Origin of the sequence: Streptomyces sp. NPDC058008, from assembly GCF_042886395.1 — a bacterium.
GTDB lineage: Bacteria > Actinomycetota > Actinomycetes > Streptomycetales > Streptomycetaceae > Streptomyces.
The window spans coordinates 1-56316 of record NZ_JBHVQX010000017.1 but is presented as its reverse complement, the minus strand read 5'-3'; the positions used below and the strand labels follow the sequence as shown (position 1 = coordinate 56316).

Annotated in this window: 53 protein-coding genes and 1 tRNA gene (1 of these 54 only partly in view); 33 read left to right on the top strand and 21 right to left on the bottom strand. The window is 72.9% G+C overall.

All coding sequences use genetic code 11. The features are described 5' to 3' along the window. A protein-coding gene (locus tag ACFVS9_RS18830; RefSeq protein ID WP_383113617.1) for an RNA polymerase sigma factor RpoD/SigA crosses the window boundary here: on the top strand, nt 1-509 show its 3' portion. The gene continues 493 nt to the left of window position 1, outside the view; the window shows 509 of its 1002 coding nt (coding positions 494-1002); its start codon lies beyond the left edge, outside the window; it ends in the stop codon at nt 507-509. Nucleotides 510-624: 115 nt separating this feature from the next. Here ACFVS9_RS18830 and ACFVS9_RS18825 read toward each other — a convergent pair whose 3' ends face one another. The 3 genes from ACFVS9_RS18825 to ACFVS9_RS18815 form a co-directional block, all read right to left on the bottom strand. Then, nucleotides 625-1614 (bottom strand): helix-turn-helix transcriptional regulator, encoded by a 990-nt coding sequence (locus tag ACFVS9_RS18825; RefSeq protein WP_383113618.1) that lies wholly within the window; start codon nt 1612-1614, stop codon nt 625-627. 61 nt (nt 1615-1675) lie between these two features. Beyond that, nucleotides 1676-2422, bottom strand: a complete 747-nt coding sequence (locus ACFVS9_RS18820; RefSeq protein ID WP_383113619.1) for a DUF6227 family protein — start codon at nt 2420-2422, stop codon at nt 1676-1678. Nucleotides 2423-2576: 154 nt separating this feature from the next. Next, nucleotides 2577-3695, bottom strand: a complete 1119-nt coding sequence (locus tag ACFVS9_RS18815; RefSeq protein ID WP_389933691.1) for a P1 family peptidase — start codon at nt 3693-3695, stop codon at nt 2577-2579. A gap of 173 nt (nt 3696-3868) precedes the next feature. On the opposite strand from ACFVS9_RS18815, the gene ACFVS9_RS18810 reads away from it, so the two are divergent. The 6 genes from ACFVS9_RS18810 to ACFVS9_RS18785 are packed head-to-tail and all read left to right on the top strand — an operon-like array spanning nt 3869 to nt 9299. Then, nucleotides 3869-5038, top strand: coding sequence for an MFS transporter (locus ACFVS9_RS18810; RefSeq protein ID WP_389933689.1), 1170 nt, complete (start codon nt 3869-3871; stop codon nt 5036-5038). After that, nucleotides 5035-7359: a molybdopterin oxidoreductase family protein gene (locus tag ACFVS9_RS18805; protein ID WP_389933686.1), complete on the top strand. Its 2325-nt coding sequence runs from the start codon at nt 5035-5037 to the stop codon at nt 7357-7359. The genes ACFVS9_RS18810 and ACFVS9_RS18805 overlap by 4 nt, the downstream gene beginning before the upstream one ends. Nucleotides 7360-7366: 7 nt before the next feature. Then, the gene (locus tag ACFVS9_RS18800; protein WP_389933683.1) at nt 7367-7969 is read left to right on the top strand and encodes a 4Fe-4S dicluster domain-containing protein; all 603 of its coding nucleotides are present in this window, start codon (nt 7367-7369) and stop codon (nt 7967-7969) included. Then, on the top strand, nt 7966-8658 hold the full coding sequence (locus ACFVS9_RS18795; RefSeq protein ID WP_383113623.1) for a ubiquinol-cytochrome c reductase iron-sulfur subunit: 693 nt from the start codon (nt 7966-7968) through the stop codon (nt 8656-8658). The genes ACFVS9_RS18800 and ACFVS9_RS18795 overlap by 4 nt, the downstream gene beginning before the upstream one ends. After that, the gene (locus ACFVS9_RS18790; RefSeq protein WP_383113624.1) at nt 8655-9059 is read left to right on the top strand and encodes a hypothetical protein; all 405 of its coding nucleotides are present in this window, start codon (nt 8655-8657) and stop codon (nt 9057-9059) included. Before ACFVS9_RS18795 ends, ACFVS9_RS18790 begins: the two co-directional genes overlap by 4 nt. Before the next feature lie 21 nt (nt 9060-9080). After that, nucleotides 9081-9299, top strand: coding sequence for a hypothetical protein (locus ACFVS9_RS18785; protein WP_383113625.1), 219 nt, complete (start codon nt 9081-9083; stop codon nt 9297-9299). Between the two features lie 29 nt (nt 9300-9328). Here ACFVS9_RS18785 and ACFVS9_RS18780 read toward each other — a convergent pair whose 3' ends face one another. The 6 genes from ACFVS9_RS18780 to ACFVS9_RS18755 form a co-directional block, all read right to left on the bottom strand. Then, nucleotides 9329-9790 carry an MscL family protein gene (locus tag ACFVS9_RS18780; protein WP_389933680.1) on the bottom strand — a complete coding sequence of 154 codons (462 nt, stop codon included), beginning with the start codon at nt 9788-9790 and terminating at the stop codon, nt 9329-9331. Nucleotides 9791-9921: 131 nt separating this feature from the next. Further along, nucleotides 9922-10482, bottom strand: coding sequence for an RcpC/CpaB family pilus assembly protein (locus tag ACFVS9_RS18775; protein WP_389933678.1), 561 nt, complete (start codon nt 10480-10482; stop codon nt 9922-9924). Nucleotides 10483-11386: 904 nt separating this feature from the next. After that, nucleotides 11387-12259, bottom strand: coding sequence for an S-methyl-5'-thioadenosine phosphorylase (locus tag ACFVS9_RS18770; RefSeq protein ID WP_389933675.1), 873 nt, complete (start codon nt 12257-12259; stop codon nt 11387-11389). 89 nt (nt 12260-12348) lie between these two features. Further along, nucleotides 12349-12687: an FmdB family zinc ribbon protein gene (locus ACFVS9_RS18765; RefSeq protein WP_389933672.1), complete on the bottom strand. Its 339-nt coding sequence runs from the start codon at nt 12685-12687 to the stop codon at nt 12349-12351. A gap of 66 nt (nt 12688-12753) precedes the next feature. Continuing rightward, entirely contained in the window at nt 12754-14034 is a 1281-nt protein-coding gene (locus tag ACFVS9_RS18760) for an MFS transporter (protein ID WP_389933670.1), read from the bottom strand. A gap of 296 nt (nt 14035-14330) precedes the next feature. Beyond that, on the bottom strand, nt 14331-15884 hold the full coding sequence (locus ACFVS9_RS18755) for a potassium/proton antiporter (protein ID WP_383113631.1): 1554 nt from the start codon (nt 15882-15884) through the stop codon (nt 14331-14333). Nucleotides 15885-16161: 277 nt separating this feature from the next. On the opposite strand from ACFVS9_RS18755, the gene ACFVS9_RS18750 reads away from it, so the two are divergent. Then, nucleotides 16162-18906 carry a penicillin acylase family protein gene (locus ACFVS9_RS18750; RefSeq protein WP_383113632.1) on the top strand — a complete coding sequence of 915 codons (2745 nt, stop codon included), beginning with the start codon at nt 16162-16164 and terminating at the stop codon, nt 18904-18906. Here the strand turns inward: ACFVS9_RS18750 and ACFVS9_RS18745 are convergent. Continuing rightward, complete coding sequence (locus tag ACFVS9_RS18745; RefSeq protein WP_389933879.1) at nt 18903-19496, bottom strand: 5-formyltetrahydrofolate cyclo-ligase; 594 nt, start codon at nt 19494-19496, stop codon at nt 18903-18905. The genes ACFVS9_RS18750 and ACFVS9_RS18745 overlap by 4 nt on opposite strands. A 106-nt stretch (nt 19497-19602) precedes the next feature. On the opposite strand from ACFVS9_RS18745, the gene galU reads away from it, so the two are divergent. The 11 genes from galU (at nt 19603) to ACFVS9_RS18690 (ending at nt 28944) form a co-directional block, all read left to right on the top strand. Then, nucleotides 19603-20505: a UTP--glucose-1-phosphate uridylyltransferase GalU gene (galU, locus tag ACFVS9_RS18740; RefSeq protein WP_383113633.1), complete on the top strand. Its 903-nt coding sequence runs from the start codon at nt 19603-19605 to the stop codon at nt 20503-20505. A gap of 5 nt (nt 20506-20510) precedes the next feature. After that, nucleotides 20511-21821: a gephyrin-like molybdotransferase Glp gene (gene glp, locus ACFVS9_RS18735; RefSeq protein ID WP_383113634.1), complete on the top strand. Its 1311-nt coding sequence runs from the start codon at nt 20511-20513 to the stop codon at nt 21819-21821. A 123-nt stretch (nt 21822-21944) separates the two neighbouring features. Beyond that, complete coding sequence (moaC, locus tag ACFVS9_RS18730; protein WP_383113635.1) at nt 21945-22445, top strand: cyclic pyranopterin monophosphate synthase MoaC; 501 nt, start codon at nt 21945-21947, stop codon at nt 22443-22445. Beyond that, nucleotides 22442-22954 (top strand): molybdenum cofactor biosynthesis protein B, encoded by a 513-nt coding sequence (locus ACFVS9_RS18725; RefSeq protein ID WP_383113636.1) that lies wholly within the window; start codon nt 22442-22444, stop codon nt 22952-22954. The genes moaC and ACFVS9_RS18725 overlap by 4 nt, the downstream gene beginning before the upstream one ends. Nucleotides 22955-22971: 17 nt before the next feature. Then, nucleotides 22972-23601, top strand: coding sequence for a GNAT family N-acetyltransferase (locus tag ACFVS9_RS18720; protein WP_383113637.1), 630 nt, complete (start codon nt 22972-22974; stop codon nt 23599-23601). A 124-nt stretch (nt 23602-23725) separates the two neighbouring features. Beyond that, nucleotides 23726-24871, top strand: coding sequence for a gephyrin-like molybdotransferase receptor GlpR (glpR, locus tag ACFVS9_RS18715; RefSeq protein ID WP_383113638.1), 1146 nt, complete (start codon nt 23726-23728; stop codon nt 24869-24871). A gap of 87 nt (nt 24872-24958) precedes the next feature. Next, a tRNA-Ala gene (locus ACFVS9_RS18710) sits at nt 24959-25032 on the top strand. A gap of 493 nt (nt 25033-25525) precedes the next feature. Further along, complete coding sequence (locus tag ACFVS9_RS18705; RefSeq protein ID WP_389933664.1) at nt 25526-26173, top strand: sporulation delaying protein family toxin; 648 nt, start codon at nt 25526-25528, stop codon at nt 26171-26173. A gap of 107 nt (nt 26174-26280) precedes the next feature. Further along, nucleotides 26281-26874, top strand: a complete 594-nt coding sequence (locus ACFVS9_RS18700) for an SdpA family antimicrobial peptide system protein (RefSeq protein ID WP_389933661.1) — start codon at nt 26281-26283, stop codon at nt 26872-26874. Next, on the top strand, nt 26868-27902 hold the full coding sequence (locus ACFVS9_RS18695) for a sporulation-delaying protein SdpB family protein (protein ID WP_389933658.1): 1035 nt from the start codon (nt 26868-26870) through the stop codon (nt 27900-27902). Before ACFVS9_RS18700 ends, ACFVS9_RS18695 begins: the two co-directional genes overlap by 7 nt. Nucleotides 27903-28155: 253 nt before the next feature. Continuing rightward, nucleotides 28156-28944: an SAM-dependent methyltransferase gene (locus ACFVS9_RS18690; RefSeq protein WP_383113650.1), complete on the top strand. Its 789-nt coding sequence runs from the start codon at nt 28156-28158 to the stop codon at nt 28942-28944. 88 nt (nt 28945-29032) lie between these two features. On the opposite strand, the gene ACFVS9_RS18685 is transcribed toward ACFVS9_RS18690, so the two are convergent. Continuing rightward, a complete protein-coding gene (locus ACFVS9_RS18685) occupies nt 29033-29512 on the bottom strand; it encodes a GNAT family N-acetyltransferase (RefSeq protein ID WP_383113651.1) in 480 nt (159 codons plus the stop codon). Nucleotides 29513-29561: 49 nt separating this feature from the next. Here ACFVS9_RS18685 and ACFVS9_RS18680 point away from each other — a divergent pair, with 49 nt between their 5' ends. Next, nucleotides 29562-30377: an exodeoxyribonuclease III gene (locus tag ACFVS9_RS18680; protein WP_383113652.1), complete on the top strand. Its 816-nt coding sequence runs from the start codon at nt 29562-29564 to the stop codon at nt 30375-30377. A 15-nt stretch (nt 30378-30392) separates the two neighbouring features. On the opposite strand, the gene ACFVS9_RS18675 is transcribed toward ACFVS9_RS18680, so the two are convergent. Beyond that, entirely contained in the window at nt 30393-31091 is a 699-nt protein-coding gene (locus ACFVS9_RS18675; protein WP_383113676.1) for a MerR family transcriptional regulator, read from the bottom strand. 168 nt (nt 31092-31259) lie between these two features. Between ACFVS9_RS18675 and ACFVS9_RS18670 the strand changes: the two genes are divergently transcribed. From ACFVS9_RS18670 to ACFVS9_RS18655, 4 genes are all read left to right on the top strand, one after another. Continuing rightward, nucleotides 31260-32783 (top strand): flavin-containing monooxygenase, encoded by a 1524-nt coding sequence (locus ACFVS9_RS18670; protein ID WP_389933653.1) that lies wholly within the window; start codon nt 31260-31262, stop codon nt 32781-32783. Beyond that, nucleotides 32780-33736, top strand: a complete 957-nt coding sequence (locus ACFVS9_RS18665; protein WP_389933650.1) for an alpha/beta fold hydrolase — start codon at nt 32780-32782, stop codon at nt 33734-33736. The genes ACFVS9_RS18670 and ACFVS9_RS18665 overlap by 4 nt, the downstream gene beginning before the upstream one ends. Further along, nucleotides 33733-34617, top strand: coding sequence for an SDR family oxidoreductase (locus ACFVS9_RS18660; RefSeq protein WP_383113655.1), 885 nt, complete (start codon nt 33733-33735; stop codon nt 34615-34617). The genes ACFVS9_RS18665 and ACFVS9_RS18660 overlap by 4 nt, the downstream gene beginning before the upstream one ends. An 86-nt stretch (nt 34618-34703) precedes the next feature. Then, nucleotides 34704-34898, top strand: a complete 195-nt coding sequence (locus tag ACFVS9_RS18655) for a hypothetical protein (protein WP_383113656.1) — start codon at nt 34704-34706, stop codon at nt 34896-34898. 165 nt (nt 34899-35063) lie between these two features. Here ACFVS9_RS18655 and ACFVS9_RS18650 read toward each other — a convergent pair whose 3' ends face one another. Beyond that, nucleotides 35064-38528 (bottom strand): S41 family peptidase, encoded by a 3465-nt coding sequence (locus tag ACFVS9_RS18650; RefSeq protein ID WP_389933647.1) that lies wholly within the window; start codon nt 38526-38528, stop codon nt 35064-35066. A gap of 178 nt (nt 38529-38706) precedes the next feature. On the opposite strand from ACFVS9_RS18650, the gene ACFVS9_RS18645 reads away from it, so the two are divergent. Together ACFVS9_RS18645 and ACFVS9_RS18640 are read left to right on the top strand one after the other, a co-directional pair. Then, nucleotides 38707-39279 carry a TetR/AcrR family transcriptional regulator gene (locus ACFVS9_RS18645; RefSeq protein WP_389933644.1) on the top strand — a complete coding sequence of 191 codons (573 nt, stop codon included), beginning with the start codon at nt 38707-38709 and terminating at the stop codon, nt 39277-39279. A gap of 130 nt (nt 39280-39409) precedes the next feature. Beyond that, the gene (locus ACFVS9_RS18640; protein WP_383113659.1) at nt 39410-41623 is read left to right on the top strand and encodes an MMPL family transporter; all 2214 of its coding nucleotides are present in this window, start codon (nt 39410-39412) and stop codon (nt 41621-41623) included. Nucleotides 41624-41773: 150 nt separating this feature from the next. Here ACFVS9_RS18640 and ACFVS9_RS18635 read toward each other — a convergent pair whose 3' ends face one another. After that, entirely contained in the window at nt 41774-42142 is a 369-nt protein-coding gene (locus tag ACFVS9_RS18635) for an SsgA family sporulation/cell division regulator (protein WP_383113660.1), read from the bottom strand. A 177-nt stretch (nt 42143-42319) separates the two neighbouring features. Here ACFVS9_RS18635 and ACFVS9_RS18630 point away from each other — a divergent pair, with 177 nt between their 5' ends. From ACFVS9_RS18630 to ACFVS9_RS18605, 6 genes are all read left to right on the top strand, one after another. After that, nucleotides 42320-43369 (top strand): energy-coupling factor ABC transporter permease, encoded by a 1050-nt coding sequence (locus ACFVS9_RS18630; protein ID WP_389933641.1) that lies wholly within the window; start codon nt 42320-42322, stop codon nt 43367-43369. Between the two features lies 1 nt (nt 43370). Continuing rightward, nucleotides 43371-44132: a cobalt ECF transporter T component CbiQ gene (gene cbiQ / locus ACFVS9_RS18625; RefSeq protein WP_389933638.1), complete on the top strand. Its 762-nt coding sequence runs from the start codon at nt 43371-43373 to the stop codon at nt 44130-44132. Beyond that, complete coding sequence (locus ACFVS9_RS18620; protein WP_383113663.1) at nt 44129-44899, top strand: energy-coupling factor ABC transporter ATP-binding protein; 771 nt, start codon at nt 44129-44131, stop codon at nt 44897-44899. Before cbiQ ends, ACFVS9_RS18620 begins: the two co-directional genes overlap by 4 nt. A gap of 77 nt (nt 44900-44976) precedes the next feature. Beyond that, nucleotides 44977-46137, top strand: a complete 1161-nt coding sequence (locus ACFVS9_RS18615; RefSeq protein WP_383113677.1) for a serine hydrolase domain-containing protein — start codon at nt 44977-44979, stop codon at nt 46135-46137. Then, entirely contained in the window at nt 46134-46925 is a 792-nt protein-coding gene (locus ACFVS9_RS18610) for an SDR family NAD(P)-dependent oxidoreductase (protein WP_389933635.1), read from the top strand. Before ACFVS9_RS18615 ends, ACFVS9_RS18610 begins: the two co-directional genes overlap by 4 nt. Nucleotides 46926-47395: 470 nt before the next feature. Next, nucleotides 47396-48001: a hypothetical protein gene (locus ACFVS9_RS18605; RefSeq protein WP_389933632.1), complete on the top strand. Its 606-nt coding sequence runs from the start codon at nt 47396-47398 to the stop codon at nt 47999-48001. Between the two features lie 10 nt (nt 48002-48011). On the opposite strand, the gene ACFVS9_RS18600 is transcribed toward ACFVS9_RS18605, so the two are convergent. The 7 genes from ACFVS9_RS18600 to ACFVS9_RS18570 all read right to left on the bottom strand — a co-directional run bounded on the left by ACFVS9_RS18600 (nt 48012) and on the right by ACFVS9_RS18570 (nt 55357). After that, a complete protein-coding gene (locus tag ACFVS9_RS18600; protein WP_383113666.1) occupies nt 48012-48863 on the bottom strand; it encodes an EamA family transporter in 852 nt (283 codons plus the stop codon). Further along, nucleotides 48860-49369, bottom strand: coding sequence for a YbaK/EbsC family protein (locus ACFVS9_RS18595; protein ID WP_383113667.1), 510 nt, complete (start codon nt 49367-49369; stop codon nt 48860-48862). Before ACFVS9_RS18595 ends, ACFVS9_RS18600 begins: the two co-directional genes overlap by 4 nt. A 70-nt stretch (nt 49370-49439) precedes the next feature. Beyond that, a complete protein-coding gene (locus ACFVS9_RS18590; RefSeq protein ID WP_389933628.1) occupies nt 49440-50435 on the bottom strand; it encodes an ornithine cyclodeaminase family protein in 996 nt (331 codons plus the stop codon). A gap of 35 nt (nt 50436-50470) precedes the next feature. Next, nucleotides 50471-51394, bottom strand: coding sequence for an ABC transporter permease (locus ACFVS9_RS18585; protein WP_383113669.1), 924 nt, complete (start codon nt 51392-51394; stop codon nt 50471-50473). Further along, the gene (locus ACFVS9_RS18580; RefSeq protein WP_389933625.1) at nt 51391-52503 is read right to left on the bottom strand and encodes an ABC transporter permease; all 1113 of its coding nucleotides are present in this window, start codon (nt 52501-52503) and stop codon (nt 51391-51393) included. The genes ACFVS9_RS18585 and ACFVS9_RS18580 overlap by 4 nt, the downstream gene beginning before the upstream one ends. 167 nt (nt 52504-52670) lie before the next feature. Beyond that, nucleotides 52671-54347, bottom strand: coding sequence for an ABC transporter ATP-binding protein (locus tag ACFVS9_RS18575; RefSeq protein ID WP_389933623.1), 1677 nt, complete (start codon nt 54345-54347; stop codon nt 52671-52673). Further along, entirely contained in the window at nt 54344-55357 is a 1014-nt protein-coding gene (locus ACFVS9_RS18570) for a BMP family protein (protein WP_383113672.1), read from the bottom strand. Before ACFVS9_RS18570 ends, ACFVS9_RS18575 begins: the two co-directional genes overlap by 4 nt. A 169-nt stretch (nt 55358-55526) precedes the next feature. Between ACFVS9_RS18570 and ACFVS9_RS18565 the strand changes: the two genes are divergently transcribed. Continuing rightward, nucleotides 55527-56316 (top strand): GntR family transcriptional regulator (locus tag ACFVS9_RS18565; protein WP_389933619.1); only part of this gene is annotated, 790 nt, incomplete at its 3' end.

The window sequence follows — 56316 nt, the reverse complement described above, 5'->3', positions numbered from 1 at the left end:
TCGCCGACCAGTCCCGCACCATCCGGCTCCCCGTCCACCTCGTGGAGGAGCTGGGCAGGATCCGTCGTGTGCAGCGGGAGTTCAACCGTGAGCACGGGCGCGACCCGGAGCACACGGAGATCGCCGCGGAGCTCGACTCCAACGCCGAGCGCGTCGGCAACGTCCTGGACTGGGCCCGTGACCCGGTCAGCCTGAACATGTCGGTGGACGACGACGGCGACACACAGTTCGGTGACCTCCTGGAGGACACCTCCGCCGTGTCCCCCGAGCAGTCCGTGATGACGCTGCTGCGCAGCGAGGAGCTCGAGGACCTGATCGGCAAGCTCGACAACCGCACCGCCTCCATCATCAAGATGCGGTACGGCATCGAGGACGGCCGTGAGCGGACCCTGACCGAGGTGGGCAAGCAGCACGGACTGACGCGGGAGCGGATCCGCCAGATCGAGAAGCACGCACTGCTCGAATTGAAGCGAATGGCTCACGACACGGGCTTTGACGCTGCGGCGTGAGGCGATAACCCGTAATGTCCCTATCAGGCCGGTTCGCACCGGCCCGACGGCCGGTCTCCCTTCCGGCCCCCTGAGCTGAGTCCCGGCGCCCACCCCCCCCGGCGCCGGGGCTCATTCATGTCCGGTCCGCCCCCGACCGCCGTGACGCGGCACGGGACAGGCGTGCGCCGAGGACGCCCAGGTGCTCCACCAGCTCCGGCGGGCCGTGCACCTCGAAGGCGCAGTCCACGAGGGCCAGCCGCAGGGCCACCCACTCCAGTGAGCCGGGGGACCTCGTGCGCAGCCGGCAGCCGCGTTCGCCGTGCGGCTCCAGCGCGCCGAGCTCCGCGGGCAGGCGGGCCGCGACGAAAGCGGCCGGCTCCTCGAACGTCACGTCGACGTGCCACTCCGGCTGGAGGCGGGACATCGACCGGGCCAGGAGCTCCGCGGCGTCCGTGCTCTCGGCCGGCAGCTCGCGCGGGGTGAAACGGGCCCCGGTGGCGAACGGCTCACTCACCCGGTCCACGCGGAAGGTGCGCCAGTCCTCGCGGTCCAGGTCGTACGCGACGAGGTACCACCGGCTGCCGGTGCTCACCAGCCGGTACGGCTCGGCCTGCCGCTTCGAGGCGACGCCGTCCCTCGCCCGGTAGCCGAAGCGCAGCCGTTCGCTCGCGGTGACCGCCGAGGCGATCAGTGTGAGCGTCCGCGGGTCGATGGTCGCGCCGTCCCCGCGGGTGAGGGGCACCGTGGCGTTCTGGAGGGCGGAGACCCGCTGCCGCAGCCGCGACGGCAGGACCTGTTCGAGCTTGGCCAGGGCGCGTACGGAGGCCTCGTCGACGCCCTCGATGGCATGCCCGGCCCCGGCCCGCAGCCCCACCGCGATGGCCACCGCCTCCTCGTCGTCCAGCAGCAGCGGCGGCATCGCGGCGCCCGCGACCAGACGGTAGCCGCCGACCGAACCACGCGAGGCCTGGACGGGATAGCCGAGGTCGCGGAGCCGGTCGATGTCACGGCGGATCGTGCGCGGGCTGACCTCCAGCCGGCCGGCCAGCTCGCTGCCCGGCCACTCCCTCGGTGTCTGGAGGAGCGACAGCAGGCGCAGGAGCCGTGCGGGGGTGTCCGTCATGGGTCCAGGATGACGCCTGATCAGGTCAGGATCCGGCCTGATGGGTGATCCGTGGTCGCCGTCAGCAGATGCGGGTGCGGTCCTCCATCGCCAGGCGCGCCGTCTGCTCGTCGTCGTAGACCTCGCACATGTGGCGGCCGTCGGGGGTGGCGGTGTGCTCGACCTCCCAGAGGCTCGTCTCCCTGCCGTCCAGGAGGAGGAAGGCGTGCTCGTAGAGCGTGAAGCCGGCGTCCCGTCCGTCGACGCGGTACTGGCGCCCGAAGACCTGGGTGATGTGGTGCGCGAAGGCCGCCCGGAGCAGCCCGGCCGTCTCGGCGCCCGGCCGGTCGCCGTTCTCCGCCCGGCGCAGGACGCGGCGGGCGTGGTCCGCCGAGTTGTCCGGGGCGTACGTCCGGGGCAGGGGAGCCGGGGGGACGGTCATGAGCAGCGTGAACGCCTCCAGGTCCTCCCGCAGGCTGTCGTCGCCGAGGACCGGGGTGTCCCAGAGGCTGCCGGCCAGACGCGCGGCGGCGAGCTGGGCGTCGGCCTCGTCGTCGTACAGCTCGTGGCGGCGGGGGGCCGGGATGTCCCGGCCGCCGCCGTGCACCAGCTCCCACAGGGTGAGCGTGGTGCCGTCGGAGAGCAGATAGGTGTGCCGGTAGGTCTCCCGGTGCAGCACGGAGCTGTGGTGGGACGAGTGCAGGGCGCTGCTGTGCGCCAGCGCCGTCCCGAGCCGGTCGACCGTGGTGTCGGAGAGGTCGAAGGAGTTGAGGGCGCATCGCAGGAGTCGCTCGAGGTGCTGCTCGGTTGTCTCGTACGGATCGCTCAAGGTGCTGTCTCCAGGCCGTTGCCGCGTGTTACCCGATGCGTGCATAACGTAGTCCCTGGGTCTGACATCGTGACCGGGGTTCGCAAAAAACGTACCGCGTACGCGGAAAGTTCCCGGCCCGCCCGGAACACCGCGCGCGAGGTTCCCGGCTCGCTCAGGGCGTGCCGTAGAGCTCGCTGTACGAGGGGAACACGCCACCGGGGCCGTCGGCACCCCTGGCCGCCCTGGCGGCCTTCACGACGGCGCGGGCGAGGGCGTCCGCGCCCGCCGCCAGGATGTCGTTGAGCGCGGGGACGGGCTCGGCGGGCAGCGGCAGCCGGCCCGTGGAGAGCGCGAAGACGGTGTCCCCGTCGGTGAGCAGGTGCACCGGCCGGACGGCCCGCGCCAGGCCGTCGTGCGCCGTGCCCGCGAGCTTCTGTGCCTGGGCCCGGGTGAGGACGGCGTCGGTGGCGACGACGGCGATCGTGGTGTTGAGGACGCCGTTGCCCGGTGCGCCGTGCGTCCCGCCGCCGGGGGCGCTCCCGCTGTCCGCCGGGTTCCCGGCCGCGCCCCCTCGGTGCGCGAGGCCGGCCAGCCGCCGCCGCGCGGCCTCGTGCACCGAGGGGGCGGGGTGCGCGGGCGGCTCTCCCGCGCCGTACTCCCCGTAGAGCACCCCCGTCCGCGGATCGACGACGGATCCCGCCGCGTTGACCACGGCGAGCGCGGCGACCGTGGTCCCGGAGGGCAGGCGCACGCTCGCCGTGCCGACCCCGCCCTTGATCTGTCCGGCCACCGCTCCCGTTCCGGCGCCCACCGTGCCCTCGGGGACGGGTGCGCCGGATCCGGAGGCGGCGGCGGCCTCCACGGCGGCGCGGCCGGTCGACGCGTCGGGGCGGGCCCGCCAGTCGCCGCCCCGGCCCAGGTCGAAGAGGCAGGCCGCCGGGACCACCGGCACCACCTGGGAGGGGTCCGGGCCGACCCGGACACCGCGGCCCCGCTCCTCCAGCCAGGCCATCACCCCCGCCGCGGCGTCGAGGCCGTACGCGCTGCCGCCGGTCAGGACGACCGCGTCGATCCTCTGCACCAGATTGCGCGGGTCGAGCGCGTCCGTCTCCCTGGTGCCGGGGCCGCCTCCGCGTACGTCGACGGCCGCCACGGCTCCGCCCTCGGGCGCGAGGACGACGGTGGTACCGCTGAGCGCGAGCTCACCCGGAACCGCGGCGTGCCCGACGCGGATCCCGGGCACGTCGGTCAGCGCGTCCAGCGGGCCGGGGCCGGGCGGTTCCTCGGTCATGTCGAGCTCCTCGTGGTTCGGCGGGGCGCGTCCGTACCGGCGAACGTACAGGCGGCGGCCGGAGGACGGAGGCCGGTCACGGCTCGCCGGTACGCGGGCCACTCGGGCGACGCCACTACACCGTAGGGGTACATAACGGGACCGAACGCCTATTCTGGTCCTACGGTGGCCGGGTGACCGAGCCACCAGAACCGCCCGCCGCAGCCGAGCAGTCCGAGCCCGGTGCCCGCACCGGCACGTCCGGCGCCTCCGGCGGGCCGGGCGGCCGGCTGACCGGCAAGGGGCGCTCCGTCGCCGAGCGGGCCGTCCAGAGCCTCCCGCGATCGGTCCCGGGCCGTGCGACCCTGGCCGGCGCCGTCGTGTCCGGCCTGCTGATCCTCGCGATCGTCCTCGGCAGCCGCCTGCTGCACGACTTCGACTCCGCGCTGCTGCCGTACTCCGTCGCCACCGTCTTCCTGGCCTTCGGCGTCGCCTACCGCTACACGGTCTGGGTCTCCGCCCCCGGCGCCCGACGGCTCTTCAGGAAGGGCTGGGGCAGCCTGTTCTCGGCCGAGAACTTCCGCAGGGCACCCACCGCCCTGCCGAAGATGGCCGCGACCTATCTGGGCTTCCAGAAGTTCCTCGGAGCCCGTTCCCACGCCCGCTGGGCCGCCCACCAGCTCATCTTCTGGGGCTGCGTCCTCGCCGCCCTGATCACCTTCCCGCTGACCTGGGGCTGGTTCACCTTCACCTCGGGCAGCGGCTCGGGGCCCGGCTACGAGATGCGCCTCTGGGGCGTCAAGATCCTCGGCTTCGACTCCCTGAACTTCATCGGCTGGCTGATGTTCCACGGCCTGGACATCGCCGCTGTCCTGGTCATCCCCGGCGCGGGCTACTTCCTCTGGCGCCGCATGAAGGACCGCGGGGCCATCACCGGGCAGCGGTTCGCCTACGACATGGTGCCGCTGCTCGCCCTGATCATCATCTCGGTGACCGGCCTGCTGCTCACCTTCTCCTCGATCTTCCTGCACGGCGGCGGCTACCAGTTCCTCGCGGTCCTCCACATGGTCGCGGTGGTCTTCACCCTCATCTACATCCCCTTCGGGAAGTTCTTCCACATCGTGCAGCGCCCGGCAGCGGTCGGCATGCAGCTCTTCAAGTACACCGACCGCCAGGACGACGAGGTCTTCGCCTGCCGGCGCTGCGAGGAACCCATCGACACCGGGCCGTACGTCAAGAACCTGCGCGGCACCATGCAGGACCTCGAACTCGGCTTCGACGCGTGGGCCGAGTACTGCCCCCGCTGCAAGCGGGTACTGCGCGGCAACGCCTATCTCACCCAGGTCAAGAAGGGCTTCAAGTGACCGCGGACCCACGCGCAGCCGACGGCCGTACGGTCGTCCCCCTCGACCCCTCCCTCGCCCCGCCGGGCACCCGCGGATTCCGGGACGCGGGCGGCATCCCGGCCGACCGGTGGCACGCCGACCAGAACGGCGAGACGCTCGTCCCGACCCACTGCTGCTTCTGCGGGGTCCAGTGCGGGATGTACCTCCGGGTGGACCACGGCGGCAAGGTCTTCGGTGTGGAGCCCCGCAACCACGACATCAACCGCATGCGGCTCTGCCCCAAGGGCATCAACGCCTACCAGCAGGTCAACCACCCGGACCGGCTCACCGCCCCCCTCATGCGCCGCTCCCGCGACGAGGAACTGCGGGAGGTCTCCTGGGACGAGGCGCTCGACTTCACCGTCTCCGAGATCCGGCGCATCCAGCAGGCCCACGGGCGCGACGCCTTCGGCGTGCTCGGCGGGGCCAGCCTCTTCTCGGAGAAGACCTACCTGGTCGGGAAGTTCGCCCGGGTGGCGCTGAAGACCCGGCACGTCGACTACAACGGCCGGCTCTGCATGGTGAGCGCCGCCGGTGCCAACAAGCTCGCCTTCAACATCGACCGGGCCGGCAACCCCTTCTCCGACATCCTGCTCACCGACTGCCTCCTGCTCGCCGGGGCCAACGTCGGCGAGTGCTTCCCCGTGCTGACGCAGTACGTCTGGGGGGCCCGGGACCGCGGCGCCACCCTGATCGTGATCGACCCGCGTGAGACGGCGGTCGCGCGCACCGCCGACATCCACGTCGCGCTCAAGTCCGGCACCGACTCGGCCTTCTTCAACTCGGTGCTGAACGTGGTCATCGAGGAGGGCCTCACCGACGAGGCCTACCTCGCCGCCCACGCCTCGGGCTGGGAGGAGGTCAAGGCCAACGTCGCCCAGTACCCCCCGTCCCGGGCCGCCGCGATCTGCGGGATCCCCGCCGAGCAGATCGTGCAGGTCGCCCGCGCCTTCGCCCGCGCCCCGAAGGCCATGGCCTTCCACGCCCGGGGTATCGAGCACCACACGCAGGGCGTCGAGAACTGCCTCAGCGTCATCAACCTCTGCGCCGCCACGGGCCACATCGGCAAACCCGGCGCCGGCTACGGCACCCTCACCGGGCAGGGCAACGGCCAGGGAGGGCGCGAACACGGCCAGAAGGCCGACCTCCTCCCCGGCGGGCGCTCCATCCTCAACGAGGAACACCGCCGGCAGATCTGCGAGGTGTGGGGCATCGAGGAGTCCGAACTCCCCGCCGCCGGAACCTCGATGATGGAAATGGTCTGGCAGATGCAGCGCCGTGAGATCCGGGGCCTCATCGGCATCTGCAACAACCCGTTCGTCTCCCTCCCCAACTACGCCGTGGTCAAGGAGGGATACGACACGACCGAGTTCCACGCCCAGTTCGACTTCTTCCTCTCCGAGACCGCCGCCAACGCGCACGTCGTCTTCCCCGTCACCATCTGGGCCGAGGACGAAGGAGTGATGGCCAACGCCGAGGCCCGGGTCGTCAAGCACAACAAGGCGCAGGAACCGCCCTCCGGCGTACGGACCGACACCTGGGTGATGTGCGAGATCGCCCGCCGCCTCGGGGCCGGGGACAAATTCGCGTTCAGCGGCTCCCGCGAGGTCTTCGACGAACTCCGCAGGGCCTCCGCGGGCACCATCATCGACTACTCCGGCATCACCTACGAACGGCTCGAGGAGACCGGCGGGATCTCCTGGCCCTGCCCGTCCACCGACCACCCCGGCACCCCCCGGCTGTTCGAGGACGGCACGACCTACCACGCCGACGGCAGGATCCACATGCAGGTCGTCGAATGGCACCCGCCCGCGGACCCGTACGACGACGACCACCCGATGACGCTGACCACGGGCCGCACCGTCGCCCACTTCCTCTCCGGCAACCAGACCCGCCGGCTGGGCGCGCTCGTCGAACAGACCCCCCGCCCCTGGGCCGAGGTCCACCCCTCCCACGGATTCCGCAACGGCGAACCCGTCCGTGTCGTCACCCGGCGGGGCAGCGAGGTCTTCCCCGCCCTGGTCACCGAGGCGATCCGGCCCGACACGGTGTTCATCCCCTACCACTGGCCCGTCCCCACCGCGGCCAACGCACTGACCATCGACGCCCTCGACCCCCGCTCCAAGATCCCCGAGTACAAGGTCTGCGCCTGCCGCATCGAGCACGCCGGAGCGATCGACGAGGTCCCCGCGCCCCCGGTGGCGCCCGGCCACGTCGCCTACCCCGAGACCCAGGTCTCCCGTACCGACCCGCTGCCGCCCACGGCCCCCCAGGGCCGCGGCACCTCGGAAAGGGGCTGATGCCCGGATGATGGGCAGAACGATCTTCATCGACCCGGGGCGCTGCATCGGCTGCCAGGCCTGCGTCTCCGCCTGCCGGGAATGCGACTCCCACCGCGGTAAATCCATGATCCACCTCGACTACACCGACGAGGGCTCATCCGTCGCCTCCCTTCCCACGGTCTGTATGCACTGCGAGGACCCGGTGGCTCCCTGCGCCGAGGTCTGTCCGGCCGACGCGATCCTGGTCACCGCCGACGGTGTCGTGCAGCAGGCCGACACCACCCGCTGCATCGGCTGCGCCAACTGTGTGAACGCCTGCCCCTTCGGCGTCCCGAAGATCGACCTCCAGGCGAAGCTGCAGATGAAGTGCAACCTCTGCTACGACCGCACCGCCTACGGGCTCGCTCCCATGTGCGCCACGGTCTGCCCGACCGGCGCCCTCTTCTACGGCACCGTCGAGGAGCTCCAGGCGGAACGCCCCGGTGTGCAGGTCGCCGACACCTTCGTCTTCGGCCAGAGCGAGGTCCGGACCGGAGTGGCCATGGTCGTGCCCGCGGAGCGGGTCCAGTGGCCCGTACCCGGCGGTCTCCCCGTCGTCGAGATCAACGGGAAGGACGTCCGCCGATGAGCGTCACCGAGCAGCCGCAGCCGTCCGGCCCCGGCCACGGCTCCGGGAGCGACCCCAGGGAAGCGCTCCACGACAGGATCGCCGCGGACTCCCTGACCACCCGGCGCGACTACCTCCGGATCGTCGCCACCGTCTCCGGCGGCCTCGCCGTGGGCGGTCTCGCCGTGGCGGGCGGCATCCTCCACCGGCACGGCGAGACGGAGAACGGGAAGGCGCCGGCCCCGAAGCGGATCGCCGCCCAGCTGCCGCCCGGCGAGTCCCTCGCCTTCCGCTACCCCGGCGAGGAGGACCGGGCGGTCGCCGTACGGATGAACGACGGCACACTCGTCGGCTACTCCGCGGTCTGCACCCATCTGGCCTGCGCCGTGCTCTGGCGCAAGGACCGGGGCGCGGAGGGCGAGCTCTACTGCCCCTGCCACGAGGGAGTCTTCGACGCCCGCACCGGTGAGGTCACCGCCGGCCCGCCTCCCCGAGGCCTGCCCAAGGTGGCGCTGACCGAGCTGGAGGACGGGAGCATCTGGGCCGTCGGCACCACCCGCTCGGGGGAGAGCATCGAGGAGGGGCTGTGCCGCCAGCTCCGCGACGAGCGCCCCGACCTCGCCGCACGCATCGGCTGCCCCGGTACGAAAGGCGGGGCCGAGGCGCCGCCCGCGCCCTCCGACGCCACGGCCACGGGGACACGGTCATGACCGAGCCCCTGGACCCCGTCGAACCACCACGGCCCCCCGGCTCTCCCGGGCAGGCGTATCCCGACTACCACCCGGGCAGCGCGCGCGCCGAGCTGAACCGGCCCGTCCACGAGCGCTACCCCCAGATCCGGCCCACCAGCGGCTACGCCGACCCGCGTGTGCGCCACACCGGCCCCGGGCCCGGTGCGGGCTCGGAGCAGGAACCCGAGCGGTCCGCGAAACTCACCGCCCGGCTCGTGCTGGCGATGAGCGTCGTCATCGGTCAGCTGTGGGCCCTCACGGAGGTCGTCAACCTGTGGATGGAGGGCGACACGGGAACGGCCTGGTGGGGTGCCGGCTTCCTGTGCCTGTCGTTCCTCGTCGTGCTGGGGTTGTGGCTGCTGGACCCGAAGGACCGCTGAGCTCAGCCGTACCCTGGAGGTATGAGTACCGCCCCCGCCCCCGGACCGCGAGAATCGAAGCCGCCGCAGCAGCGGCCGCCCCAGGAGTCCAGGCCGAAGCCGCCGGCTCTGATCTTCGACGATCCGCTGGACCGGCAGTCCTCGGACGACACGGACCGGGGGTGGGGTGAGCGGGCTCCCGCCGGAGGCGCTGCGGACCTCTCGCGCTTCCTGGACGAGAAGCCGCCCCACCACATCTGACCGTCTCGGCCGGGGGCGGACCCGATGGGCTACGCCTGCCCCCGCTGGGCGACGAGCACGTCCCGGATCTCCTTCAGTACCTCCAGCTCGCTCACCTCCAGCGTCTCCCGCACGCCCTCCTTCGCCGCCTGGGCGGCCGCGCGCCTGGCGAGGTACTTCGCCATCGGCAGGACCATCAGGAAATAGACGACGGCCCCGGTGATCAGGAAGCTGAGGGCCGCGCTCAGCACCGAGCCCCACAGGATCTCGATGCCCTCCGTCCTGCCCGTCCCCGGGTCCACCGCGCAGGGGCCCTGGAGGCAGGACGTGTACTTCTCCAGGTCCTGGGTGCCGAAGGCGCCGACCACCGGATTGATGAGTCCCTTCACGACCGCGTTCACCACGTTCGTGAAGGCGGCGCCGATGACGACGGCGACCGCCAGGTCGATCACATTGCCGCGCGTCAGGAAGGCTTTGAACCCCTCCAGCAGGCCGGTCTTCTGCTCGCTCACGCGTGAGCCTTCCTCTGGGCGTGCCGTCAGAGGAGCGAACCGCCCCGCCGCATAGGGCGCCACCTAAGGCGGCAGGGGACCTCACTGTCCAATCGGGTACCTCCGACGGGTGAGTCGAGGCGATACCTGTTCTATTCGGCATGGGACACCGCCACCGCCAGCCGTCCCGCGGCACCGGCACCGGCCAGCGCCGCCGCCGTGTCCCGCTCGACGGACAGGACCACCAGGGCGCCGCTGCCGGGGCCCGCCCCGCCGACGGCCTCCGGGAACGAGGCCTCGTGGCCACCCGCACCGCGCGGGACCTCGGCCACCCGGACATCGCGTGCCACCACCCTGGCGTCGGTCTCCCCGTCGACCGCGGCGATCACGTCGACACGGTCGCCGGGCCGCAGCAGCCCGACCGTCGCGGCGTCGGAGATCCGCACCGGAGCGGACACCAGCCGGACGGCGCGCCCTTCGGAGCCCGGTGGTGAGCCCCCGGCGACCGCGACGGCTCCCTTGCCGCCCCCCGGCCCCGAGACGGCCAGCACGGCGCAGGCCAGAGCGAATCCCGCGGCCAGTGCCCGGCGCTGGCCGCGCAGCGCCCGCCGGATCCGTCGGGCACCGCCGCCCCTCACCCGCAGGGGTCCGAAGGGCGGGACCCCGCAGGGCGCGGGAGGAGCGGGACGTGCATCGGGCACCGAAGGGAACATGGCCAACACCACCTGTCGGACGAGAATCTGAGAGGAGATCAGCGGAACGGACCCGCCGAACTCCCCTCACGATTCCCCCTCCGCGAAAACTCCGCTCGCCCCTGTGGACAACCCGCACGATGTGGACAACCCGGCCACCCGTACGCATGAGAAGGACCAGCCGTCCGTGTGCGTGGGAAGGACCAGCCGTCCGTGTGCGTCGAGGACCGGCTGCCCGTCCGGTTGGGTTGGACCGTCCGCCCGTGCACTTGAGTTGGACCGGGCGTCCGCGTGAGGGAGCTGGGCGGCCCGTCCGTATGCGGGAGCTGGGCGACCAGCCGGTGCGCGGGAGCGGGAGGTGGGCCGGACCTCCGGGCCCGAGCGAAGCCGATCCGGACCCGGCCCGCCCGAGCTCGAACCGAACCCGACTTGTGCCCGCGCGAGGCCAAACCGCCCCGCCCGCACGAAGCCGGACCGGACCCGGCCCGCCCGAGCCCGAAGCGAACTCGACTCGCGCCAGTGCGAAGCCCAACCCTGCCTGCCCGAGACCGAACCGCCCCGCCCGCGCGAGCCCGAACCCGCCCGCGCGAAGCCAAACCTGACCCGACCTGTGCGAAGCCCAACCCCGCCTGCCTGAGCCCGAACCGAACCCCGCCCGCGCGAGCCCGAACCGCCCCGCCCCCGCTCGCGCCGAGCTGGGCCGACTCCGCCCCGTGCCCGCGCGAAGCTAAACCGGACCCGCCCGCCCGAGCCCGAACCCGACCCGTGCCCGCGCGAAGCCAAACCCAACCCGCCCCGCGCGGAGCCGCATCTCGCCCGCCCCGCCGCGCGCCGGGCCGTCCCGCTCTCAGGCCGGCGCGCCCGCTCGCAGCCCGACCGCGCCGGAGGCGTGCGCGTCCCGTGTGACGAGGGGCCGGGCGCTCCGTTACGGCAGGTCGATCCCCGTGTCGATCCCGTCCAGCGCGTGTGCGCAGACGCAGTCGCGGTCCCCGTCCGCCGGCAGCGCGGCCACCGCGTCGAAGAGCACCGACCGCATCCGGTCCACGTTGGCCGCGAAGACCTCCAGCACCTCCGTGTGGCTCACGCCCTCGCCGGCCTCGGCCCCCGCGTCGAGGTCCGTCACCAGCGTCAGTGTCGTGTAGCAGAGGTTCAGTTCACGGGCGAGCACTGCCTCCGGGTGTCCCGTCATCCCCACGACCGACCAGCCCATCGCCGCGTGCCAGCGGGACTCCGCGCGGGTCGAGAAGCGCGGGCCCTCGACCACGACCAGGGTTCCGCCGTCCACCGGCTCCCAGTCACGTCCCCGCGCCGCAGCCAGGGCCGCCTTGCGCCCCTCGGGGCAGTACGGGTCGGCGAAGCCCAGGTGCACCACCTTCGGCTCGGCGCCGTCGCCCCGGCGCTCGCCGTCGTAGAACGTCTGGACGCGGGCCTTGGTGCGGTCGACCATCTGGTCGGGGACGAGCAGGGTGCCCGGTCCGTACTCCGGGCGCAGGCCGCCGACGGCGCAGGGGCCCAGTACCTGGCGTACGCCGACGGAACGCAGGGCCCACAGGTTGGCGCGGTAGTTGATCCGGTGCGGCGGGAGGTGGTGGCCGCGGCCGTGGCGGGGGAGGAAGGCCACCCGGCGGCCCGCCAGTTCGCCGAGGAAGAGGGAGTCGCTCGGCGGCCCGTAGGGGGTGTCCACCTCGACCTCGGTCACCTCGTCGAGGAAGGAGTAGAAACCCGATCCGCCGATGACACCGATGTCGGCCTCGGCCGTCTCCGCGCCCGTTCCCATGTCCGTCTCCGCGTTCACCATGCGGTCACACTAACCGGGCGCGCACGACCGGGACCCCGCCGAGTCGATCGGCGGGGTCCGGGTGGGACGTGTGGGTTCCGCGGGCGGCCTCAGGCGGCCGACGTACCGCTCGACGACGTGGAGGAAGCCGAGGAGGAGGTCGACGACGGCGTCGAAGCGGCCGGCTTGGCGTCCGGCTTCGACGAGGACGACCCGGTGGACGAGTCGGACGTCTTGGAGGACGACGTGGCCGGCGTGCTGCTCGACGAGGAGCCGCGGCTGTCGTTCCGGTAGAAACCGGATCCCTTGAAGACGATGCCGACGGCCGAGAACACCTTCTTCAGGCGTCCCTCGCAGTTCGGGCACACGGTCAGGGCATCATCGGTGAACTTCTGCACCGCTTCGAGGCCCTCGCCACACTCGGTGCACTGGTACTGATAGGTCGGCACTTGCTCCTCCTGGCACTCTCACTCAGTGAGTGCTAACGACGTTCCATACTGACGTATTCCGAGCGATCAGTCCACCGTGACCGGCTCGCGGTGACCGATCCCACGCGCCACGGTCCGTCCCGCGGGCGGCGGTGTCAGGCGTGAACGCAGGGCGAGCAGGGTCGCCAGGGCCAGCACCGTACCGGTCAGGGGCACCAGGAAACCCGTACTCGCGCCGTGGGCGTCGGCGAGCTGGCCGGCCACGGTGACGGCGGCCGCCTGGCCGAGCGCCACCGCGCCGGTCAGCCAGGTGAAGGCCTCGGTCCTCGCGGACGCGGGCACCAGCGCGTCGACGAGGGTGTAACCGCTGATCAGCGCGGGGGCGATGCACAGTCCGACCAGGAGTCCGAGTCCCGCCAGCAGCGGTACGGAGTGCACGGCCCAGAGGCCGGACGCGGTCAGTGTCAGGGCCGCGTAGCCGACGATCAGCCGACGGCGCGGGCCGCTCTTCCACGCGATGGCACCGCAGGCGATACCGGCGAGCATGTTGCCGGCCGCGAAGATCCCGTACAGCAGCCCGTTCACGCCGGGGCGGCCGATCTCCTCCGAGAACGCCGTCAGGGAGACCTGCATGCCGCCGAAGACGGCGCCGATGCCCAGGAAGGAGACCGCGAGGACCCGGACGCCGGGCACGGAGAGCGCTGAGCGGTGCGGTTCGGCCGCCGTCGCGGCGCCCCTGGGGGCGGGCTGGGTGGAGCGCTGGGCGGCGAACAGTACGCCGCCGATCAGTGTCAGCGCCCCCTCGGCGACCAGCCCGGCCGCCGGGTGCACGCCGGTGCACAGCGCCGTCGCGAGCACCGGCCCGATGACGAAGGTGAATTCGTCCGTCACGGACTCGAAGGCGGCGGCCGTGGCCATCAGCGGGGAGGCCGGGCGCCCCGGCGCGGCGTCGAGCCGGGCGGCCCAGCGGGCCCGCACCATGGGCCCCACCTGGGGAATGGAGGCCCCCGTGGGCACCGCGGCCAGGAACAGCGCCCACAGGGGCGCGTCCGCCAGGGCGAGCGCGGTGAGGGCGCCGACGGACACCGCGTGCACCAGGACACCGGGCAGCAGCACGGCCCGCTGGCCGAACCGGTCGGCGAGCCTGCCGCTCTGCGGGGCGAACAGGGCCATGGAGACCCCGGAGAAGGCGGCCACGGCGCCCGCACTGCCGTAGGAGCCGGTGGTGTGCTGCACCAGCAGCACGATGCCGATGGTGAGCATCGCGAAGGGCTGCCGGGCGGCGAAGCCCGGGAGGAGGAAGGTCCACGCACCCGGGGTGCGCAGCAACTGCCCGTAACCGGGGCGGTCGGAGACCGTGGACGCCACGGTCCTTGCCTTTCTGCCGCCTGGTGGCCGTGCTCCCGGGGCGGCCCGCACCGGGGTGCGGGAGCGTGCGGGGGCTGCCGAGAGCTGTCCTCTTCGCGCGGGACTGCGGTAGATGCCGGGCGCTCGCTCCAGAGGCGAAGGCGCCACGACCGCCATACGGTCGCGCCAGCTCTGCGTCAGGCAGAGTTGGTCGATCAAGTTCGAATCGTGTGGATCAAGAGATCCGGTCCTTCATGTTACAGGTCCCTGCCCGCGCACACCTGCGAATGCGGGCAGGGACCTGTCGCCGTCCACGGTCAGTGGTGGGCGCGTCTGCCGCCCGCCTTGTCCCCCGGGCGGCCCTCGCCGCCCTTGGCCGTCCTGCCGGGAGGTTTCTGGAGCTGCGACACCGGCGCGGGGCCCGCGCCCTGCCGCGCCGTGCCGCCCGTGCCCAGCCAGCCGGCCAGCTTTCCGCCCTCGCCGACCGCCCGCAGCCGTGCCTCCGTGGCGTCGCGCACCGGGTCGGTCGCGACGACCAGCAGTTCGTCCCCGCGCCGCAGCACGGTCGAGGGGGCGGGCACGAAGCTCGTCCCGTCCCGTACGACGAGGGTGACCGCGGCGCCCGCGGGCAGCCGGAGCTCCGCCACCTCGACGCCGTGCATCTTGGACCTGCCGGGGACGGCGACGGAGAGCAGGTGGCCGCGCAGCCGCTCCAGAGGCGCCGACTCGATGCCGAGGTCCGCGGTCTCGGACGGGACCTCGGCGATCTTCAGGGCCCTCGCCAGCCAGGGCAGCGTGGGGCCCTGGATCAGCGTGTAGACGATGACGAGCACGAAGACGATGTTGAAGACCCGGGTGCTGCCGTCGATCCCGGACACCATGGGGATGGTCGCCAGGATGATGGGGACGGCCCCGCGCAGTCCGGCCCAGGACATCAGGGTCATCTCGCGTTTGGGCAGGCGGAACGGCGCGAGGCTGAGGAAGACCGACAGCGGCCGGGCGACGGCGGTCAGGACCAGTCCCACGACCACGGCGGGCCAGAAGTCGTCGATCAGGTCGTGCGGGGTGACCAGCAGGCCGAGCAGGACGAACATGCCGATCTGGGCCAGCCAGCCGAGTCCGTCGGCGAAGCCCCTGGTGGCCGGCCAGTGGGGGAGCTTGGAGTTGCCGAGCACCATCGCGGCCAGGTAGACGGCCAGGAAGCCACTGCCGTGGGCCATGGCGCCCGCCGCGTAGGCGGTCACGGCGATGGCCATCACGGCGATGGGGTAGAGCCCGGAGGCGGGCAGTGCCACGTGGCGGATGCCGTAGGCCCCGAGCCATCCCACAGCGAGGCCGATCGCGGCGCCGATGGCCAGCTCCAGGGCTATCTCGCCGACCAGCACGTACCAGTGCTCCACGGGGCCGACGGCGGAGAACGCCACCACCAGGATGACCACGGGGGCGTCGTTGAAGCCGGACTCGGCCTCCAGGACGCCGGTGATGCGGGAGGGGAGCGGGACCTTGCGCAGTACGGAGAAGACCGCCGCGGCGTCGGTGGAGGAGACGACGGCGCCGATGATCAGTGCCTGCCGCCAGTCGAGGCCGACGAGGTAGTGCGCCGCGCTCGCGGTGACGCCCACACTGATGCCCACGCCGACGGTCGAGAGCACGGCTGCCGCCGGAAGCGCGGGCTTCACTTCTTTCCACTTCGTGCCCAGCCCGCCCTCGGCCAGGATGACGACCAGGGCGGCGTAGCCGATCACCTGGGTCAGCTCGGCGTTGTCGAACTTGACGTCGAAGATGCCGTCCTGCCCCATGGCGATCCCGATGCCGAGGTACAGGAGCAGGCTGGGGAGCCCGCTGCGGGACGAGATGCGGACGGCCGCCACGGCGACCAGCAGGACGAGTGAGCAGACGAGCAGGAGCTCGTTGAGCGCGTGGACAGTCAGGGTCCGTTCCTTCCCTGCGTACGCCTTCCGGATCGGCCTCCGGCGGCCAGTACTTCGTTACCTTACCTAATCTTTAACGCTTTCTTGACGCCTTCGAGTGTTCGTGCGAACCGGTGCGCAAATGGATGCATCCCCATACCGCGTCCGAGTGGCTTCGGCGGGGCGCCTATGGTTGCTCCTGCACTCCCAGGACCACCCTGCCCCTCGAAGGACAGCGATGCCCGCCAACACAACCGCCCCTTCCGGGTCTTCCGATGCGAAGAAGACCGGCAGGAAGAAGGGGCGACGCGCCCGCCTGTTCGTGATCGTCCTGGTGCTGGCGCTTGTCGCGGGTGTCGGGTACGGCGCGTACTGGTCCGTTTCCACGGTCCGGGCCTCGTACCCGCAGACCACCGGGTCGATAGATCTCAAGGGCCTCTCCGGTGACGTCGACGTCCGCCGCGACGCCTACGGGATCCCTCAGATCTACGCCGACAACGACAGCGACCTCTTCCGCGCCCAGGGCTTCGTGCAGGCCCAGGACCGCTTCTGGGAGATGGACGTACGCCGTCACATGACGGCGGGACGCCTCTCCGAGATGTTCGGCTCCGGCCAGGTCGAGACCGACTCCTTCCTGCGCACGCTGGGCTGGCGCAAGGTCGCCCAGGAGGAGTACGACACGGTCCTGGACGAGGACACCAAGAAGAACCTCCAGGCGTACGCGGAGGGGGTGAACGCGTACCTGGAAGGCAAGGACGGCAAGGACATCTCCGTCGAGTACGCGGCACTCGGCCTGACCAACGACTACAAGCCCACCGAGTGGACCCCGGTCGACTCGGTCGCCTGGCTGAAGGCGATGGCCTGGGACCTGCGCGGCAACATGCAGGACGAGATCGACCGCTCGCTGATGACCAGCCGGCTCAGCAAGGAGCAGATCGGGGACCTCTACCCGGACTACCCGTACGAGCGGAACAAGCCGATCGTCGAGCGGGGCGCGGTGTCCCCGGTCACCGGCAAGTACGACCCGGAGGCCGAACCGTCCGGCGACATCGGCGGCCAGACCGCCGAGGGCGCGACCGAGGGCCTGAACAGCCAGCTCTCCGCGCTCTCCGACACCCTGGACGAGATCCCGGCGCTGCTCGGACCCAACGGCAACGGCATCGGGTCGAACTCCTGGGTCGTCTCCGGCAAGTACACGACGACCGGCAAGGCCCTGCTGGCCAACGACCCGCACCTGGCGCCCCAGCTCCCCTCGCTCTGGTACCAGATGGGGCTGCACTGCCGTCAGCTCTCCGACACGTGCCGGTACGACACGGCGGGCTACACGTTCTCCGGGATGCCCGGCGTGATCATCGGCCACAACCAGGACATCGCCTGGGGCTTCACCAACCTCGGGGCCGACGTCACCGACCTCTTCCTGGAGAAGGTCTCCGCCGACGGCTACCAGTACGACGGCAGGACCGAGCCCTTCGTCACCCGGGACGAGACCATCAAGGTCGCGGGCGGGAAGAGCCGGAAGATCACCGTGCGCGAGACCAACAACGGTCCGCTGGTGTCCGACCGCAGCGACGAGCTGACGAAGGTCGGCAAGAAGGCCCCCGTCACCACCAACGCGCCCGACCGCGGCGACGGGTACGGCGTCGCCCTGAAGTGGACGGCGCTCAAGCCGGGCAGGTCCATGGACGCGGTCTTCCAGCTCAACCGGGCCAAGGACTTCACGACCTTCCGCAAGGCCGCCGCCAACTTCGAGGTGCCCTCGCAGAACATCATCTACGCGGACACCAAGGGCCACATCGGCTACCAGGCGCCGGGCAGCATCCCGGTCCGCAAGCAGGGCGACGGCACCACGCCGAGCCCCGGCTGGACCTCCAAGTACGGCTGGGAGAAGGAGTACATCCCCTTCGACGAGCTGCCGTACGAGTACGACCCGGACCGCGGCTACATCGTCACCGCCAACCAGGCGGTCATCGGTGACGACTACGAGCACATGCTCACCAAGGACTGGGGCTACGGCGTCCGCAGCCAGCGGATCAACGACCTGATCCAGAAGAAGATCGACGGCGGCGAGAAGATCTCGACCGACGACATGCAGACGATGCAGATGGACAACCAGAGCGCGATCGCCGCGAAGCTGGTGCCCGAGCTGAAGAAGATCGGCATCGACGACAAGAACGTCCGCGAGGCACAGAAGCTCCTGGAGAACTGGGACTACACCCAGGACTCCGACTCGGCGGCCGCCGCCTACTTCAACGGTGTCTGGCGCAACATCCTCAAGCTGGCCTTCGGCAACAAGCTCCCCAAGGAGATGCGGGCCGAGGGTGACTGCATCAACGTGCGGCCGGTCGCCGGCTCAGGGCCGGTGGACGAGCAGGACACGTTCGTCCGGGAATGCGGACAGCGCGCTCCGGACGTCGCGCAGCCGGACGGCGGCGACCGCTGGTACGAGGTGGTCGGGAACATCCTGGACGACCAGGACAACGCGTGGTGGAAGGTCCCGGCCCAGGGCCGCGAGAAGGCGATCGGCAGCCGTGACGAGCTGTTCGCCCGCGCCATGGAGGACGCGCGCTGGGAGCTGACCGCCGAGCTCGGCAAGGACATGTCCACCTGGAGCTGGGGCCGGCTGCACCAGCTGAACCTGCGCAACCAGACGCTCGGCACCGAAGGCCCCAGCCTTCTCCGGCGGGCCCTCAACCGCGGCCCCTGGGACCTCGGCGGCGGCGAGGCGGCGGTCAACGCCACCGGCTGGAACGCGGCGGGCGGCTACGAGGTCGTCTGGGTCCCGTCGATGAGGATGGTCGTCAACGTGGGCGACTGGGACAAGTCGCGCTGGATCAACCTCACCGGCGCCTCCGGGCACGCGTTCAGCTCGCACTACACCGATCAGACCGACAAGTGGGTCGAGGGCGAACTCCTCGACTGGTCCTTCGGTCAGGACGCGGTCGAGAAGTCCACGGTCGACAGCCTGAAGCTCAGAAAACCCTAGGCTCGCGCCCTGGGCGGGAAGCGCCTCGCTCCGGCGGGCGTGACCACGGCATCCACGGGGTGGTCGTGCGGTTCCACCGGAACCCGCGCGACCACCTCGTCGTCGTACAGGAGGACGACCAGGGCGGGATGCGCCCCGGCCGACGCGAGCCGGGCCAGCACCCGGTCGTAGCTGCCCCCGCCCCGCCCCAGCCGCATGCCCCGCACGTCCACGGCCAGCCCCGGCAGCAGCACCGCGTCCGCCTCCAGGACGGCCCGCGGCCCGAGGCGGGCACCGTCCGGCTCCAGCAGGCCCCGGCCGGCGGGCACGAGGTGCTCCGCGCCCTCGAACACGGCCCAGTCCAGGTCGTCGTCCTCCATGAGCACCGGCAGCAGCACGCGGACGCCCCGTGCCCAAAGGGCGTCCAGGAGCGCGCGGGTTCCCGGCTCCCGCCCCACGGACACGTAGGCCGCCACGGTCCGCGCGCCGGTCAGCTCGGGGAGATCTTCCGCGGCCCCCCGGAGAACCGCGGCGGCGTTTCCCACGTCCTCAGGGGTGAGGAGCCGTCGCGCGGCGAGCAGTTCGCGCCGCAACGCCGCCTTTTCGGACATGCCAGGGGTCACGGGATGCTCCCAAAGTTCGTATATGTGGATGTATGAGAACGAAGTTAACCGGACGCTCACCTTCCCCCCATACGCACCCGTTAGAGTTCTGCGCATGACTCAGTCGCCCCCCAGGATCAGCAAAGCTGTCATCCCAGCTGCAGGCCTCGGCACCCGGTTCCTGCCGGCCACCAAGGCCACTCCCAAAGAGATGCTGCCTGTCGTCGACAAGCCCGCCATCCAGTACGTCGTCGAGGAAGCAGTCGCGGCCGGCCTCTCCGACGTACTGATGATCACCGGCCGGAACAAGCGTCCCCTGGAGGACCACTTCGACCGGAACTACGAGCTGGAGTCCGCGCTGACCCGCAAGGGAGACGCCGAGCGCCTCTCCAAGGTCCAGGAGTCCAGCGACCTGGCCACCATGCACTACGTACGCCAGGGCGACCCGCGCGGCCTCGGCCACGCCGTCCTCTGCGCCGCGCCGCACGTCGGCGACCAGCCGTTCGCCGTCCTCCTCGGCGACGACCTCATCGACCCGCGCGACCCCCTGCTCGCCAGGATGGTCGAGATCCAGGAGCGCGAGGGCGGCAGCGTCGTGGCCCTGATGGAGGTCGACCCCGCGCAGATCCACCTGTACGGCTGCGCGGCCACCGAGGCGACCACCGACAGCGACGTCGTCCGCGTCACCGGGCTCGTCGAGAAGCCCGACCGTGCGGAGGCGCCCAGCAACCTCGCCGTCATCGGCCGCTACGTCCTGGACCCCGCGGTCTTCGGCATACTGCGGCAGACCGAGCCCGGCCGGGGCGGGGAGATCCAGCTCACCGACGCCCTCCAGCTGCTGGCCGAGGACGAGAAGATCGGCGGCCCGGTGCACGGCGTCGTCTTCAAGGGCCGCCGCTACGACACCGGTGACCGCGGTGACTACCTGCGTGCCATCGTCCGACTGGCGTGCGAGCGTGAGGACCTGGGTCCGGACTTCAGGACCTGGCTGCGCGGTTACGTCACCGAGGAGTTGTAGACAGTTTGAGCAGCACGATCTGGTCGGTGGACGAGCACCTGGACGACATCCTCGCCGCGGTGAAGCCGCTCGAGCCCATCGAGCTGCAACTCCCCGACGCGCAGGGATGCGTCCTGGTCGAGGACGTCGTGGTGCACATCGCGCTGCCGCCCTTCGACAACAGCTCGATGGACGGGTACGCCGTCCGGATCTCCGATGTCGAGGGCGCCAGCGAGGAGTTCCCCGCCGTCCTCACCGTCATCGGTGACGTCGCGGCGGGCGACGGAGGTCTGGCCGGCGGCCGGTCCGTCGGGCCCGGCGAGGCCGCCCGCATCATGACCGGTGCCCCGCTGCCCGCCGGCGCCGAGGCCGTCGTCCCGGTCGAGTGGACCGACGGCGGCACGGGCGGCGGCCCGGCCGAGACCATGCGGGCCCACAGCGACGCCCCGGAGGGGGCGAGCGGCGAGGTCCGTGTCCACCGCTCCGTCAAGCCCCGCGCCCACGTCCGGGCCAAGGGCAGCGACGTGCGGCCCGGCGACCTCGCGCTGCGCGCGGGATCCGTCGTCGGGCCGCCCCAGATCGGCCTGCTCGCCGCGATCGGCCGCTCCACCGTGCGCGTACGGCCCCGGCCGCGTGTCGTCGTGCTGTCCACCGGCAGCGAGCTGGCACAGCCGGGCGAGGAGCTCGGCGGCGGCCGGATCTACGACTCCAACAGCTTCGCCCTGACGGCGGCGGCCCGGGACGCGGGGGCCATCGCCTACCGCGTGCCGGCGGTCGCCGACGACGCCGGGACGCTGCGGGCCACGATCGAGGACCAGCTGATCCGCGCCGACATCGTGGTCACCACGGGCGGTGTGAGCGTCGGCGCGTACGACGTGGTCAAGGAGGCCCTGTCCTCCGCGGGTGACGGGGGCGGGTCCGGGGGCGGCGTCGACTTCCGCAGGCTCGCCATGCAGCCGGGCAAGCCGCAGGGTTTCGGGACGATCGGCCCCGACCACACGCCGCTGCTGGCGCTGCCCGGCAACCCGGTCTCCTCGTACGTCTCCTTCGAGCTGTTCGTGCGGCCGGCGATCCTGACCCTCATGGGCATCGAGGACGTCCACCGCCCGACCGTGCGGGCCACGCTCAGCACCGACGAGCCGCTCGCCTCCCCGTCCGGCAAGCGCCAGTTCCTGCGCGGGACCTACGACGCGCAGGCGGGCACCGTGACTCCGGTCGGGGGACCCGGATCGCATCTGATCGCCGCTCTCGCGCAGGCGGACGCCCTGATCGTGCTGCCCGAGGACGTCACCTCCGCCGAGCCCGGCACGGAGGCCGAGGTCATCCTCCTCCGCTGACTCGGGCGCGGTGGCGGTACGGTATCTGGCGCTGTGCCTTACCGGGGGAGCTCCCCCGGGCCTCCCGCCGCGCCCGGCGCGGGACGGGAGGGCAACCGGCGCCCTACCGCTAGGCGGAGTGAGTTGAGTACGCAGAACAGGCTGACGCACATCGACGAGGCGGGCGCGGCCCGCATGGTCGACGTGTCGGAGAAGGACGTCACGGCACGTGTCGCCCGGGCGAGCGGCCGGGTCCTCGTGTCACCGCGTGTCGTCGAGCTCCTCAGGGGTGAGGGCGTCCCCAAGGGGGACGCGCTCGCCACCGCGCGCATCGCCGGGATCATGGGGGCCAAGCGCACCCCGGACCTGATCCCGCTCTGCCACCCCCTGGCCGTCTCCGGCGTGAAGGTCGATCTGAGCGTCGCCGACGACGCGGTCGAGATCACGGCCACCGTGAGGACGACGGACCGCACGGGCGTCGAGATGGAGGCCCTGACCGCCGTGTCGGTGGCCGCGCTCACGGTGATCGACATGGTCAAGGCGGTCGACAAGAGCGCGGTGATCACGGATGTCCGCGTCGAGGCGAAATCGGGCGGCACGTCCGGCGACTACCGGCGCCCCGCGCCGGCGGGGGCCGACGCATGACCGCTCCCGCCACCGACGGGTACCGCGCCCTCGTCGTGACCGCCTCGAACCGGGCCTCCGCCGGTGTGTACGCCGACAGGGGCGGCCCCCTCGTCGCCGAGGGGCTCGCCGCTCTCGGGTTCGCCGTCGAAGGCCCCCGGGTCGTGCCCGACGGGGATCCCGTGGAGGCGGCCCTGCGGGCCGGCGCCGCCGCGGGCTACGACGTGATCGTCACCACCGGCGGCACGGGCGTCTCGCCCACCGACCGCACCCCCGAGGCCACCCGCGCCGTCCTGGACCTGGAGATCCCCGGCATCGCCGAGGCCATCCGCGCCGAGGGCCGGGACAAGGTCCCCACCGCCGCGCTCTCCCGCGGCCTCGCGGGCGTCGCGGACCGCACGCTCATCGTGAACCTGCCGGGCTCGACCGGCGGCGTACGCGACGGCCTGGCGGTCCTGAACAGGCTTCTGGTGCACGCCGTCGACCAGCTGCGCGGCGGCGATCACCCCCGACCGGGGAGTCCGAGCTGAACGTCCGCACCTGGCCGGTGATCCTGACGGACGGCACCGTCACCCTCCGCCCGATAAAGCTGCGCGACCAGAGCATGTGGCGCGAGGTCAACCGGCGGAACCGGGACTGGCTGCGCCCCTGGGAGGCGACCGTCCCGCCGCCCGCCCCCGGCGGCCCGGTGGCCCAGCGCCCGACCTACCGTCAGATGATCCGCCATCTGCGCGCCGAGGCGAACTCCGGCCGGATGCTGCCCTTCGCCATCGAGTACGAGGGCCGCCTCGTGGGGCAGTTGACGGTGGCGGGCATCACCTGGGGCTCGATGTGCTCGGGGCACGTCGGCTACTGGGTCGACCAGAGCGTGGCGGGCCGCGGCGTCATGCCGACCGCGGTGGCGCTCGCCGTCGACCACTGTTTCGGCACGGTCGGACTGCACCGCATCGAAGTGTGCATTCGGCCCGAGAACACGCCCAGCCGAAGGGTCGTGGAGAAACTCGGATTCCGCGCGGAAGGAGTGCGTCCACGTTATCTCCACATCGACGGCGCGTGGCGGGACCACCTGATCTTCGCCCTCACCGCGGAGGAGGTGCCCGACGGGCTGCTGCGGCGTTGGCGCAGGGTGCGGCCGGGTACACCGGGAACACCGCGTACACCCGGGGAAATGAAATAAGTGTTCGAATTTGATCGCTCCCTGAGCGTAATCCACCTCACTTTCGCCCCCCGCTGACCCGAACAATCACAAAAAAAGTCCGTCGTATCAGCCTGATCGTGCGACACACCGGGCCAATTGGCGGATGCTGCCGTGCAAACCCCTCTACGGTGTGAGCGTGAGCAGCAGCGGCCTCATCTACGCAGTCATCGTCGGGGCCTGGGCCGCCTACTTGGTGCCGATGTGGCTCCGCAGGCAGGACGAGCTCAATGAAGCCCGTCCGACGGAACGCTTCAGCACCGCCATCCGGCTGCTGTCCGGACGGGCGGCCATGGAGCGCCGTTACGCCAAGGAGCTGCGGGAGCGGGATGCCGAGGAGGCGCCTGGCGACGTGGACCCGGATGCCGTCACGGACCGAATGGAGTCCGTCGACGTCCGGGCCTTTTCCGCGCCCCCGGCCCATACGGAAGTACGGTTGCGCGACCCGGCGTCCGCCCGGCCCGACCCGGAACGCGCGCAGGACCGGGCCTCCGGTCCGGCGCCCGCCCGGCGTCCGCGCCCTTCCGGCGCGGAGTCCGAACGGGAACGCAGACGGCGCTCCCAGGTCCTGGCGCGCCGGCGGCGCACCACCACGGTGCTCTTCCTGGCGTTCACGCTCGGCGCGGTCGTCGCGGCGGTCGGCGGACTCCGTTTCCTGTGGGCACCGGCCGTTCCGGCCGTGCTGCTGAGCACGTACATCGTGCATCTGCGCGGTCAGGAGCGCCGCCGGTTCGTCTTCACCATGGACCGGCGCCGCGCCGAAGTGGCCGCGCAGCGGCTGCGCGAGAGCCGTCCGCGCCGGCACCAGCCCGCGTCCTCGGCTCCCGCGGAGCCCGACGAGGAGTCCGAAGCGCCCGCGCCCGCCCCCACGGTCTCCCCGCAGGAGGCCGGCCGCCGGGCCCTCGTGGAGCAGACGGACCACGCGGAGTGGGTGGACCAGCAGCGCGAACGCGGGCCGGCCCAGGGCGACAGCTGGGAGCCCGTCCCGGTCCCGCTGCCGACGTACGTCACCGCCCCCGTCGCCCCGCGCGCCACGGGCGGGGTGGAGGTCGGCGACCCGGAGACCTGGAGCGCGGCCCGGTCCAGCCCCGCCGAGCCCACCCGGACGGGCAGCCACGAGCCCGTGGCGCCGGAGGCCGACCAGGCTCCGCGCCGCCGCGGCGGCACGCCCAGGCGCCCCCGTGAGCGAGGCCGGACGCCCCTCTTCGACCAGTACGACGACGAGGACCGGCCGCGTGCGGCCAACGAGTGAGACCGGCGGCGGACCCGACTCGGTGACCTGCCGGGATACGGATTTCCGAGCACCCCGGTGGGGGTGCTAGAGTTTCACTCGTTGCAAGGGCCTGTGGCGCAGTCTGGTAGCGCACCTCGTTCGCATCGAGGGGGTCTGGGGTTCAAATCCCCACAGGTCCACCGCAGCTCAGAGCCCCTGCCGGGGAAACCCGGCAGGGGCTCTTTGGCGTTTGGCGGCGGCTGGAGCCCCTGGGTGGGCGGAGGTGCTTCCGCGGGCCTGCCGCCGGGGCGGTGTTCCCGGCCGGGGTGGCGGTCGCGTCCGTCCGTTCTGCCGTGTCGCTCCTCCGCTCTCCCTCGCTCGGTCGCGTCGGGGGCGCTGCTGTGCGCCGTCGGGCTTCCTGGCGTGGGGGCGGGTGGTGGGGCGCCTCGGTTCAATTCCTGCCGCAGGCCGTATAACGACCACCGCATTTGCGGCGAATCACCCGTCGGTGGCAGCAAAGCCCCTGGCAGCAGCCTCGTTCCGTGTTCATGGCGCGCCTGTGGCGGGTCGGCGAAATTTGGCTGAGACACGTCACTTACGACTCAGAAGCGCCTTGTCGTGACGCAGCGTCAGCCGCCAGGATTGCGCCGTCTCGCACAAGGTCAACACAACTTCCTTCGAAAGGAACGATCTGTGAAGCACTATGGGCGAATAGTGGGCATCGTCGCCGCTGCGGCGGTCACCGGCGCAGCGGCGTTCACCACCGTGGGCAGCGCGAACGCGGCTTCGGTGAACGAGAACACCCAGGCCGTGAGCGCCCGTTCGGCTGCGGTGGAGAAGACGAAGCTCTCGGCCGCCGAGGACGGCCACCAGCTCTTCGCCGGACTCTTCTTCGGGCAGGGGCCGGTCGCCGCGAGGCTCGCGGCCGACGGGAAGCTCAGCGGCATCGAGCCGGGTGTGAACGACAACCCCGAGGCCGTCCGCGCGGTGGCCGGGCTGATCAAGAAGATCGAGTCGAAGTCCCCCGGCATCTTCGCCGACTTCTCGGCGAAGTCGCGCAGCGGCGACCCCAGACTCGTGGACCAGGCGGTCACCGGCGTCTCCCGGGTCCTGGTCGACGTCTCCGAGTCCAACGGGTCCGTCCCCAGTGACACGGGCGCCTGCGTGGTCCTGGTCGTGACCGTGGCGGTGGCCGCGGTGGCCGTCGCCGTGGCGACCGGAGGCTTCTTCATCAACGCGGCCGCCGTCATCAACGTGGTGGTCGACAGCGAGGCGCCGATGGAGAACCTGTCCAGGGACGAACTCGTGGCGGGGCTGACCAGGACCCTGCGCACCGTCTGACCAGGCGCACCACGTCCACCAGCACGTGCTGGCTCCGGGTACCGGCGCACCGTCGGCCGGGTCCGGAGCCGGCGCGTGCGTCCGGAACCCATGGAGGGTCGAACAGTATGTGGTGGAAGGATTCCCCGCACGGGGCGGGCGGCCGCGTCACCGTGGCAGCCCGGCACACGGTGCGGGTACCCCGGGCGTGGATCACCGGGACCGCCGTCCTGTGCGCCGTCGTCGCCCTGTACGTGGCCCAGACGCAGCTGCCGAAGAACGTGCTGTCCCTGCCCGGCCAGAAGTCCGTCAAGCCCGTCGCGGTCACCGTCGCACCGCAGGGCTGGGCCTTCTTCACGAAGTCGGCGCGCAGTCCGGAGTTCGAGCCCTTCCTCTGGGACGGCTCCTCCTGGGCCAGCGCGTCGCTCGGCCGCCACTCCGAGCACGGGTTCGACCGGGTCTCGCGCTCCCAGGGCGTCGAGACCGCGCTGCTCCTCCACGAGGCGGGCAAGGCCACCCGTACCGCGTGCGAACTGAGCCCGGTCCAGGAGTGCCTGAAGAAGGCCCGGGGGGCCACCGCCGTCACCAACAGGACACCGGACCCCACCCTGTGCGGGCGGACGGCGGTGGTCGAGCAGAAGCCCACGCCGTGGGCCTGGCGCGATCTCCTGCCCGCCAGCCGTACCCCGGAGAGCGTCGTACTGCTGGAGGTCTCGTGCTGAGGGCGGTACCCGTCCCCTGGACCAACGTGTACGGGCTGGCCCGTACGCTCCTCGCGCTGGGCACGATGGGCACCCTGGCCTTCAGTAGTACGGGGACCCTGTTCCGTCCCGTGGCGACCCAGGGCGACCACCCCGTCTGCGCGGGGCCGATGCGGGCCGGTGTGTTCTGTGTGGCGCCCGAGGACGGCCTGACCGCGACGCGATGGCTGTGCGTCCTCGTCCTCGTCGTCGTGGCCTCCGGATGGCGGCCCCGGTGGACCGCGCTTCCGCACGCCTGGGTGTCCTTCAGCGTCTTCTCGGGGATCGCCATCGCCGACGGCGGCGACCAGGTCACCGTGGTGCTGTCCACGCTGCTGGCCCTGACCGCACTCGGCGATCCCCGCCGCTGGCACTGGCGGGTGCTCCCGGAGGAAGCCGCGCGGCACCGCCCCAGGGCCGTGCTGGCGGGGGCGACGGGCCTGGTGCTCGTGCGGATCCAGATGTCGTTCCTCTACTTCCAGTCCTGCGTCGCCAAGCTGCCCCACGCGGAATGGGCCGACGGCACCGCGATGTGGTATTGGGGGCACAGCATCGCCTTCGGCGCACCCGGTCCGCTCCGGCCCCTGGTCGACCCGGTCCTCGCGTCGCCCCTGGGGGTCGCGCTGCTCACCTGGGTCCCCCTGGTCATCGAAATGGGTCTCGCCGCGAGCCTGTTGCTCGCGCAGCGGTGGCGCTGGCGCCTCTTCGCCGCGGGCGTCCTCTTCCACCTCTCCATCGCCGTGATGATGGGGCTGTGGAGTTTCGCGCTGGCCATGATCGGCGGACTGGTGGTGCTCTGCTTCCCCCTCGGCTCACATCTGGACGTCACTCCGCCCGAGGCGGTCCGCGGGGTGTTCCGGCGGAACACCGGCGCCACGGACCGTCCGGAGGGGGCGGGCGACGGTGCGAAGCCGGAGGCGGAGGACGGGCGGGAGCCCTTCGGCCCGCCCGTCCCGGCCGGTTCCCCGGGGAGTCCGGGGCCGTCGGCGCCCGATGGTTCCGGCCGGTAGGGCCCGACCCCGTACACCGAGGTCCCGCCCGGTGGCCCCGGCCGGCCCCGCCGCGGGTGTGGTGGTGCCGGCCGGTGGGCGTACTCCGCGACGGGTTCCGGGGGGTGGCCCGAACCGCCGGCGCGTCCCCGCCCGGGCGGCCACCCGGTACCCTGGGCCGTCCTCGCTCACCCGCCCTTCCGGTGACCGCTGTTGAGGGTCGCGCAGGTCAGGTGCGGGTCGTGTGTTCGTGGTACTGCATGGAGGGCGCCCTGTGACAGCCGGTATACCCAGCTCCCGTATCGACACCAGCAAGCCGCACCCGGCGCGCGTCTACGACTGGCTGCTCGGCGGCAAGGACAACTATCCGGTCGACCAGGAGGTCGCGGAGAAGCTGCCCGCCGAGGCGCGGGCCAACGCGGCGCGGAACAGGGCGTTCATGCACCGGGCCTCCGGCTGGCTGGCGCGGCAGGGCGTCGACCAGTTCCTGGACATCGGCACCGGCATCCCCACGGCACCCAACCTCCACCAGGTCGTCCAGGCCGTCACCCCGCAGGCCCGGATCGTCTACGCGGACAACGACCCCATCGTGCTGCGGCACGCGGAGGCCCTGCTGGTGAGCAGCCCCGAGGGGGCGACGGACTACATCCACGCCGACGTGCGGCAGCCGGAGGAGATCCTCGGACGGGCGTCGCGGCTGCTGGACTTCGGCAGGCCCGTGGCGCTGTCCCTCATCGCCCTGATGCACTTCCTGCCCGACGACGAGGACCCGTACGGCATCACGCGCACCCTGGTCGGGGCGCTGCCCGCCGGGAGTTACCTGGTCCTCTCGCACGGGACCGCCGATCAGCACCCGGAGCTCCGGCGGGAGACGGAGTCGGCGTACAGGAAGGGCGCCATCGCGCTGCGCATGCGTACGCGTGAGGAGGTCGAGCCCTTCTTCGACGGGCTGGAGCTCGTCGGCCCGGGGCTGGTCACGGCGCCCGAGTGGTACCAGGAGGAACCCGCGCCGGTGTACGAGCGGAGCGGGTTCTACGTCGGGGTGGCGCGGATCCCCGGGTAGGGCGGAGGTGTGACGGCGTACGCCGTCGTGCGGGGGCGCCCTCGCCAGGGGCGCGCGCCGGTGCGCGCGGTCGTCGCGGCCAGGACGGTCACGCCAGCGGCTTGGCCATGCAGATGCTGCTGTCGTACGTCCGGTAGTGACCGAACTTCTCGCAGCGCGTGTAGCCGCTCGACGTGTACAGCGCGATGGCCTCGGGCTGCTGGTCGCCGGTCTCCAGGACCATGCGCGTCCGCCCGGCCGCCCGCGCGTCGGCCTCCAGGGCGGCGAGTATCCGGCGTGCGAGACCGCGGCCACGGCCCTCGGGGATCACGAACATCCGCTTGATCTCGGCGTCGCCGTCGGCGTACCCCTCGGCGTTCCGCTCCTGGCTGCGCCAGCCGCCGGTGGCCACGGGGCGGACCTGCTCGTCGTAGGCGAGGAGATACAGTCCGTGAGGCGGATCGAACATGGTGGCGTCGAGCGGTGTGATGTCCCCCTCGTCGCCGTAGCGCGCGGCGTATTCGAGCTGCACCTGGGCGTTGAGTTTGACGGCGTCGGGGTGGTCGAAAGCCCGCGGCTGGATATTCATGCGAGTCATGGTACAGCTATGCACTAGCGGGTGTCGGTACTGTACCGGGATGCTGACTGTTACCACAGTGAACGTGAACGGGATCCGTGCCGCCGCGAAGAAGGGCTTCGTGGAGTGGCTGGGGCGGACCGAGGCCGACGTGATCTGCCTCCAGGAGGTCCGCGCCGAGGCGCAGCAGCTCCCCGAGGAGGTGCGCGACCCCGAGGGTCTGCACGCCGTGTACGCCCCGGCCGCGGCCAAGGGGCGCGCGGGCGTCGCGGTCCTCACACGGCAGAAGCCGGAGCGCGTGCAGATCGGCTTCGGGGGGTTCGAGGTCCCGGGCGCCGAGGAGTTCGACACCGCAGGCCGCTACATCGAGGTGGACCTCCCCGGGGTGACGGTCGCCAGCCTCTACCTCCCCTCCGGTGAGGTGGGCACGGAGAAGCAGGAGGAGAAGGAGCGCTTCATGGCGGCCTTCCTCCCCTACCTCCAGGGGCTGAAGGCGCGGGCCGCCGCCGGGGGGCGCGAGGTGGTCGTGTGCGGCGACTGGAACATCGCCCACCGCGAGGCCGACCTCAAGAACTGGAAGTCCAACAGGAAGAGCTCCGGCTTCCTCCCCGAGGAGCGGGAGTGGCTGACCCGGGTGTTCGACGAGGCGGCGTACGTCGACGTGGTCCGCGCCCTGCACCCGGAGGAGGAGGGCCCCTACTCGTGGTGGTCCTACCGGGGCCGGGCGTTCGACAACGACGCGGGATGGCGGATCGACTACCAGGTGGCGACCCCGGGCCTCGCCGGCCGGGCCGTGAAGGCCTGGGTGGAGCGCGCCGCCGAGCACGGTGAGCGGTGGAGCGACCACGCGCCGGTGACGGTCACCTACGAACGCTAGGCGCTCGCGTCCGGGTCACGCGGGGTCCGTGCGGCCCTGTTCCCGGTCCGGGCCGGACCGGTCCGGCCCGGAGGTCCCGGGCGTCCCGTCGGTGGTCCTGTCGTCGCGGAGCCGGCGGTCCAGGGCCATCGACAGTTCGGCGTCCACCACCGCGTGCGCGAGGGCGCGCAACTGGTCCGGGCCGGTCTTCGCGGTGTGGGTGCGCAGGACGCGTACGAAGAGGTCGGCGAGGGCGTCCGCGTGCTCGCGGACCTGGCGGCCCGAGGAGAGCACGGCGTCCAGCGGGACCCCGGCGCGCACCAGTTCGGACGAGGCGTCCAGCAGGCGGCGGCTGATGTGGACTATCTCGTCGCCGTCGATGCCGAGGTAGCCCAGTTCCATCGAGGCGGCGAGGTTCTCCGCCGTGGCCTGGTCCTGGAAGTAGTCGGCGAGCTGCTCGGGCGTGAGCCGCACCGGGGTCTCCGCGCTCGGCTCACCCAGGCCCAGCACCTCCGCGACGTCCCGGCCGCTGTCGAAGGTGGCGGCGAGGTCGGCGATCCCGTTGAGGGTGTGGCCCCGCTCCAGCAGGCCCGTGACGGTGCGCAGCCGCGCCAGGTGGTGGTCGTCGTACCAGGCGATGCGGCCCTCGCGGCGGGGCGGCTGGATCAGGCCGCGCTCCCGGTAGAAGCGCAGGGTGCGCACGGTGATGCCGGCCGCCTCGGCCAGCTCCTCCATGCGGTACTCACGGTGCTCGCGTCCTTCAGCCACCCCCGCACCCTATGTTGTACCGCCGGTAACTTCCTTGCCCCGCCCCCTACCCATCAGTACGGAGCTGCTCTACCCTCCCAACCATGCCAGTGATTGCTGGCAGAGTCGTGTCACGTACCGCGGGGAGGCGGCAGCATGGCCCAGCACGAGCACGTACGAGTGGTGGTGATCGGATCCGGATTCGGGGGCCTCGGGGCCGCGGTCCGGCTCCGCCGCGAAGGCATCACCGACTTCCTGGTCCTCGAGCGGGCCGGGGCCGTCGGCGGCACCTGGCGCGACAACAGCTACCCGGGCTGCGCCTGCGACGTACCGTCCCACCTGTACTCCTTCTCGTTCGCGCCCAACCCGGACTGGCCGCGCACCTTCTCCGGGCAGCGGCACATCCGCGCCTACCTGGAGCACGTGGCCGACACCTTCGGGCTGCGCCCGCACATACGGCTCGACCACGAGGTCACCGTCATGCGCTGGGACAACGACGCGCTGCACTGGGTCATCGAGACCGCCAACGGCGCCACGGTCACCGCCGACGTGGTCGTGTCCGCCACCGGGCCCCTCTCCGACCCGAAGCTGCCGGACATCCCCGGGCTCGCCGACTTCCCCGGCAAGGTCTTCCACTCCGCGCGGTGGGACCACGGCCACGACCTGAGCGGCCGGCGCGTCGCGGTGATCGGCACCGGCGCCTCCGCGATCCAGATCGTCCCCGAGATCCAGCCGAAGGCCGCCCGGCTCACCCTCTTCCAGCGGACCCCGCCCTGGGTGATGCCGCGCATGGACCGCGCCATCAGCGGCGCCGAGAAGTGGCTGCACCGGACGCTCCCCTTCACCGCCACCGCGCGCCGCGGACTCCTGTGGGGCATCCGGGAGTTGCAGGTGGGGGCCTTCACCAAGCACCCCGACCAGCTCGGACTCGTGGAGTCCATAGCGAAGTCCAACATGGCGCGGGCCATCAAGGACCCCGCGCTGCGGGCCAAGCTGACCCCCTCGTACCGCATCGGCTGCAAGCGCATCCTGCTCTCCAACGCGTACTACCCGGCGCTCGCGCGGGCGAACGTGGACGTGGTCGCCTCCGGCCTGTCCGAGGTACGGGGATCGACCCTGGTCGGCGCGGACGGCACGGAGACCGAGGCCGACGTGATCATCCTCGGGACCGGCTTCCACGTGACGGACATGCCGATCGCCGACCGGGTCGTCGGCGCCGAGGGCATCACCCTCGCCGAGTCCTGGAAGGACGGGATGCAGGCCCTGCGGGGGGCGACCGCGGCCGGCTTCCCCAACTGGATGACGATCATCGGCCCCAACACGGGGCTCGGGAACTCCTCCATGATCCTGATGATCGAGTCCCAGCTGAACTACATGGCCGACTACCTGCGCCAGCTCGACGTCCTGGGCGGCCGTGCCGCGCTCGACGCCAGGCCCTCCGCCGTCGGCGCCTGGAACCGGCGGGTCCAGGACCGGATGAGGCGGACCGTCTGGAACACCGGCGGCTGCACCAGCTGGTACCTCGACCCCACCGGGCGCAACACCACGGTCTGGCCGGGTACGACGGCCGAGTTCCGGCGGGCCGTGCGCTCGGTCGACCTGGGGGAGTACGACGTCGTACGGCCCCCGGCCGCCGCCCGCCCCGCGGTGCGGGCCGTGACCGGGGAGGCCGCACGATGAGCCGGCTGACGAGGGCGGCGGGCGGCCCGCCCGCCCCCGTGCCCGTACGCGAGCTGAGCGTGGTCTCGGCCGACGGTTCGCGCGTCCACGTCGAGGTGCACGGTCCCGAGGACGCGCCGGCCGTGGTCCTGGCCCACGGCTGGACCTGCAACACCCGCTTCTGGGACGCCCAGGTGCGTGACCTGGCGGTGGACCACCGGGTCGTCGTCTACGACCAGCGGGGCCACGGCCGTTCCCCCGCGGCGGGCCCCGGGGGGTACAGCACACGGGCGCTGGCCGACGACCTGGAGGCGGTCCTGGAGGCCACGCTCGCGCCGGGGCGCAAGGCGGTCCTCGGCGGCCACTCCATGGGCGGGATGACGCTGATGGCGGCGGCGGGCCGCGACGCGGTGCGGGACCACGGGGCGGCCGTGCTCCTGTGCAGCACCGGCAGTTCGCGGCTGACGGCCGAGTCGCTGGTGCTGCCGCTGCGGGCCGGCGCCCTCCGCACCCGGATGACGGCGGCGGTCCTCGGCGCGCGTGCGCCGCTCGGGCCCGTCAACGCGGTGTCGAGGATGATCCTCAAGTACGCCACGATGGGGAGGGGTTCTGCCCCGGAACGGGTGGATACCTGTGCCAGGATCGTCCATGCGTGTCCGCGCGGGGCACGCGTCGCCTGGGGGCACGTGCTCGCGGAGCTCGACCTCGAGGCGCGGCTGCGCGAGCTGAGGCTGCCGACCGCGGTGATCGCGGGCACGGAGGACCGGCTGACGCCGCCCGTGCACGCGAGGGCCATCGAGGCGGCGCTGCCGCACAGCCTCGGGCTCACCGAACTGGCGGGCATGGGACACATGACGCCCGTCGAGGCGCCCGAGGCGGTCACGGCGAAGCTCCGCGAGCTGGTGGCCTTGTACGTCACTGTGGAAGGTGCGGGCAGCACGGCGCGAGCCGTGAGCGAGGAGGAGGTCGCATGAGCGGCAGGCGGAGTCTGGAAGGGCAGGTCGTCGTCGTCACGGGCGCCGCGCGGGGAGTGGGCGAGCTGCTGGCCCGCAAGCTCTCGGCGCGGGGCGCCACGCTGGCCCTGGTCGGCCTGGAGCCCGACGAGTTGAAGAAGGTCTCGGAGCGGCTGCACTCGGAGAGCGGCCACTGGCACGCGGACGTCACCGACGCCGCGGCGATGACCCGGGTCGCCGAGGAGGTCAAGCAGCGCTTCGGGAAGATCGACATCGTCGTCGCCAACGCGGGTGTGGCCACCGGTGGTCCGCTCGTGGACTCCGATCCGGAGGCGTGGCGGCGGGTCATCGAGGTGAACCTGATAGGCGGCGCGGTGACGGCGCGGGCGTTCCTGCCGGTGCTCATGGAGAGCCGGGGCTACTTCCTGCAGATAGCGTCACTGGCCGCGATCACCCCGGCGCCGATGATGAGCGCGTACTGCGCGTCCAAGTCCGGTGTGGAGGCGTTCGCGCACTGCCTGCGCGGCGAGGTCGGCCACCGGGGCGTGAAGGTCGGGGTCGGCTACCTGTCCTGGACCGACACGGACATGGTGCGCGGTGCCGACGAGGACGACGTCATGCGGGAGCTGAGGCAGCGGCTGCCGTGGCCCACGAACCGCACCTACCCCCTGGGCCCCGCGGTCGACCGGATCGTGGCGGGGATCGAACGGCGCTCCGCGCACGTGTACGCCCAGTGGTGGCTGCGCGGGATGCAGTCGATCCGGGGGTATCTGCCGACGGTGATAGGGACCGTGGGCCAGCGCGAGATGAAGCGGTTCGGGCCCCGGCTCGACGGTGTGGGCAAGGGGCTCGTGGGGGCCGGCGGCGAGGCCGACCGGAAGGCGCGTGTCCAGCGAGGATGATCGAAATGCGACGGATGTCGCTCTGTGCAAGTCTGAGCGAGGTCCCGCCGGGACCGACCCCAGGCACCCGCATAGGAGTGAACGGCATGGGAATCGCGGACCAGTTCAAGGACAAGGCGCAGCGGCTCGCGGAGCGGCAGAAGGCGGGCGGCGAGCGGGACGAGGCGCGTGAGCGCTCCTCCGACCGCCCGGACGCCGCGGCGGAGCAGGGCGAGGACCAGGACCGCCGGCCCGGCGCCCGGGACGCGGTCGACCAGGCGCGCGAGCGGCACGAGCGCTGACGGGCCGGCGCCTTCGGGCGTCCGCGGTCCGTAGGGGCGTACCCGGGTTCCGGGTACGCCCCTACGCGTGCGGGCCCGCCCCGGCCGGTGACGGTACGCCCCCGCGCGTGCGGGGCCCGGCCCCCCGGACCCCGCAGGGGCCGGAGGTGCCGGGCCCGGCCGGGGTCACCTCGGGGGGAGCGGGGGGCGGCGCAGGTCCGGGGCCGTGCCGTAGGTGGGAGGTGTCGCCGCCGGATGGGCGGCCAGGAGGTCCAGGGCCACCCTGACGGCGTCGTCCAGCACCGCGTGCCGGCCCTCCGCCCAGTCCAGCGGGGTGCGCAGCGCCTCCAGGTCGGGCTCGACGCCGTGGTTCTCGACGGACCAGCCGTACGTGTCGAACCAGGCCGCGTTCATCGGCACCGTGATCACCGTGCCGTCGCCGAGCCGGTGCCGGCCGGTCATCCCGACCACGCCTCCCCAGGTGCGCTGTCCCACCACCGGCCCCAGCTTCAGCAGCCGGAACGCCGCCGTGATCATGTCCCCGTCGGAGGAGGTGGCCTCGTCGGCGAGGGCGACGACCGGTCCGCGGGGCGCGTTGGACGCGTACGAGACCGCCTGGGCGTTGCGGGTCAGGTCCCAGCCGAGGATCGTGCGGGTGAGCTTCTCGACGACCAGCTCGCTGATGTGGCCGCCCGCGTTGCCGCGTACGTCCACGATCAGCGCCGGGCGTGACACCTCCAGGCGCAGGTCGCGGTTGAACTGCGCCCAGCCGGAGCCGCCCATGTCGGGGATGTGCAGGTAGCCGCACCTGCCGTGGCTCAACTCCCGGACGACCTCGCGGCGTTTGGCCACCCAGTCCTGGTAGCGCAGCGGACGTTCGTCGACGAGGGGGACGATCGCGATGCGGCGGGACCGGCCGCCGCACTCGCCCCCCGCCGGGCGGAACGTCAGCTCCACCGTGGTGCCGCCCGCCGCCGTCAGCAGCGGGTACGGGCCCGCCACCGGATCGACCGGCCGGCCGTCGACGTGGGTGAGGACGGCCCCCTCCCGGATGCCCGTGCCGGCCAGCGGTGAGCGGGCCTTGGAGTCGGAGGAGTCGCCGGGCAGGACGCGCCGCACCGTCCAGTCGCCGTCCCGGCACACGAGGTTGGCGCCCAGCAGCCCGATCGCCCGCTGGTAGTGCGGCGGGCCCTCGTTGCGGCGGGCGGGCGAGACGTACGCGTGGGAGGTGCCCAGTTCGCCGAGGACCTCCCGCAGGAGATCGGCGAACTCGTCGGGGGACGCGACCCGTTCGACGAGCGGGCGGTACTGGTCCAGCACCCCGTCCCAGTCGATGCCGCACATGTCCGGTTCCCAGAAGTAGGACCGGGCCACGCGCCCCGCCTCCTCGTACGCCTGGCGCCATTCGGCCGCGGGGTCGACGTCGTGCAGGATCCGGCGCAGGTCGAGGTAGACCGTGGTGTCGTTGTCGCCGGGCGCGTCGGACGGTACGGCGCGCAGCTCGCCGTCGTCCATCACGACCAGCCGGGTCGCGTCCCCGCTGACCGCGAACCAGTCCAGGTGGCCGACCAGTTCGGTCCTGCGGGCCTTGGCGATGTTGAAGTGCTCCAGGGTGGGGCGGCCCGACATGTCCGCCGGGTTCGCGAAGGTCTCGCCCAGCGCGCCGGAGATCGGCCAGCGCAGCCAGACGAGTCCGCCGCCGCTGACCGGCTGGAGCGCGGAGTACTTCGACGCGGAGACGGGGAACGGGGTGACCCTGCTCTCCAGGCCCTCGAACTCCACGATGACCGTCGGCCCCTCGACCGGGCCCTCGGGGACGTCCACCGGGTCCAGGCCGCCCGCCGCAGGCCTGCCGTCCGGGAGCAGGGCGAAGGGGGAGGGGGTGGCCGAGGAGAGGGGGACCAGGTACGGGCGGCAGCCCAGGGGGAAGGAGAGGTCGCCGGTGTGGACGTCGTACACGGGGTCGAAGCCGCGCCAGGAGAGGAAGGCGAGATAGCGGCCGTCGCCCGTGAAGACGGGGTTCTCGTCCTCGAAGCGGCCGTTGGTGACGTCCACCATCACCGGGGCGTCGGGTCCGGTGATCCGGGCCAGCTTGATCTGCCGCAGCGACCGGCCGACGCCGGGGTGCGACCAGGTCAGCCAGTGGCCGTCCGGGGAGAACGCCAGATCGCGGACCGGACCGTTCACGGAGCGGATGAGTTCGGTGAGCCCGTCGTCCGGGGGGCCGTCACCGGGGGGCGCGCCGTCCGGGGCGCCGTCGCCGGAGCCGTCGGTCCGGGTGAGGACCTCCAGCGGGGCGACCGTCCTCGGCGGGGCCACGCCCTCGTCCCGCCCCTCGGCCGGTACGGGCGCGTCCGGGGGGTCCCCGTCCGGGCCCAGGAGGTCCAGGACCGGTCCGGCGTCCTCCGTGGTGTCCAGCAGCAGCAGCCGGCCGTCGTTCGAGGCGATCGCCAGCCGTTCGCCCTCCGGGTCGGAGACCAGCTCGTGGACCCTGCCGAGCCGGCCGGCGGCCAGGCGGCGGGGCGGGCGGTCGCCGCTGGCGCGGGGGAGGGAGGAGATCTCGACCGCGTCCTCGCCCTCCGCGTCCGTGACGTAGGCGACCCGCCCGCTGCTGCCGAGCATCTCGGGCAGCCGGACCCGCACCCCCGGGGTGTCGGCGATCGTGCGGGCGGGTCCGTCGCGGTGGGTCAGCCAGTACAGGCTGCCGCGTACGGAGACGGCGCTCGCCCGCCCGGTCTCGTCGACGGCCAGCGCGTCGACGTGGCTGGACGCGGGCACCTGGTACGTGCGGCGGCCCGTCCGCGGGCCGCCGAGGCGCACCTCCAGCTTCCGGGGCACGGCGTCCGGCGCCTCCAGGTCCTCGACCAGCCACAGGTCGCCGCCGCACTGGTAGACCACCCTGGTGCCGTCGCTGGAGGCGTGCCGGGCGTAGAACGCGTCGTGGTCCGTGTGCCGGCGCAGGTCGCTGCCGTCCGCCAGGCAGGAGTACAGGTTGCCGACCCCCTCGTGGTCGGAGAGGAAGGCGATCCGGCGCCCGACGAACATCGGCGCGTCCAGGTGCCCGCCGATGTCCGGCAGCAGCCGTTCGCCGTGCAGCCACAGCCGGCCGGTGGCCCCGCCCCGGTACCGCTTCCAGGCGGCCGGCTCGTGCGGGGGCTTGCCGGTGAGCAGCAGCGTGCGCCGTTCGCCGTCGATGTCGGCGACCGCGATGTCGGAGACGGGCCCCCAGGGGAGCTTGCCGCCGGGACCGCCGTCGGTGGGGACGCTGTACGCCCACGAGAAGTACGAGAACGGCTCGTTGTGCGAGGAGACGGCGAGGATCTGCGACGCGTCCCCGGGATCGGGGCTCCAGCCGCAGACCCGGGCGTCCGTGGAGCCCCAGTAGGTGAGCCTGCGGGCGGGCCCGCCGTCCACGGGGGCGAGATGGATCTCCGGGTCGAGCGTGCGCCAGGTCGTGTAGGCGATGCGGCTGCCGTCGGGCGAGAAGCGCGGATGGTCGACCCGGGTCCGGTCGACGGTCAGCCGCCAGGCCCGGCCTGGCCGCTGCCCGGCCGGGGCGAGGGGGGAGACCCAGAGGTCGTCCTCGGCCGCGAAGCAGAGCAAGTCCTTGTGGAGGTGCGGGAAACGGAGATACGCGACGTCGTCACTCACCCTCCAATGCTTTCCGCGTGAAGGGCACGCGGCAACTTGTGGTGCAGGACACAAGCGAAACTGTCCCGTTTCGCTAGGAGAGGGGAGTACCTTCGAAGTGTACGAAACAGTTTCGTTCCGCTAGTTGATCTTCGACTGGCGTACCATCCAGCAGGCGCAATCAAGAGGAGGTCGACCCATGGCACGCAGCCGGCTCACGCCCGAACGCGAGAGCGAGCTGTACGCGGCCGTGCTCGACCTGCTCGGCGAGGTCGGCTATGAAGCCCTGACCATGGACGCCGTTGCCGCCCGTACCCGTTCCAGCAAGGCCACCCTCTACCGCCAGTGGGGGAGCAAGGCCGAGCTGGTCGTCAAATCGCTCCGGCACAACAAGCCGGTGCGGCTCGACGAGATCGACACCGGTTCGCTGCGCGGCGATTTCCACGCCGTGCTCCAGCGGACCGACGACTGCCAGATGGAGAAGAACTCCGCACTGCTGCGGGGGCTCGGCCAGGCGGTCCACAACAACCCCGACCTCTTCCAGGCGCTGCGCGAGCTGCTGATCGAGCCGGAACTCACCGGTATCGGGCTGATGCTCCAGAGAGCCGTGGACCGGGGGGAAGTGCGTCCGGACAATCCGGCGCTGTCCTACCTTCCGCACATGATGATCGGTGCCTTCGCCGCTCGTGAGCTGGTCGAGGACCGGACCGTCGACCAGGCATTCCTTCTCGACTACGCGGACGCCGTGGTGTTCCCCGCCCTCGGCGTCTGACCGTCCCCCGTATCTCCGTTCTCCTCCAGCAGGACATCTCTCCCCGCTCCACCTGACACGCCGCTCTCGTCGTCGGGCTGGTTCCTCACGCCCTCATCCACACAACGACCTGACCGGGAGTAACCCCTCCGTGGCCACATTCCTGTACAAACTAGGACGGATCGCCTTCCGGCGTCGCCGTTACGTCGCCCTCGTCTGGGTCGCGCTGCTGGCGCTCGCCGGATTCGGCGCGGCCTCCGCGTCCACCGCCACCTCCAGCTCCTTCTCGATCCCCGGTACGGAGGCCCAGCGGGCCTTCGACCTGCTGGACGAACGTTTCCCCGGAGGCAGCGCCGACGGCGCGACCGCCCGGGTCGTCTTCAAGGCCCCCGAGGGCGAGAAGGTCACCGCCTCGGCGAACAAGGCCGAGATCAAGGACATCGTCGGCGAGCTGAAGTCCGGTTCGGACCAGATCGCCTCGGTCGCCGACCCCTTCGAGGCCGAGGCCGTCAGCGAGAACGGCTCCACGGCGTACATCTCCGTCTCCTACAAGGTCAGCTCGATGGAGCTGACCGACGCGACGCGGGAGGCGCTGGAGGACGCGGGCGAGGCCGCGCGGAGCAGCGGGATGACCGTGGAGATCGGTGGTGACGCGCTCCAGGTGATGCCGGAGACCGGCGCGACCGAGATCATCGGGGTCGCCGTCGCCGCGGTGGTGCTGGTGATCACCTTCGGGTCGCTGATAGCGGCGGGGCTGCCGCTGCTCACCGCGCTCATCGGCGTCGGGATCGGCGTCTCGCTGATCACCGCCCTGGCGAACGTGCTCGACCTCGGCTCCACCACCTCGACGCTCGCGATGATGATCGGCCTCGCGGTCGGCATCGACTACGCGCTCTTCATCGTCTCCCGCTACCGCGCCGAACTGGCCGAGGGCCGGGAACGCGAGGAAGCCGCCGGCCGGGCCGTCGGCACGGCCGGATCCGCGGTCGTCTTCGCGGGCCTGACCGTGGTCATCGCGCTGGTGGGCCTCGCGGTCGTCAACATCCCGATGCTGTCGAAGATGGGCTTCGCCGCCGCGGGCACCGTCGCCATCGCCGTGCTCATCGCGCTCACGCTCGTCCCGGCCCTGCTGGGCTTCGCGGGCAAGCGGGTCATGGGGCGCAAGGCGCGCAAGGCCGCCGAGGCGGAGAACGACCCGGAGGCCAAGCCCAACATGGGCACCCGCTGGGCGCGGTTCGTGCTGCGCAAGCCGGTGTGGGTGCTGCTGGCCGGGGTCATCGGCCTCGGTGCCGTCGCCGTACCGGCCGCCTCGCTGGAGATGGGACTGCCGGACGACGGCTCGCAGCCCAGGAGCACCACGCAGCGCCAGGCCTACGACCTGCTGTCCGACGGTTTCGGCCCCGGGTTCAACGGTCCGCTGCTGGTCGTCGTGGACACGAAGAACAGCTCGGACGGCAAGGCCGCCGTCGACCGCGTCTCCCAGGAGATCGAGGGCATCGGCCACGTCGCCGCCGTCACCCCGGCCGCCTTCAACAAGGCCGGCGACGCCGCGACCATCACGGTCATCCCGCAGGACCGGCCGAGCTCCACCGAGACGGAGAACGTCGTCCACGCCATCCGTGACGCGGGCGCCGGCATCAAGGGCGACACCGGCGCCGAGGTGCTGGTCACCGGTGCCACGGCGATGAACATCGACTTCTCGGAGAAGATGAACGCCGCGCTGCTGCCCTACCTGGCGCTCGTCGTCGGCCTGGCCTTCCTGCTCCTGATGGTGGTCTTCCGTTCGCTGCTGGTGCCGCTGAAGGCGGCCCTCGGCTTCCTGCTCTCGGTCGTCGCGGCCCTGGGCGCGGTCGTCGCGGTCTTCCAGTGGGGCTGGCTCGCCTCGCTCTTCGGGGTCGAGCAGACCGGTCCGATCATGAGCATGATGCCGATCTTCATGGTCGGCGTGGTCTTCGGCCTGGCGATGGACTACGAGGTCTTCCTGGTCACGCGCATGCGTGAGGCGTACGTCCACGGGGAGACGCCCGGCCAGGCGATCGTCACCGGGTTCCGGCACGGCGCCCGGGTGGTCACGGCGGCCGCGGTGATCATGATGGCCGTCTTCGCGGGCTTCATCGGCTCCAGCGAGTCGATGGTCAAGATGATCGGCTTCTCGCTGGCCATCGCCGTCTTCTTCGACGCCTTCGTGGTCCGGATGGCCATCGTGCCGGCGGTGCTCGCCCTGCTCGGCAGGCGCGCCTGGTGGCTGCCGCGCTGGCTGGACCGTGTGCTGCCCAACGTGGACGTCGAGGGGGAGGGGCTGCGCAAGGAGCTCTCCGACGGCCCGGCCGACGGCGGCGGGGAGCGGGAGCTGGCCCGCGCGTGACCGCGCGGGTGTGAGCCGCACGAGCCCCGGGGTCCGCTCTCCGGGCGGATGAGCGGACAGCGGACCCCGGAGCGCCGGTTACCTGTGGGGACGGGGGACCGGGGCAGGGGGAGAGCCCCCGCGCACGCGGCGCGGGGGCTCTCCTCCTGTTCAGGCGCGGGTGGCGGTGGGGGCGGTGGCCGCCGGGGGCTTCGCCTTCGTGGCGGGGATCCGTGACAGGAAGCGGATGAGGGGCGCCTTGTCGAACTGGAGGACGGCGACGCCGTCCGGCGCGTGCAGTTCCAGGACCAGCTGGGCACGGCCGCACGGCCATACGCGGATGTCGCCGCGGGCGGCGGGGGAGCGCAGCCCGCGTTCCAGGAGGTCGAGGCCGAAGGCCCAGTCGGCGCCTTGGGGGAGCCGGACGTGGACGGTCCGCGGGTCCTCGGGGTCGCAGCGCAGTTCCACGGGGACGGGCCGGGGATCGGGGCCGTCGGTGATGAGCCGGGCTCGGGCGTGTTCCTGGATCACGAGAGACATGGCCGGCTCCTCCTGTGGGACAATCTCTTCCCCTAATGTCCCATATTTTCGCATTTGGGCATGTCGGGGGTTGGTCTAGTTGTCATCTCTGCGCTCTTGCGAACAGTTCGCAAGAGGGCTCTATCATGGAGCGTTTCCCGACCCCGCCAGCAGCAGCGCCCGAAGCGGAGCCACTCCATGCATGTACCCGACGGTTTCATCGACGCACCCGTCTCCGCCGTCGCGGGTGTCGTCGCCGCAGGCGCGGTCGCCGTGGCCCTGCGCGGCGCACGGCGCGAACTGGACGAGAGGACGGCCCCCCTGGCGGGGCTGGTCGCCGCGTTCGTCTTCGCCGTGCAGATGCTGAACTTCCCGGTCGCCGCGGGCACCAGCGGGCACCTCCTGGGCGGGGCGCTGGCCGCGATCCTCGTCGGGCCCTGGACGGGTGTCCTCTGCCTCGCGGTCGTCCTGCTGATGCAGGGCATCCTCTTCGCCGACGGCGGCCTCACCGCGCTGGGCGTGAACATCACCGTGATGGGGGTGGTCACCACCGTCGTCGCCTACGCCGTCTTCCGCGGGCTGGCCCGTGTGCTGCCCCGCACCCGCCGCTCGACGACCGTCGCGGCCTTCGTGGCCGCGCTGCTCTCCGTGCCGGCCGCCGCCGTCGCGTTCACCGCGATCTACGCCGTCGGCGGGACCACCGACGTGCCCGTGGGCAAGGTCCTCACCGCGATGGTCGGCGTCCACGTCCTGATCGGCGTCGGGGAGGCGGCGATCACCGCGCTGACCGTCGGCGCCGTGATCGCGGTGCGCCCCGACCTGGTGCACGGGGCCCGCGGGCTCGCCGCCCCGCTGAAGCTCCGTGTCGACGGCGCCCTCGTGGACGTCCCCGCGACGCAGGCCGCCCCGGCCGCGGCCCGTTCCACCCGCACGGTGTGGGCCACCGGCCTGGCCGCCGCCCTCGTCCTCGCGGGCTTCGTCTCCTTCTACGCGTCCGCGAACCCCGACGGCCTGGAGAAGGTCGCCGCCGACAAGGGCATCGACGAGAAGGTCCAGGAGCACGGCGCCGCCGACTCCCCGCTCGCCGACTACGGGGTCAAGGACGTCGGCGACGCCCGCCTGTCGGGAGGCCTCGCCGGGGTGATCGGCGTGGGCGTCACCGTCGCCGTCGGCAGCGGGGTGTTCTGGGCGGTACGCCGCCGCCGTACGCCCGAGGCCCCCGAGGCCCGCACCGCTGAGTCCGTCTGACATGGGCGCCGGTCACGCGCACAAGCTCTACCGGCACGGGCACTCGCCCGTCCACGGGCTCCCGCCGCACTGCAAGCTCGCCGCCGTCCTCTGCTTCGTCGTGGTCGTCGTCTCCACCCCGCGCGAGGCCGTCTGGGCCTTCGCGGCGTACGCCCTGCTGCTGGCCGCCGTCGCCGCGGTGGCCCGGATCCCGCCCGGGTTCCTGCTGCGGCGCCTGGCCATCGAGGTGCCGTTCGTCGCCTTCGCCGTGCTCATGCCGTTCGTCGTGCCCGGCGAGCGGACCGAGCTGCTCGGCGTGTCCGTCAGCGTCCCCGGCCTCTGGGGCGCCTGGAACGTCCTCGCGAAGGGCACCCTCGGGGTGGCCGCCTCGGTGATCCTGGCCTCGACCACCGAACTGCGCTCCCTGCTGCTCGGCCTCCAGCGGCTGCGGATGCCGCCCCTGCTCGTCCAGATCGCGTCCTTCATGATCCGCTACGGCGACGTCATCACCGACGAGCTGCGCCGCATGTCGGTCGCCCGGCGCTCCCGTGGCTTCGAGGCCCGCGGGGTACGGCACTGGGGCGCCCTCGCCAGGACGGCGGGAGCCCTGTTCATCCGGTCCTACGAGCGCGGCGAACGCGTCCACCTCGCGATGGTCAGCCGCGGGTACACCGGCACCATGCCGGTGACCGACGAGGCGACGGCCTCCCGGACCCAGTGGGCGCACGCCGCCGCACTCCCCGTGCTCGCCCTCGCCGTGTGTCTGCTGGGATGGACCGTATGAGCCTGCCCACCACCCCCGCGCCGTCCCTCGAGGTCAGCGGACTCGCCTACGCCTACCCCGACGGCCACCAGGCCCTCTTCGGTGTCGACCTGACCGTCGCCCGGGGCGAACGCGTGGCGCTCCTCGGACCCAACGGCGCGGGCAAGACCACCCTGGTCCTCCACCTCAACGGCATCCTCGACGCGGGCGCCGGCACCGTACGGGTCGCCGGGCTGCCCGTGGAGAAACGGAACCTCGCGGAGATCAGGCGCCGCGTCGGCATCGTCTTCCAGGACCCGGACGACCAGCTGTTCATGCCGACCGTCCGCGAGGACGTCGCCTTCGGCCCGGCCGCGGCGGGACTGCGCGGACCCGAGCTGGAGGAACGGGTCATGACCGCGCTCACCCGCGTCGGCATGCGGGACTACGCGGCACGGCCCCCGCACCACCTGTCCTTCGGCCAGCGCCGCCGCGTCGCCGTCGCCACGGTCCTCGCCATGGAGCCCGAGATCCTCGTCCTGGACGAGCCCTCCTCCAACCTGGACCCGGCCTCCCGGCGCGAACTCGCCGACATCCTGCGGTCCCTGGACGTCACCGTCCTGATGGTCACCCACGACCTGCCGTACGCCCTCGAACTCTGCCCCCGCGCCGTCATCCTCAGCGACGGGGTGATCGCCGCCGACGACCGGACCCAGGACCTGCTGTGCGACGACGCGCTCATGCGCGGGCACCGGCTGGAGCTGCCCTTCGGCTTCGATCCGCGTTCCGTGTCCGTTCCGCGTCCGTGAACAGGGGGTGACCCGCCACCCGTTCCGCCCGCGGCGCGATGCACCATGGGGGGATGAGCGGGAGCGCGGGAGCAGGCGTGGACGTACGGGGCACGGTGGCACCGGGATTCGAGGCGGTACGCGACGCCTTCGTCCGGAACTTCGAACAGCGCGGTGAACGGGGAGCGGCCGTCGCCCTCTACCGTCACGGGCGCAAGGTCGTGGACCTGTGGGCCGGCACGAGGGACGTCGACGGAGCCGAACCCTGGGCCGTGGACACCGTGCAGGTCGTCCGCTCGGCCGGGAAGGGCGTCGCCGCCGCCGTGCCGCTGCTGCTGCACCAGCGCGGGCAGGTCGACCTGGACGCCCCGGTCGGCACCTACTGGCCGGAGTTCAAGGCGAACGGCAAGGAGCGCGTCCTCGTACGCCACCTCCTCGCCCACCGGGCCGGGCTGGCCGCCCTCGACACGACGCTGACGCCCGAGGAGGCCGTGGACCAGGTGTCGGGGCCGCGCGCCGTCGCCGGACAGCGGCCGCAGTGGGAACCCGGCACCGACCACGGGTACCACGCCCAGACCTACAGCTGGCTCGTCGCGGAGCTGGTGCGCCGAGTCACCGGGCGGACCATAGGCCGCTGGGTCGCCGAGGAGATCGCCCGCCCGCTCGGCCTGGACTTCTGGTTCGGGCTCCCGGCGGACGAGGCGCACCGCATCGGGCGGATCGGCCCCGTCGAACCCCCTCCGGCCGAGGCGGGCGGCACCCTGCGGATGCGCCCCAAGCGCTCCGTCGTCGAGGCCTACGGCGACCCGTCCTCGCTCACCCGCCGCGCCTTCGGGGCGATCGACCCCTTCCCCGACGAGAACGACCCGGCCTACCGGGCCGCCGAACTCCCCGCGTCCAACGGCGTCGCCACCGCGCGGGGACTCGCCCGCTGCTACGCCGCGATGATCGGGGAGGTCGACGGGCAGCGGCTGTTCGCCCCCGCCACCCTCACGCTGGCCCGCACCGAGGAGTCCGCGGGACCGGACCGGGTGCTGGTCGTCAACACCCGTTTCGGACTGGGCTACATGCTGCACGGCCCGTCCGCGCCGCTGCTCGGCCCCGGGTCCTTCGGGCACCCCGGACGCGGCGGTTCGCTGGGCTTCGCCGACCCCGGATCGGGCATCGCGCTCGGCTACGTCACCAACGGCCTGCAGAAGGGGGTCACCGCCGATCCCCGTGCCCAAGCCCTGGTCAGAGCAGTACGGTTGGCGCTATGACTCCTCCTCGCTTCGACGGGTACGCCGCACTTCTCACCGGCGCGGGACAGGGCATCGGGGCGGCCACCGCCCGCAGGCTCGCCTCCGAGGGCGCGGCCGTCCTGGTCACCGACCTGGACCCCGGGCGCGCCGAACGCACGGCGGCGGGGATACGCGAGGCGGGCGGCACCGCCGGATCCCTGGCCTGCGACGTGGGTGACCGGGCGGCCGTCGACGCCGCGGTGGCCCACGCGGTCGCCGTGTTCGGCCGGCTCGACGTCCTGGTCAACAACGCCTACGGCAACCACGACGACGCCGCGCTCTTCGAGGACGAGGAGGACGAGCCCTGGGCCCGCACCCTCGACATCACCCTGAGCGGCCCCTACCGCTGCTCGCGCGCCGCACTGCCGCACCTGGTGGCGTCCGGCAGGGGCGCCGTCGTCAACATCGGCTCGGTCAACGGCGAGCAGGACTTCGGCGGCCACGCCTACAGCGCCGCGAAGGCGGGCCTGGCCAGCCTGACCCGTACGCTCGCCGGTCACGCGGGCCCGCGCGGTGTCCGCGTCAACCTCGTCGCCCCCGGCACGATCCGTACGGAGGGCTGGGCGGGACGCGACGCCCAGCTGGCGCGGGCGAGCGCCCTCTACCCGCTCGGCCGGATCGGCGAACCCGAGGACATCGCGTCCGCCGTCGCCTTCCTCGCCTCCCGGGACGCCGCCTGGATCACCGGGACGACCCTGCGGGTGGACGGCGGGCTCCTCGGCGTCAACACGGGCTTCCGCAGGGCGATGACGGGTGAGGACGCGTAGGACGGACCGGACGGGACCGGGCGGGCCCGCGGGCTCCCCGGGTCCGGGCCGGTGCGGAGGCCGCGAGCGGGAACGCCGCCCGCAGCCACCGGGAATCCGCCGAGGAGCCCCGGGCGCGGGAGGCCGTCCGCCGGTGGTCCGGCCGGGGGTGCACCTGTCCCGATCGATGGCGGCCTTCGGGGACGAGCGCTTCCGGGACGGGGCCGCCGGCGCGGGGCGCGCACCGCGCGGGCGGACGGGGAGTGCGCGACCGGAGCCGGGCCCCTGGGGACGGGGTTCGCGGCGGGGACGGCCACCCGGAAGGACATGACCGGGGCCGGACCGGAGAAGCCGAAGGGGGCGCACGCCGCGAAGGCCGCCGGGGTCCGCGAGCTCACCGGGCCCCGCGTGCGCCGCGCCCGCCGTCGGCTGTCGTACCCCTGTGGCACAGTGATGCGCCGTCGTCCGGAAGCAGTTGACGAGAGGCATGGGTGGCACCCGTGGGTGACTTCTTCGAGCGCGTCGTGGATCTCGAGGTGACCGGCGAGGAGGCCGGGCCGCTCGCCGCGCGGATGGTCGACTGGATGGTCGCCGAGGGCGTCATCACGCGGGAGACGACCGGGGACGCGGTGTACAGCCTTCCCGTCGACGTCGGGCACGTCCCGGGGCCCGGCTGGGCGCGGGCGGTCGCCGACGCCTCCGACCCGTCGTGGATCCCGGGGCCCGTGGCGGTCCTCGTCGGACGCGACCAGCACGTCGGCGGCCAGGGCGAGTACGCGGCGGACGCGGTGACCTGCCCGCGCTGTTCGGCCCGCACCGTCGTCATCGACCACCCGGAACGGTTCACGGCGGACGACGAGGTCTGGCAGCCGTTCAACGACGGCATCGAGGCGTGGAAGGAGACGGGGCGGGGCGAGGTGCCCTGCCCCGCCTGCGGCGTCCATGTGCCGGTCACCGAGTGGGACTTCGGCCTCGGCTTCGACCTCGGGGCGCTCGCCTTCGACTTCTGGGGCTGGCCCCCGCTCTCCCTCCGCTTCCTCGCGGAGTTCCGCGCCCGGCTGGGGCACCGTACCGAGGAGCAGTACGGCAAGTTCTGAGCCGGCCCGCTCAACCGGTGTGCAGCATCAGCCCGATGCCGACCACCATCAGCCCGGCGGCCGCGATCCGCGGGCCGCCGAACCTCTCCTTGAAGAACAGGGTCCCTATCGCGGCACCCACGATGATCGAGGACTCGCGCAGCGCGGCGACCGGGGCGAGCGGGGCCCTGGTCTGCGCCCACAGGACGAGTCCGTAGGCGGCGACCGACAGGGCCGCGCCCAGGAGGCCCCGCGCCATGAACGGCTTGAGCTGGGGCACCAGCGCGCCCCGCCTGCGCCCGTAGGCGTACGCCGGGATGACGAGGCCCTGCGCGATCATGAGCCACCCGATGTAGCCGACGGGCGTGCCCGACGCGCGTACCCCGACCCCGTCGACCGTGGTGTACCCGGCGATGGCGAGCCCCGTGGCGAGGGCCGCCAGGAGCGCGGGCGGGTGCGGGCGGCCGCCGGAACCCCGGATGCCCCACAGCGCCAGCCCGACGAGCCCCGCCGAGGCCACCGCCACCCCCGCGGTCGCCCAGCCGTCCGGCACCTCACCGACGAACACGGCGGCCAGCACGGTCACCACGAGCGGTGCCGTGCCCCGGGCGATCGGATACATCTGGCCGAAGTCGCCCAGTGTGAACGAACGCATCAGCAGCAGCATGTACGCCACGTGCAGGCCCGCGGAGACGAGCAGATACGGCCAGGCACCGGCCGCCGGGAGCGGCGCGAGGCAGGCGAGGACGGCTCCTATCAGCGCCCCGCCGCCCGAGATCAGGGTGAAGGACAGCAACTGGTCACGCAGGGCGTGGGCGATGGCGTTCCAGCTCGCGTGCGTGACGGCGGCGGCCAGGACGGCCGCCACCACCAGCGGGGTCACGCGGTCCGCTCGCGCACGTCCACCAGGGCGCCGCCCGCCAGTTCGACCAGGGTGGCGGGGGCGAGCCGGAAGACGGCGTGCGGGTGCCCCGCCGCCGCCCACACCTCGGGGTGGGCGAGCAGGCCCCGGTCGGCCAGCACACGGGTCTTCGTCCGGTGGCCGAAGGGCGGCACACCGCCGATCGCGTATCCCGTGGTCGCCCGGACGAGGTCGGCCCGCGCCCGCTCGACCTTCGCGGCGCCGAGCTCTCTCCGTACGAGCTCCACGTCGACCCGCGAGGAGCCGTCCATCAGGACCAGGACGGGGACCCCGTCCGCCGCGAAGATCAGGGACTTGACGATCTGGCTCAGTTCGCAGCCGATCGCCGCGGCGGCCTCGGCCGCGGTGCGGGTGGCGTCCGGGAAGCGGCGTACCTCGACGTCGAGACCCAGCTCCCGCAGGGCTTCGGCGAAGAGGGGGTGGGCGAGGGCCGGGGCGGCGTCGGGGGTCGCGTCGGGAGTGCTCATGCCCCGCACGCTACTGAACCGAGGCGTGTGTACACCACATGAATTGCCGGGACGGCACCCCGGGCCGCTCTCAGCCGGCCAGGTCGATCCGGGTACCGGCGCCCCGGGTGCGGGCGGCGTCGATCAGCAGTCGTGCCACGGCCAGGTCCTGGAGGCCGACGCCCACCGAGTTGAAGAGTGTGAGATCGCTGTCCGAGGTCCGGCCGGGTGCGGCGCCCGCGAGGACGTCGCCCAGCTCGCGGCGGAAGTCGTCCTCGCCGAGCGCGCCCTCGGCGAGCGGTATCAGCACCTCGCCGGACTTCGCGCGGGCCGTCGTCCAGGCGTCGACGACGATCCGGCAGCGGACGACGCCCTCCGTGTCGATCTCCCGGTGGTCGGGGCGCGGCGGGGCGCCGACGGCGTTGACGTGCTGGCCGGGCGTCAGCCACGCGCCCCGGATCAGCGGCTCCCTCGACGGTGTCAGCGTGCAGAGGACGTCGGACGCCTCGGTCACCTCGCGCGGCCCGGCCAGCGCGGTCGCCGCCACGCCGAGCTCCGCCGTGATCCACGCGGCGAGCTCCAGGCTCCGGCCGCGGTCGCGCCCCCACAGCACGATCCGTTCGTAGCCGCGGCCCGGCAGCAGGGCGCGGGCGTGGGCGCGGGCCAGCGGGCCCGTCCCGACGAGCCCCAGGACGCGCGCGTCCTGCCGGGCGAGGGCGCGGGTGGCGACGGCGGTGGCGGCTGCGGTCCTCGCCCGGGTCACCTCGGCCCCGTCGAGCAGCGCCTCGCACGCGCCGGTGTCCGCGGACACGGCGAGGACGGCCGACCGCTGGACGGGCAGGCCCCGTTCACGGTTGGCGGGAAGGTCGGCCAGCAGCTTCACGGTGGCGAGCCCGGCCGGGGCGGACGCCGCGGCCATCGCGAGGAAGGCCCCGTCGGACCCCGGCAGCGGCATCGCCGGGGGCGCCGGGAGAACGGCCCTGCCCAGTGCCAGATCCAGGTGGCAGCGCTCCACCGCCCTCTCGACGTCCTCCCGTGCGTCCACGAGCAGTGCGGCGATGTCGGAGCGGGTCAGGATCAGCGTCATGTCGTGTGTCCTTGGTCGGAGGTGTCCGGCGCCGGTCAGGTGCCGCGCAGGAAGGGGACGGTCAGCCCCGAGGGCGCCCGGCTGCGGCCGACCAGTCCGCTCACCGCCAGCAGCGCGATGACGTACGGCAGGGTCGTCAGCAGCGGCGCGGACAGGTGCAGGCCGAGCGCGGGTGCCGCGAACTGGAGTGCCTGCGCCACCCCGAAGAACAGGCAGGCCGCGATCGTGGGCCAGGCCCGCCAGCGCCCCGCGATCACGGCGACGACCGCGAGGTAGCCGATGCCGCCCGTGATGTTGTCGCTGAAGGCGTGCACCTCCGACAGGGCCAGCTGCGCGCCCGCCAGGCCGGAGACGGCCCCGGTGAGCAGCACGGCCGCGAAGCGGACGGCGCGCACCGGGAGCCCGCAGCGGTCGGCGGTGGTCGCGTCCTCCCCGATCGCGTCGACCGCCAGGCCCCACCCCGTGCGCCGGCTGAAGACGAGGGCCAGGACGGCGGCGACGGCGAAGGCGGCGTAGCCGAGGGCGGTCTGCTCGAAGAGGGCCGGTCCCAGCACGGGGACGCTGTGCAGGACGGGCACGGCGACCGGGTCGAATCCGGGCACGGAGTCCGCCGCCCCGTTGCCGGACAGGACGCGGGAGCCGTACGTCGTCGCGCCCAGGGCGAGGGCGTTGGCGGTGATGCCGGTGACGATCTGGTCCGCGCGCAGGACGACACTGAGCAGGGCCTGGAGGGCCGCGAAGAGCAGGCCGGCGGCCAGCGCCGCCAGCACCCCGACGCCGGCGCTCCCCGAGGCCAGCGCGCCCGCCGCGCCCGCGAAGGCGCCGGTCAGCATCATGCCCTCGACGGACAGGTTGAGTACGCCGGCGCGTTCGCTGAGCAGTTCCCCCGAGGAGGCGAGCAGGAGCGGCACGGCCAGCCGCACCCCGCCGGAGACGAGTTCCTCCACGACCGCGCTCATGAGGCCCTCCCGTTGCGTGTGGTTCCGAACATGGCCGCGGCGACGAACAGGACGAGCAGGCTCTGCACGATCTGTACGGAGGAGGCGGGGACCCCGGCCGCGAGCTGGAGGCTGATGCCGCCGTTGGTGAGGAAGCCGAAGAGGAGCGACACCGCGGCCACGGCGGTCAGCGAGCCGCGTGCCAGCAGACCGACCACGAGCCCGGAGAAGCCGTAACCCGAGGAGAAGTGCTCGGCCAGCACGTAGGGGGCGATGGCGACGAGCGAGGCGCCCGCGAGGCCCGCGGCGGCGCCGGCGAAGGCCAGGCTGCCCGTCTCCAGGCGTGTCACGGGAAGTCCGAGCCGGGCCGAGGCGGCGGGGGAGTGGCCGACGGAGCGCAGCCGCAGACCGACGGCGGTGCGGCGCAGCACCACCCCGGTGACCACGGCCGCGACGGCCGCGATGAGGACGATCGCGGTCGCGGGGGACTCGATGCCGCCGATCAGCGGCAGCCGGGCCCCTTCGGGGAGCGGCGCGGACTGCGGCAGCGTCTCGGACGAGGTCACGGGCTGGCGCAGCAGCGCCTCCTCGTGGACGGCCACCGAGACCAGCCCCACGCCGGTGAAGTTCAGCAGCAGCGTGGTGATGACCTCGCTGGTGCCCCTCTTCGCCCGGAGCAGCCCGGCGATCCCGGCCCAGGCTCCGCCCGCCGCGCACCCCGCGACGAGGACCAGCGGCACACCGAGCGCCGCCGGGACACCGGCGGGCAGCGCCGTCCCCACGGCCGCCCCGGCCAGCCCGCCGGCGCACAGCTGTCCCTCGCCGCCCACGTTCACGAGTCCCGCGCGGTGCGCGACGGTGAATCCGGTGGCGATGAGGGCCAGCACCGCCGCCGAGTTCAGTGAGCTCCCGACGGCGTACGGCGACCCGAACATGCCCTCGACGAGTGCGTCCCAGGCGGTCCCCGGTTCCGTACCGGCGCCCTTCACGAGGCCCAGGCCGACCGCGCCCGCGAGGACGACCGCCAGGACGCCGACGGCGACGGGGTGCCCGAGGGCCGGGGCGATGCGGGCGCCCGCCGCGCGGAGGACGGGGACGGGGGCGGGCAGGGCAGGCGGTGGGGGCGGCATGGTGGCTCCTCGGGATGTGTCGTGGGTCGCGCGTCCCGGCCCGGGGCGGCGGCGGCCGGGGCACGGGGGCTGCGTAGGGGTGGGCCGGACGTACGGGCCGGGCGGGGGCGCGACTCCGTCCACGGGGGCGGCGGTTCCGGCCCGGGCGGGCGCTGTGGAGCGGTGGTTCAGCGCGCGGCTCCGGCCGTGCGGGCCGTGTTCCGCCCGTCGGATCCCGAGGCGTCCGCCCCGAGCATCAGGGCCCCGATCCGGTCCCGGGCGTCCGGCTCCGCCGGATCGACGGGGCCCAGCAGCTTCCCCCGGTAGGCCACGACGATCCGGTCGCACAGGGCGAGGAGTTCGGACAGTTCGCTGGAGACCACCAGCACACCCGTCCCCGCGGCGGCGGCGGCACGGATCCGGGCGTGCACGGCGCCCACCGCTCCGATGTCCAGGCCGCGGGTGGGCTGGGCCGCGGCCAGGCAGACCAGCGGGTCGAGCGCCAGCTCGCGGGCCAGTACGACCTTCTGCTGGTTCCCTCCGGACAGGGACGACATCAGGGCCCCCGGCCCGTCCGCCCGGATGCCGTGCCCGGTGAGCACCTCGTCCGCCGCACGGCCCATGGCCCGCCGGTCGAGGAACACCCCGTAGCGGCGGAACCGGTCGAGCCGGCCGAGGAACAGGTTGTCGGAGACCCGCAGTTGCGGCACGCACCCCTCGTGGAGCCGGTCCTCGGGCACCACACCCAGTCCCGCCCGGCTCCGCTCGCGCGGCCCCGCCCCCGTGAGGTCCCGCCCGTCGAGCTCCACGCGCCCGGTGCCGGGCGCGGCCGAGCCGCCGAGCAGCGCCATGAGTTCGCTCTGGCCGTTGCCCTCGACCCCGGCGATCCCCACGATCTCCCCGAACCCGACGTCCAGGCTGACCCCGTCCAGCGCGGAGGTCCCGTCGGCGCGCCGCACACCGACGTCACGCAGGCGCAGCGCCGCCGCCGTGCGGTCCCGGGCCGCACGGCCCGATCCCGTGGGACCGGCGGGCCCGTGCGCGGTCCGCGCCTCGGCGCGGCCGGGGGTCCCGGGCGGTGCGCCGGGTGTCCCGGGCTCCGGGGGCTCACCCTCGGAGGCCAGCCCGATCGTCCCGGCGAGCCCCGCGTCCAGCGAGCCCGCCGGCCGGCCGATCATCAGTGGCACCAGCCGCTCCGGCGGGAGTCCGGACAGCGGCCCGCCCCCGGAGACCCGTCCCGCGCGCAGCACGGTCGCCTCGTCACCGGCCCGCGCCACCTCGCCGAGCTTGTGCGTCACCAGGACCACGGCCCGGCCCGATCCGGCGATCCGGCGGCAGGTCTCCAGCAGGGCGTCCGTCTCGGCCGGGCCGAGGACGCCCGTCGGTTCGTCCAGGACGAGCAGCCGGGGCTCCCGCAGCAGCGCCTTGACGATCTCGACGCGCTGGCGCACGCCCACGGGCAGGTCCGCCACCCGGGCGTCGAGGTCGAGTGCGAGCCCGTACTCCTCGCGCACCCGTGCCACCCGCCCCGGCAGGTCCCGCAGGCGCAGCAGGCGCATGTTCTCGCCCACGGTCAGGGTGGGTACGAGGCTGAAGTGCTGGTGGACCATGGCGATCCCGGCGGCGAGCGCGTCGGCGGGCCGGCGGGGCGCGTAGGGCGCCCCGTAGAGGCGCAGGCTGCCCCCGTCCGGGACCAGCGAGCCGCCCACGACGTGGCACAGGGTCGACTTGCCCGCGCCGTTCTCCCCGAGCACGCAGTGGACGGTGCCGGATCGGACGAGGAGGTCCACGCCGTCCAGGGCCCGCATCGTGCCGAAGGACTTGGTGAGTCCGGTGATCTCCAGCGCGGGAGCGGACGTGGTCATCGGGTGGTGATCCCGCCGGACGCGATCTTCCGCTTCAGCTCGTCGAGCTTCCCGCCCACCGACGGGTCGGCGGTGTCGCAGAGCACGATGTCGTTCTGCGGATCCTCGAAGGTCAGGCCGAAGTGGACGGCTTCGGCCTTCCAGTCGCCGGCGACCAGGTGGTCCACCGCGTACTCGATCTCCGCGCCGATGTCCGTCTCCACGTATCCGGCGTACGCCGGGTCGCTCCCGCACCCGTGGGCGATCGGGCCGCCGATGAGCGCTCCGTCGCGCTGCCCTGCCGCCTGCGCGACCCCCTTGTGGCCGAGGTTGAGTACCTGGCCCAGGACGTCCGCACCGGCGCCGAAGTCGGCGAGCGCGGACTGCTTGGCCTTGGCGACGTCGTTGAAGTCGCCGACGTACTGCGGCGCGAGGACCTTCACGGCCGGGTCGGCCGCCGCGGCGCCCCGGCCGTACTCCTCGGCGGCGTTCACGATCGCCGGGAGTTCCGCGCCGCCGATGAAGCCGACCTTCCCGCTCTTCGAGAGGAGCGCGGACGCTGCCCCGGAGAGGAACGCCGCCTCGGCCTGCTGCGGGTCGTACAGCGAGAGGTTCGCGAGGGGCTTGCCGTCGGCCGGGCCGCCGATCTCGGCGAACTTCACCTGAGGGAAGCGCGCCGCGACGTTGCGGACATCGGCGTCGGTCTGGCCGCCGATGGAGATCACCAGGTCGGAGGTGGTGGCGAAGCGGACCAGGGCCTTCTCGTAGTCCGCGGTCGCCACCTGTTCGACCTTGCTGAACTCCACCGCGCCGGCGTGCTCCTCCGCCGCCCGCTGGTAACCGAGGTACGCGGAGCCCATGAAGCCGTCGTCGGAGAGCGAACCGGGGAACAGGACGCCGACCTTGAGCGTGCCGTCGTCCTTCCCGCCGTCGGCCGCGGACGACCCGCCGCAGGCCGTCAGCAGGAGCAGCCCCGACACCACGGACGCGGCGACGGCGACGGGAGTGGGGAGGGGTCGGGATGGTGCCACTGGGATGCCTCCAGGAAACGGGGCCCGCGAGCCGGTTAGTGGTATACCGCTATGGCGCCCCAGTTTCCGGGTCGTATGTTGCCGCCGTGTTAGCGAGCGGTTAGCAGTGGCGGACCGGCCGCGCGATCCGCATACGGTGGGACCGCCCCGACACCGGAGGAAAGCCTTGGTGACAGCAGCCCGACCGTCCGACGCGGGACGCCCCTCGCTGCGCGACCTCGCGTACGAGACCTTGCGGCGGCGCATCATCGAGGTCGAACTCCAGCCCGGGGAAAGGCTCGTGGAGCGCGACCTGGCCAGGGAGCTGGAGGTCTCGCGCATCCCGCTGCGGGAGGCGCTGCGGCTCCTGGCGGCCGACGGGCTCGTGCTGCTGGTGCCGCACCGGGGCGCACTGGTCGCGCCGTTCACGCCCGGCGACGTGCGCGACCTCTTCGACGTACGGGAGTCGCTGGAGTCCCTCGCGGCGCGCCTGGCGGCGGAGCGGGCGGACGCGGACGGGCTGGCCCGTCTGGCGGCCGGTCTGGAGGCCGCCCGCGCCGCGACCCTCGCGCACGACCGCGCCGCCATCGCGGCGGCCAACGCGGCCTTCCACAGCGACATCGTCGACCTCGCGGCCAACGCGCTGCTCAGCGGTGTGATGCGGCCCCTGGAGGCGCGCATGCACTGGCTGTTCCGGCTGACGGCCCAGCGGGACCCGGCCCGGCAGTGCGCGGAACACGCGCGCATGTACGAGGCCATCGCCGCGCGGGACGCCGACCGCGCGGCCCGCCTGGCGCACGAGCACGTGGCGGACGGCCGCGCCACCAGTCTCGCGCTCGCGGAGCGGTGGTCCCGCCCCGACATCGACCCCGAGGCGGTCGCCGCGCGCCGCCGGCGGGGCCGGGGCGACGGCCACAAGCCGGCCGGGGGCCGGGGGGGGGCCGCCGCCCGCCCCCCCCCGGCCGGGAGGGACACCGGGC

Coding starts and splice junctions, on each gene's coding strand:
- galU (WP_383113633.1), top strand. CDS start 19,603: ATGACTCAGTCGCCCCCCAGGATCAGCAAAGCTGTCATCCCAGCTGCA.
- ACFVS9_RS18620 (WP_383113663.1), top strand. CDS start 44,129: ATGAGCCTGCCCACCACCCCCGCGCCGTCCCTCGAGGTCAGCGGACTC.
- ACFVS9_RS18745 (WP_389933879.1), bottom strand. CDS start 19,496: ATGTCCGAAAAGGCGGCGTTGCGGCGCGAACTGCTCGCCGCGCGACGG.
- ACFVS9_RS18825 (WP_383113618.1), bottom strand. CDS start 1,614: ATGACGGACACCCCCGCACGGCTCCTGCGCCTGCTGTCGCTCCTCCAG.
- ACFVS9_RS18585 (WP_383113669.1), bottom strand. CDS start 51,394: ATGAGCGCGGTCGTGGAGGAACTCGTCTCCGGCGGGGTGCGGCTGGCC.
- ACFVS9_RS18725 (WP_383113636.1), top strand. CDS start 22,442: ATGACCGCTCCCGCCACCGACGGGTACCGCGCCCTCGTCGTGACCGCC.
- ACFVS9_RS18700 (WP_389933661.1), top strand. CDS start 26,281: ATGTGGTGGAAGGATTCCCCGCACGGGGCGGGCGGCCGCGTCACCGTG.
- ACFVS9_RS18685 (WP_383113651.1), bottom strand. CDS start 29,512: ATGAATATCCAGCCGCGGGCTTTCGACCACCCCGACGCCGTCAAACTC.
- ACFVS9_RS18580 (WP_389933625.1), bottom strand. CDS start 52,503: ATGCCGCCCCCACCGCCTGCCCTGCCCGCCCCCGTCCCCGTCCTCCGC.
- ACFVS9_RS18790 (WP_383113624.1), top strand. CDS start 8,655: ATGACCGAGCCCCTGGACCCCGTCGAACCACCACGGCCCCCCGGCTCT.
- ACFVS9_RS18595 (WP_383113667.1), bottom strand. CDS start 49,369: ATGAGCACTCCCGACGCGACCCCCGACGCCGCCCCGGCCCTCGCCCAC.
- ACFVS9_RS18635 (WP_383113660.1), bottom strand. CDS start 42,142: ATGTCTCTCGTGATCCAGGAACACGCCCGAGCCCGGCTCATCACCGAC.
- ACFVS9_RS18610 (WP_389933635.1), top strand. CDS start 46,134: ATGACTCCTCCTCGCTTCGACGGGTACGCCGCACTTCTCACCGGCGCG.
- ACFVS9_RS18800 (WP_389933683.1), top strand. CDS start 7,367: ATGATGGGCAGAACGATCTTCATCGACCCGGGGCGCTGCATCGGCTGC.
- glpR (WP_383113638.1), top strand. CDS start 23,726: ATGCTGCCGTGCAAACCCCTCTACGGTGTGAGCGTGAGCAGCAGCGGC.
- ACFVS9_RS18670 (WP_389933653.1), top strand. CDS start 31,260: ATGGCCCAGCACGAGCACGTACGAGTGGTGGTGATCGGATCCGGATTC.
- ACFVS9_RS18575 (WP_389933623.1), bottom strand. CDS start 54,347: ATGACCACGTCCGCTCCCGCGCTGGAGATCACCGGACTCACCAAGTCC.
- ACFVS9_RS18785 (WP_383113625.1), top strand. CDS start 9,081: ATGAGTACCGCCCCCGCCCCCGGACCGCGAGAATCGAAGCCGCCGCAG.
- ACFVS9_RS18645 (WP_389933644.1), top strand. CDS start 38,707: ATGGCACGCAGCCGGCTCACGCCCGAACGCGAGAGCGAGCTGTACGCG.
- ACFVS9_RS18590 (WP_389933628.1), bottom strand. CDS start 50,435: ATGACGCTGATCCTGACCCGCTCCGACATCGCCGCACTGCTCGTGGAC.
- ACFVS9_RS18680 (WP_383113652.1), top strand. CDS start 29,562: ATGCTGACTGTTACCACAGTGAACGTGAACGGGATCCGTGCCGCCGCG.
- ACFVS9_RS18815 (WP_389933691.1), bottom strand. CDS start 3,695: ATGACCGAGGAACCGCCCGGCCCCGGCCCGCTGGACGCGCTGACCGAC.
- ACFVS9_RS18655 (WP_383113656.1), top strand. CDS start 34,704: ATGGGAATCGCGGACCAGTTCAAGGACAAGGCGCAGCGGCTCGCGGAG.
- ACFVS9_RS18750 (WP_383113632.1), top strand. CDS start 16,162: ATGCCCGCCAACACAACCGCCCCTTCCGGGTCTTCCGATGCGAAGAAG.
- ACFVS9_RS18675 (WP_383113676.1), bottom strand. CDS start 31,091: ATGGAGGAGCTGGCCGAGGCGGCCGGCATCACCGTGCGCACCCTGCGC.
- cbiQ (WP_389933638.1), top strand. CDS start 43,371: ATGGGCGCCGGTCACGCGCACAAGCTCTACCGGCACGGGCACTCGCCC.
- ACFVS9_RS18665 (WP_389933650.1), top strand. CDS start 32,780: ATGAGCCGGCTGACGAGGGCGGCGGGCGGCCCGCCCGCCCCCGTGCCC.
- ACFVS9_RS18770 (WP_389933675.1), bottom strand. CDS start 12,259: ATGGTGAACGCGGAGACGGACATGGGAACGGGCGCGGAGACGGCCGAG.
- ACFVS9_RS18660 (WP_383113655.1), top strand. CDS start 33,733: ATGAGCGGCAGGCGGAGTCTGGAAGGGCAGGTCGTCGTCGTCACGGGC.
- ACFVS9_RS18795 (WP_383113623.1), top strand. CDS start 7,966: ATGAGCGTCACCGAGCAGCCGCAGCCGTCCGGCCCCGGCCACGGCTCC.
- ACFVS9_RS18775 (WP_389933678.1), bottom strand. CDS start 10,482: ATGTTCCCTTCGGTGCCCGATGCACGTCCCGCTCCTCCCGCGCCCTGC.
- ACFVS9_RS18630 (WP_389933641.1), top strand. CDS start 42,320: ATGCATGTACCCGACGGTTTCATCGACGCACCCGTCTCCGCCGTCGCG.